The sequence below is a fragment of the Bacillus sp. FSL M8-0049 genome (genome assembly GCF_038593355.1).
In the GTDB taxonomy this organism is placed as follows: domain Bacteria; phylum Bacillota; class Bacilli; order Bacillales; family Bacillaceae; genus Bacillus; species Bacillus safensis.
In genome coordinates, this window is record NZ_CP151986.1 from 1895509 (window position 1) to 1952793 (window position 57285).

A 57285-nucleotide genomic window follows, 5' to 3' on the forward strand; every position below is an offset into this window, starting at 1 on the left:
GACCTTCCTTCGACCGATGAGCTTCTTTTCAGCCACACTATATTCCTGCAAGGCAATACCTGCAAAGGAATGATGCTTTTCTCTATGGTCCCACAGCATATTTAAGACGTATTTCTTCCCGCTTTGATCATGGAATAAAGATGGATCAAAGCCGGAGCTGTTGAGCCGGATCGGTTCACTCCAATCGCCGTCCACTTCGCTTGCCGTGACCAAATAATTATGACCGTCTTTAAATGGACCATCCACTACTTTGATATCTGAATAAATAAGCCAAAACTGCCCATCCGCATAGCTTAAGCACGGCGCCCATACTCCGCCAGAATCAGGATTTCCCTTCATATCCAGCTGCGACGTTTTTTGCAAAGGACGCGCAGCAAGGCGCCAATGGACGAGATCCTTCGAATGATAAATTTGTACCCCTGGGAACCATTCAAATGTAGAGACGGCCATATAATAATCTTCTCCAACACGGCAAATACTTGGATCGGGGTTAAACCCTTTGAGCACTGGATTGGTAATCTTCATTGAACTTCCTCCTCTTTCAGAGACCTACATTTTAAAATCGTCCATATGATCGAGATACACTTTGTCTCTATTCTCAAGCTCCCGTACGACTTTTTTATGTTTTTCTTCATCTAGGTTATAAAAATTAATATCCACCATCGCTAAAATCAGTAAGCATACAGGAATCACCGTTGTCGTGATTAAAATGCCCAGTAAAGCTTCTGGTGTTTGCATTTGGTTGGCAACATAGCCAAAGCGATCGAGTACAAGCCCTGGCACAATCCCGCCTAATGCCATCCCAAATTTAAAGAAAAATCCGATGATGGCATAGATGAGCCCGCCCATTCTTTTTCCTGTTTTATATTCGCCATATTCAACGGTTTCAGGAATGAGCGCCCACATGTAAGCACCGGCTGTAATACTTCCTGCAGCTGCGACAAGCCTGAAAACAAGTATTAAAGTGACTTGACTCGGCGGTATCACAAGTAATGCAAGAAGACCTACAATATTCAGCAATAATGAATAATTCAGCAGCTTTTTCTTTCCTAACAGCTTGTGCAGTTTTGGAATAAACGGCAGCACCATTAATGCTGGCAGACTGCCAATGAGTCCGTACCATTTCACTAAATCTTCTCTGCCAAGGTTATACGTCACATAATAGATCCCAACAGAGTTACTGATCGAATTCACGCCAAAAATAATAATAAAGAAAATGCTTAATACAACAAGCGGACGATTGACACGTAACTGCACAAAGATATCACTGAACTTAATTTTTTCCTCCGGCTTTTGAAGCGTGACACGTTCATTCGTGCTTTTAAAACAGAAAATAAGTAATGCACCGCCAAGAACGCCGAGAAAAGCCATCGTCATCTGCCAGCCGAGGGCTGTATTTCCTGTTTTATCACTCAAAAAAGTCGCAAGAAAAGGAACAAAAAAAGCAACAACTAGACCTCCGAGATTAGCAAAAAGCATACGAACAGACGTAATACTGACAACCTCTTGGTTATTTCTTGTCATTGCTGATGTTAAAGCACCATAAGGAACATTGATGAAAGTGTATGTAAGCGATAAACCAACATACGTGATGTAGGCATAAACGAGTTTACCCATTTCAGAAAGATCAGGTGTTGTAAAGCAAAGGATAGCAAGTACTACAAAAGGAAACGCACCGAATAACAAGTAAGGTCTGAACCTGCCAAAACGGCTGTTCGTTCGATCCACCAATGCACCAATAAACGGATCTGCAAGCGCATCAATGGCGCGGACAACTAAAAACATCGTCCCTGCCGCCGCCGCTGATAAACCATACACATCTGTATAAAAAAATAATAGATACGTAGAGACAGTTGCATAAATTAAGTTACATGCGAAATCTCCTGAAGCATATCCCACTTTTTCAGACATACGAATCTTTTTTAAATTCTCACTTACCATGAGCTTTCTCCCTTCTTCTCTTAGCCTCTTCTAACGAACAGATGATGGAGGGCAGCAGCAGTCAATACGAAGAATATAAAGCGCTTTCAATTTGTTGTAAAAATGAAGCTGAACATCTGATCTTTCAGCTTAGCCCACATACGCAGCAAATGATTTGAATGACGGAATCATCCCCTTTAATAGTCGGATCATCACTTGGAATTCATCTTAGTTTATCGACTAAACAAACTAAGATGAATTCATTTTATAAAATCTGATCTGACTTTTCAATATTTTTCGAAAAAATAATCCAAATAATTGATTTCTTGTCATTTTTCCGGCTGAAATGACGTGAAAAACTGAAGTGAATCATTTAATGGTTGCAATTCAGCTCATCCCATGCTATATTTATCAAGCGATGAGCTGAATTGTGTAAGTCGGGTAACATGTCTCCTTGAGACACACACGAATGTGGCGTGTGGTTATTCCGCCTCAATACGCAAAAGACATCTTCTCAGGAAGATGTCTTTTTTCTTATCCTATTTTTGTTCCATTTTCAACAGGCTCATCTGTGGCTAGTAAAACCACGTCTTCTTTTGACGGCATGCCCCCTAAGACAAGCACTTCTGATTTGAACCCTGCAATTCTTCTTGGCGGAAAATTGACGACTGCTACGATTTGTCTGCCAGTGAGATTCTCAGCCGTATAACGTTTTGTCAGCTGAGCACTGGATTGCTTTAAACCAATCTCTTCACCAAAATCAATCTTGAGTTTCAATGCAGGAACTCTTGCCTCTGCAAAGAATTCTGCTTCAATGATCGTCCCAACACGAATATCTAACGCCAAAAACTGTTCAATATCTGCCATCTGTTTCTCTCCTCTTCTTTCAAGAGTAAGTTCATTTACTAGAGTCATCTATTGTTTTTTTCATTGTAGCACATTCATTTCGTAAAAAAGTGAGTCAAAAAGCCGATTCACGGCAAAAACCACCCTTTAGTTTACATAATGTTTTTATCGTCGTGTATTAAATGTTTGCATCCTGAAAATGAATTCAGTAAAATGGCAAATAATCCTACTGCTTCCTCCCAAACATATTGGGGAGGGGTTAACACTTGTTTACATTATCAGATATGTGGACATTTTGCTGGTCGTTTTTCGTCATTCTTCCTATCGTTGCCATCTTGCATCAGCTTGGCCATATTATGGTCGCATGGATGTTTGGCGCAAAGGTTTCTTTTGCTCTTGGCAGAGGCAAAAAAGTATTGAAAATAGGTGTTGTGGAAATTAGACGAATCTATTTTCTAGATGCATTTTGCCATTATGAAGAAATGAGGAAAAATAACCGATTCTCGCACATTCTTGTCTACCTAGGCGGATCATTATGCAACCTGCTCAGTGTTCTCATACTGAATACAATGATCGCCAATGATATCCTGCCAGAACATCAATTTTTCTATCAATTTGCTTACTTCTCAGTCTACTATGTATTTTTTGCACTGCTGCCAGTCCAGTATGCAGATCATCATCCGAGTGATGGGCAAGCAATTGTGAACATCATTCGGCACGGTGAACCATGTGACATCATTGATTAACAGGATGGCTTCCCGCTGTTAATTTGATAATGAATCGTTAAAAAAGGAATACCGAATAGCTTCATTTGATGAACCGCTGTGAGACTTTTATCTGTCTCCGGCTTCATATGAAAGCTTTCTTCCATTGGCAGTTTCATGGTGATAAAAGGTGTATGCAAATACAACCCTTCGTCACCGGTACTGCCTTTTGGACATGCACTTTTTAATAGAAAGTCTTCCTTTTCATTAAAAGGTTTTAAAATGGCGGTCAGCTGAGAATATGGAAGCGGCAGCGCAATATTCATATAGCCCGCAGCTGCATCGTGATGATGAGCATAAAGTGCAAAAAAGACCTGCTCCCCTTTTTCGTTGTGACGAATCCACGCCCTGACATCCTTTCGCCCTTCTTTAGAATGTTGAAATGCAGTCAGACGTCCCTTCATTTCATACGGCTTACGAGATGTTCCCAAATAGAGCTGGCCTATTTTCTTGAAAATTGGCTGAAGTAAAAAAACAAAAGGCCTCACCCACCAATGAAAACAGACTGCTGCTTTTAACGTAAAGGCCGTCGGATTTTCATAAAACCTTCGAATCACAGGTGACACCCTTTCAGCTGAAAATGTCGTTCCATTTAAATCATCAAGTGAATCGACTAAACCGAGGTTCTCTTGATCATACATTCTTTCCTTTTGAAAAGAGACCAAATGAAAACGGCCATGCACTTTTGATATCGGAAAGTGCTTCTGCTTCAATTGATCCTTTGGCCCTTCGATCAGCCATCCAATCAAACCTGGTAAAATCACAAAAAAGGCATTAATACTGCCATGAAACCAAATCATCTGATCAATGCTGATGTAGGTCACGCGCATGAGCATGCCAGCGGAATAAAGAAGAGATAGCACGATTGTTCCCATTAAGACGCAGCTAGAAAACACAATCAGCACTTTTGCCACAGTCGATCGAAACCTTGTTTTCATACAAAGAATGCCGTACAAGTAGAGTGCAATGACATATAGCGTGACGCTGAACGTATCAAAGAGACGGGAGAAGCTAATCCCAACAGCAATCATCACAGGCGACAGCAAAATCACCCATCCTGCCGCTTTGTATAAAGCTGTCTCTTTTTCTCGATTTCTCCCTAATAATCCATAGAAAAGCGGGATAAAAAAAGCCGAGTAATGAAAATGAATAGCGGTCAAAAGCACGATGATTGGTGAAAAGGTCATTACCTGTATATCTGCCGTGTACAGCCAAAACCAAAGCCCTCCTAAAGCGAGATACATCCATGCACCACCCGTCATCAATTCATGAAGTGGAAAGATTCCCCTTTTCAGCAAACGAGTACAGCCATATAACGCCAAAAGAATCGTATACAAAAACCATCCCGATGCAAACAAGGCAGAATGATAGATGAATGCAGCCGTTGCACAAAGAGCAGCTAATGGAAAGGCTTTCATTAAAAAGCCGAGCAGTATCCACGGCTTACTCTCCCTCTCTTCCTTCACAAAAAAGGCTAAAACTGCAGGAAGGAAAAACAGAATCGCTATCAGTACAAACAACTCTGCTAACGGACCTGTCATTAAACGGGTGGCGATAAACCAGCACATAAAGAGGAAGCTTGATATCAAATGCCATTTATTCATCATGAGACATCACCCTTTCAGTAAACCGGCCTTTATATGTAAAAAGGGTCCCAAACAGTCGATTTTTCACATGCACATCAATGGTATACTCACCCGCGTGCTCGTCGTAGCCTTCTGTGACATCTGACACACCGTAAAGCCATGAAGGCAGCGGCCACTCACGTCCTAACATCAACAGCTTCTGCCGGCCGGATTGAATGTGAAGGAACCCATGCTTTGTTACTGTAAAATGAAGCTCTGACATAAGAAGTCTAGGCTTTCCAAAATAGTCTAGTACTTTATGACTCTTCTGATCAATGATCATATCTGCATCAAAGTGACGTTCCTTCTTTGGGAAATAAAACGTACGGAACCAGTGCATGCCTTCCTCTCCCTTATTTGTCATAAAGGGTTTATTGACAATTCGGAAGGGAATGTTTTTTCCTCTCTCAGGGAAAAAACAGCGAAAGAGTGGACCAATTTTGAAGAAAAATCGAATGAGCCTCGTTCCGCCGCCTATTTCCTCCATAGTGCCTTCAGCGGTAAACGCACGGTTGTATCTCTCTTTTAATTTTGGATGAAGCTTATCGTAATCCTTTACTTGATGACGATGAACGACCATGTCTACCTCCCCTTTTTCGTTTGATCGAGAATACGTCTATACAATCTTTTAAATTAATCATTCCTGCAATGGATAGGATCAAAAATGCACTCATCACAAGCGGCTCATGGAGTGTCGTTTGGGGGGATAGGATCCCGATACAAAGCATCAGCAGCAGAAACACACTTTGAAGAATGAACAAATATTTCTTTGATAGCTTAGGTATCAGCCATGATACGCCTATAAGGGCATAAAACAACCGAAATCCGGTGCTATGATCAAAAGCAGAATGTGAAAAAGGGATAACCGCTTGGCATAGCCAGACGATGGCAAACAGCAAACAAATTCCATAATGGGCAAGTGTTCTCTCCAGTAACAACCGAGGGTGCGTACCCTTTTCAAGCCACGTCTTTAGTGCGCCAAAACTAAAGGCCGTCATAAGCCCCATCATCGGGCGAAAAAGTAATCGATCTGCCCACGCCCATCCTTTTCCTTCTTTCGGTTCATAATCAAATTGCGTTTGAAACACAATATGATCATTCGTTTTCACATATTTCCAATAGCCGCCGCCTTCTTTGATAAAAGACAACGGGTGTGACGATTTGAATTTAAGTGAGGATGACCTTTCATTTCGTTCATCCATCATTCTAGTTCGATATGCTCCTGTCCCTGTGACACTTACACCAAATCCAAGATGCTTTTCATACAAAAAGGTTTGGGGCTGTTCATCTTGAGGTCCATTTAATGAAATGGTTGAAAAACGCAAATCCCACTGTTCATGAAGCTTTGGATTTTGCGTATATTCCCATACTTTCTCTAAAGGTGCATGAATGGTTGTTTCCACATAAACAGGCTTTCTTTTCATCTGCCTCTACTCCTCTATGTGAATTATTTCACATAATAAGCATACCATGTTTCACAAAACTGTCAAATCTTTATTCGTTTTCTCTCAAAAAAATGGTTCCAGAAGGATGCTTCTCTATGATATCGGTTCACTGTAAAAAAAAAGACCTGTCAAATAGACAGATCTTCTTTTTGCAATACACCTGTGATATAGAGCCGAACTGCATAACTCACACTTTCTTCAAGCTGTTCTTTTCGTTGGAATCCCTTTTTATTAGAAATATCACCGAAGCCGTGCAGTAAGCTTCTCAGTCCTCTGACGACATGTGTCATTTCCTCTTCCTTTACACCAAAGCGTGACATGATGGTTTGGACAAACTGAACAAGGCGCTCTGCTGCAATACGTACTTCTTTTTCGTTCATATGTGAAAAGGCAGCTTCATAAAGACCTGGGTGTTCTCGGACAAAGTGCACATATTGTCTGGCAAAGGCTAAAACAGCTTCTCCTTTTTCCAGCCCCTCTGTGACTTGCATCCCTTCCTCACAAAGCATGGAGAGCCCTTTTACTGCGAGTGCTGCCTGAATCTCATGAAGGCCGGATACATGATTATAAAGAGAAGGCGGCCTGATATTCAGTCTTTTAGACAATGTAGCAATAGTCAAAGCGGAGAAGCCCTCTTCATCAACAAATGCAGCCGCTGTATCCATAATTTTTTCTTGTGTAATTCCCATTCTTGGAGACACGGTTTACTGCCCTCCTTTTTTTAGCTGGTGCTGTCTTTTTTTAACGGCAGCTTGAAGCTTTTCATGAGGCTCTATGATAAGGTCACCATGTCCTGCAGCAAGACAGGATATGCGCAATGTCAGTAACTTTTCAGCGCTTTTTAGTGCGGTTTCTGCATCCCATGTGGCAAAAGCCGGGAACGGGAAGCTCCACCGAAACTCACCCGTTACTGATAAGCCGCCTTTTGTCACAAGTGCATCCCCTGCAATGACAACTCCTGACCTTTCATCGTATAAAGAAATGCTGCCCGGTGTATGCCCTGGTGTTGCAATCACTTTGAGCGGCCCAATCTCATCTCCTTCTTCAACAAGCACATCTGGTTTTGTGTGAATATTTTTCATAAAACTGCCTTTAATTTTTTGCTGAGGTTCATCAGGGAGCAAGGAAAAGTCACCTTCAAAAAGGCGTGCATCACGTTTTGATAAATAGACAACTGCCTCTGGAAAAGCCTTCTTCACCTCATCTAATGCGCCGATATGATCCATATGGCTATGAGTGAGAATAATCTTATGAATTGGTTTGTTCTTTTTACGGGCAAATTCGATGATCGAGTTCGCCGCCATTTTTAAAGCAGCATCAATTAAGATGAGTCCTTCCTCTTCCTCAAAGACATAGCAATTTACCGGAAATAATCGCGGCATCAATGTAAGCTGGTGCAGACGGTCAAAAGTTGTTAATCTCATGATTGCCCTCCTAAAACTAATATCGTTAGTTTTATATTAACTAATAGCATTAGTTTTAGCAATCATTTTTTCATCAACCGCAATGTAAATATCAATTTGCGCTTCTTTTGGATCAATAGATCTTTCATCATACCATTCAAAATCACCTGTATAAGTGCGGTATTGACGCTGATCCCACGTCCAAATCTTGTGCCATGTTTCAAGCACGACCTCTTCAATCGGTCCTTTTCTCGTTTGAAATCTTGCGTAGGTGGACGCAGGAATCTCTTTTACATGTTCGATCTGCTGATCCGCGAACTCTCCAGCTGTAAATAAATAAGAACCATGTTCATCTTTTTCATAATCTGAATACAGCCCTATGACTGGAGCTTGTCCCCCATGTAGCTGCTGCGCAAAAAAATCCTGCCAAAGCGGTGCAATCTTACGCTCTTTTGTCTTCTCTATTTCGTTTGTTGTTCGAACAGACAACCCTTTGATCCATTGTTTCTCTAATGTGACGATATCGTACATACATTCTCATCTCCTTTTCTCCCATCATATAAAAAGAAACCTGACAACAGTGTGTCAAGTTTCTATTCGCTTCATAAATTGTTTTAATTGGAGATCAAATGCTTCCTTGATGTGCTGAGGTGAAAGAATGTCGGCGTCCGGTCCTAAATGGAATAGGAAACTGTGCAGCCAATCATCTTGCGGCACGGTCAATGCTGCCAGATAGGTTCCGTCTGAACATATGATCAATTCGTTCTCATCCACCCATTCCTTCACTTTGCCAACTGATGTTTCCGTTAACCTAAGCGTGAGCGTTGTGACTGAAGGTTCTTCATGCCAAGAGTCATTCCAAGGCTTCTCTTCGTTTTTGATTCTTTTCGGCCTGAAATATGCTGAAATGGTGATGAGGTCTGTCATTCTGGTCAGCTTGAATAGACGAAAATCATTTTTCACACAACAAAACGCATACAAGTACCAATGCCTTCCTTTTAAGACAAGCGTATAAGGCTCCACTTTACGTTGAAGTGTTTCACCTTTTGCGTTGCGATAAGTGAATTGAATGAATTGATGCGCGGAAGCAGCTGTATGGATCAGCTGAAGCTTCTTTTCTGCCTGGCTGTCTTTCCCCCAGGAGCTTAAATCAATAAAGACATGGTGCTGTTTCTCGCTTTCATCGGTATGTGGGGGAATGAGAGATTTGATTTTTTTCAGTACATGTTCACTTTCTTTAAAGGAGTATGCACTCGTCATGCTTTCAAGGGCTGTTAAAATCAGCTCAATGTCATCATCGGTAAATAATTTTTTCTCTAAACGATAGTCGTCAACAAGCGAAATGCCTCCGCCTGCTCCTTGTGTTGTCACAACAGGAATCCCGGCTTGATTGATGGTCTCAATATCGCGATAAATCGTCCTTACGCTCACTTCGTGAAGTTCAGCAAGGTCTTTCGCTTGTACTTGCTTTTTGCTAATGAGCAGCATCACAATAGACAAAATACGATCAATTTTCATGACTTTTCCTCTTTTTCATAAATGTAGGTTTTGATTTGATAAAAAAAGAAAGAATGGTAAAGATAAGGAACAGCCAGCATCGTTTACATCCCTGCACATGCAGGAGGAGGTTGCATCATGACACATCACGTGTGGCAGTTATTCATCATTGGGAGCATTATGCTGATCTGCATCATCTTTCGAATGAACCGAATGAGACGCTATCAGCTTGTGCGCCCGATCAGTCTTTTGATGAGAATGTATGTATTTGGACTCACTGCCCTTATTCTCTTATTAGAAGGCTGGCAAAATCACAGCATTTTCATCTACGCCGCTATTGGTATGCTCTTTGGAAGCAGTCTGGCCGTTCATGCCTATGAGACGATCCGCATGAAAGAAGAAAATGGCCGCCTTTATGTGAAAACGAGTAAATGGATTGAAAGCTTCATTTTATGCTTATTTTTATCTCGACTTAGTTTTAAGCTGGGTGAACTGACGAACCATTCGCTCACAAAGATTGGTGTCGTTGAACTGTATCAGCATATTGTGAGTGATGATGCCATGACCATGCTCAGCTTTTTTCTGTTAGCTGCTTACTATGTTGTTTTTTCTTATCAAATGATGAAAGCAGGTAAACGAGTAGCACATACGCATCATGCGTAAAAACCTTCCTATTTGAGTAGGAAGGTTTTTATTAGTCATGCTGCGCATGATGAATCATTTGTTCAAGTACTTCCATCACATGCTGATCTTCAGGGCTGTAAAAAATCGATGTCCCTGCTCGTCTAGATTTCACGAGACGAAGGTTTTTTAAAAAACGCAGCTGATGAGAAACAGTTGATTGCATGAGATTCAGCGTTTCTGCGATATCATTTACCGAGTATTCACCTTGAGACAGCAGGTGCAGAATACGAATACGTGTCGGATCAGATAAGGCTTTAAACGTTTGGGAGACAAGAAATAAACTTTCTTCATCCAGCTCCATCCGTTCCTGTTCTTGATTTGTATTCAGTTCTTCCTTCATTTCGCTTCACCTTTCTTGTTAGTCAAATCACGACTTATTCTATGTATCATCATATACTAAAACGTCCGGCGTGCAAAGCGGGCACACTTTAGAAAAAAGATTTATTCAAATAGCATTGACACTTGGTAGCATTCTTTTTAAAATGAGCATTATTTATTCATTTTTTTAGAGGAGCTGATAGGCAAATTGACTGAAGAGCCAAGACTAAAACGCAGCCTGACTGTCTTTCCACTTGTTGTGATCGGGCTTGCTTATATGGATCCACTTGTCGTATTTGATTCATACGGCATTGTTGCTCAGCTGACGAAAGGACACGTCGCTGCAGCTTATATATTTACGTTACTTGCATTACTATTGACAGCGCTTAGCTATGGGAATATGGTGAAGGCTTTTCCAAAAGCAGGATCTGCTTATACATATGCGCAAAAAAGTATTCATCCTCATGTCGGCTTCCTTGTGGGCTGGACACTTTTACTGGATTATTTATTTCTGCCTATGGTGAATTTTGCGATCGGAAGTGCTTATTTAACCGCAGCCTTTCCTGATGTACCTCATTACATTTGGATCATCATACTTGCTATCGCCATAACGACTGTCAATGTAATCGGTATTCGGCTTACAGCCAACATTACGGCGCTATTTGTGACGTTTCAGGTCATTGTCGCCGTCACCTTTGTTGGTTTTGTTATTTATGGGCTCACACAAAACACTGGCAGTGGAGAGTTATTGTCAGCCCGGCCTTTTTATTCAGCGAGCTTAGATCCAGCGCTTATTTTTTCAGGAGCGACCATTTTATGTTTCTCCTTTCTAGGATTTGATGCCATTTCGACGATGTCTGAGGAAACCATTAAACCAAAAAAGACGATTCCGCTTGCCATTTTCTTAACAGTTGCGATTGGAGGCGTACTGTTTACTTTGACGTCTTATTTTTTGCAGCAGGTGTTTCCAAATTTTCAGCAGTTCAAACATCCTGATGCAGCCTCACTTGAAATTGCAGAATTTGTGGGCGGCGCATTTCTCCACTCGTTCTTTTTAGCCGGCACAATGGTGGCTGTCATTTCTTCCTCCTTATCGTCACATGCGAGTGCAGCAAGGCTTTTATATGCAATGGGAAGAGATCAATCGTTACCGAAGCGTTTCTTCGGGTATATTCATCCGAGATTAAAAACCCCTGTTTTTAATATTTTGTTAATCGGAGCTTTCTCCTTAACCGCAGTCGTTGGCGAACTTGAAGTCATTTATTCCTTTATCAGCTTCGGCGCGTTAATTGGATTTACCTTTGTGAATTTGTCTGTTTTTGCGTACTTTTACGTCAGACAAAAACAAAGAGGTGTGCTGAATACATTGAGATATGCAGTGATCCCTCTATGCGGGACGGCGTTTTGTCTTTGGCTGTTAACGAGCATCAGCACAAATGCATTAATCATTGGCATGATGTGGCTGATTATTGGTTTTGTTTATTTCTGCTTCAGGCTGAAAACACGACCTGAATTTACGTTTGGATATGATTGATTATAAGGTTTTCACTTGGTATCCTGCACAGGATATGGCATAATAAAAAGGCTGTACTTCCCTTTTAAAAGCGGGGCAAAACAGGGGTGAACTGACCTTGAAAAAGAAAAAAACAGGATGTTTTGCCATTTCAGGCTGTTTCACGATTTTTCTCTTTGTTTTCGTATTAGCAGCCATTGCCATCTCCTTTAATCAAAAGGAGTTAAAAAAGCTGCCGATTGATACGGAATCAATTGTTTTGTCGAGATTGGATGATTACAAACCGCTTGTAGAAACAGAGTTAAGAGATCAAGATTTAGATCAGTATACCGGGTTAATCCTCGGTATGATGTATCAAGAATCAAAAGGCAGAGGCGGAGATCCAATGCAGGCCTCTGAATCTCTTGGTTTGAAACGAAATGAAATCAATGACCCTCAGAAAAGCATTAAACAAGGAGTCCATCATTTTTCGACTATGTACAAGCATGGGAAGAAAAAAGGCGTTGATTTGGAAACCATTATTCAAAGCTATAACATGGGAATCGGCTATATTGATTTTGTTGCAAAAAACGGGGGAAAACATTCCGAGAAACTGGCAAAGCAATACTCCAAAAAGCAAGTGAAACGAAACCCCGAGGTCTATACGTGCGGCGGCAATAAAGATAACTTCCGCTATCCGTATTGCTACGGTGACTTCACTTACGCTGAAAAAGTAAAAGAAAAAACGAAAACAGTTGAAGAAAAGATGAAATTGGCTTCTTCATCCACACCATCATCGTAAAAAAGCACTTCCGTCAAGGAAGTGTTTCAGATTGTTGTCAAAGTGCTAAAATAATCTTTATTTTAGCACTTTGTCTTTTTTCAGCGTGATAGAAAACCTTTGCAGTCTAGGAAGGACGAGCACTGGCGCGGAGCGAATTTGACATTCGTGAGCACCAGCGCGCAGGACTGACAAAGAATGCGAGGGTTTGTCTACACGCTGAAGCACTTCCGTAAAGGAAGTGCTTTTCATTTTATCGCTGTTCTTTTCCAATTTCCGGCAGGATTGTTTTTGCTAAATGCTGGTCCATTTCCTCATATTCATCATAATGAATCGTTTCATACAGCTCTTTCCTCGTTTGCATATCCCCAAGTATCCCCTGCTGCGTTCCCTTTTCCATGATTTCTGTAAATAAACGCTCATACGCTTTTGCAGCGACTCTAAGTGATGACACAGGGTAAATGACCATTTGAAAGCCAAACATAGAAAATTCGTCTGCATGATAATAAGGCGTCTTGCCAAACTCCGTCATGTTTGCAAGGAGCGGCCCTTTAATATTACTTGACGCATGCGTGAAGTCCTCCGCTGTGATGAGTGCCTCAGGAAAAATAGCGTCAGCTCCTGCTTCTACGTAAAGATTGGCCCGGCGGATGACATCCTCCATTCCATTTACGGACTTTGCATCGGTTCTCGCAATGACCAATAGCGTTGGTGCCGCTTGTTTGATGGCTTTGATTTTTGCGACCATTTCTTCTACTGGAACGAGTGATTTCCCGTTTAAATGCCCGCATTTTTTCGGCATTTGCTGATCTTCAATTTGAACAGCTGCCACTTTGCTCTCAACCATTTCTTTTGCCGCTCTTGCTGCATTTAAAACACCGCCATAACCTGTGTCCATATCGACCAAAAGCGGCAGCTGGGAAGCTCGAATCATCTCCTTCGCTTTTTCAGCCATTTCTGTTGAATGGATCATGCCGAGGTCTGGCAGTCCTTTGCTGGCACAAAAAGCGGCACCTGATAAATAGAGCCCTTGAAAGCCCATTTTTTTTGCATAGAGCGCAGACATTCCATCGTGAACGCCTGGAATTTGAAATAAAGCTGATTTGTTCATTTGTTCTTTAAAGGCTGCGGCTAAATCAGCCTGACTTCTTTCTTCATTCACGATCCACACGCTAGCTCCCCCTTATATGACGAATAAGTCCATAAATGCTGGTACTGTTGTTGTTTTTAATTGATTTGGATTTTGGCAGAGTGACACAATTTGATCCACTTGCTTTTGTGGAAATCTTGTCTTTAAATGATAGACCCATTTCTTTTCAAGCAGCGGAATGCCTTCCTGTCTTCTTCTGCGGTGACCGAGCGGGTATTCAATTTCAATTCGGTCTGTCATCGTCCCGTCTTTAAAGAAAATTTGTACACAGTTGGCAATCGATCTCTTTTTCGGATCTAAATAATCCTCTGTGTAACGTTTATCCTCTTTCACAATCATTCGGTCACGAAGACGATCAATGGCTGGATTTTGCGCCGTTTCTTCTTCATAATGGTCAGCTGTCAGTTCACCATAAATCAGTCCAATGGCTGTAATATACTGCAAGCAATGATCACGGTCTGCCGGATTATAAAGCGGCCCTTTCTTATCAATAATCCGAATCGCTGACTCATGTGTCGTAATCTCTACCCGGTCAATTTCATCTAAACGATCTTTTACAGCGTCATGCAGCATCACAGCCGCTTCTGCAGCAGTCTGCGCATGGAACTCAGCAGGATAAGCAATTTTGAAAAGAACATTTTCTATGACGTATGATCCAAGGGGCTGGGCGAGCGTAAGTGGTTTTCCTTTCATAAGAACATCTTCAAAGCCCCACTTCTCTGCACTGAGAGGCGTTTGATAACCCATTTCCCCTTTACGTGTCATCATGGCCAGCCTCACTCCGCGGCTTGTTGCATCCCCCGCTGCCCATGATTTCCTCGATCCTGTGTTTGGGGCGTGGCGATACGTCCTAAGCGGGGAATTATCAACAAACGCTTGTGATAAAACATGCTGGACCTCTTCCTTTGTTCCGCCAAGCATTGCACACACAACTGCACTTGTTGCCACTTTGACAAATAACACATGGTCCAATCCATTTCGATTTAGACAATTTTCTAAAGCAAGGACACCTTGAATTTCATGTGCCTTGACGATTGCATGCAGTACATCATTCATCGTTAGCGGCTCTTCTCCGTTTGCAAGGCGTGTTCTGCTGATATAATCACTTACAGCTAATATTCCGCCTAAGTTATCTGACGGATGACCCCACTCCTGTGCAAGCCACGTATCGTTATAATCTAACCAGCGGATCATACAGCCAATATCAAAAGCCGCTTGAACAGGATCTAGCACAAACGAAGTGCCTGGAACTCTTGCTCCGTTAGGCACAACAGTTCCAGGTACGATAGGTCCAAGGTGCTTCGTACATTCTGGAAAATTAAGAGCCAGCATACCGCACCCAAGCGTGTCTATGAGCACATACCGCGCGGTTTCAATGGCCTCTTTGCTCGTAATTTCTCCGTCTACTGCATAGGCAGCGATTTCTTCTAATAGCTGATCTGTTTGATTGGCGACTGCTGTTTTGTTCATGTTCATTCCCCCGTTTTTCCATCATCATTTGAAACCTTTAATCCTCTTGGCCCTAAATACCGGACTCTCGGTCTAAAAATGCGATTATGCAAATGCTGTTCAATCACATGTGCGGCTAATCCGCTAGCTCTTGCAGCAAAGAAAATGGGTGTATAAAGTGAAATAGGAATTCCGAGCACGTAATAAATCGGTGCAGCATAATAATCAAGATTTGGATAAAGGTTTTTCTGCTCTTTCATGTATGCCTCTCCTGCTACACACATGTCATATAGCGTTGTATCTCCCTTTGATTCGGTAAGCGTTTTCAATGAACGTTTTAAAAGAGCGGCTCGCGGGTCCATTTTTCTCATGTATACTCTGTGGCCAAAGCCCATCATTTTTTCTTTTGCGGCTAATTTTCGTTCAATGAGCGCAAGAAATCCTTCTGTTGTTTTTCCTTCAAGAAGCATGTGCATGACAGCTTCATTTGCTCCTCCGTGGAGGTCACCTTTTAATGAAGAGATCGCTCCAGTAAAAGCACCATACATGTCAGAATGCGTGGATGCAATCACTCTAGCCGCAAACGTTGAATTCGGCAGCTCATGTTCGCTATATAATGTGAGTGTTTGGTCAAAAGCGGTAATTTCGTCTTGTGCCGGGGTGCGTCCTGTTAACATGGATAAAAAGTTTTCAGTGTAGGATTTGGTCTGATCTGGAGAAATAGCGGCGTCTTTTGTGAGAATATAATAGCTTCCAGCAACAATGGCCGGCAGCTGGCCTAATAATCGAACTGCACGCCTTACTTGGCACGCTTCAGATCGATCATGTAATGCGTCATCATACCCTGCAAGAGCAGATAAGCACGTTCTCATCGCATCCATAGGGTGAGTGGTTTTTGGCAGATTCGTTAATATGGTTTGAATGGTTGGATGTAAGCTCGTTTGTGAGGATATATCTTGCTGAAATTGGTGATATTCCATCTGATCTGGTAATCTTCCATAAATAAGCAGATAGGCTGTTTCTAAATATGTCTTGTTTTGTGCCAGCTCAATGAGGTCGTACCCGCGAATCACAATTTCCTCTTGCTCCACATCTAAGTATGATATGGATGTTTCGCTTGCCACAATGTCTTCAAGCCCCGGTTTATACTGCAATTGTTCAGTCATCATATAACCCCCGTTTCGTCCAATTGTTGATCTCCAAACGAGCAAACGGCCAAAAATGATGTGAATCTATAGATGGGAAGATACCGTGCTAGTCGGATACCCAATTTCCATTCTATCCAAAGCACTTCATCTTGTAAATAAAAGAACGTATGTCCAGTTGGACATACGTTAGCTGTAATATGGAGAAATCATGATATAAACAATGACGCCAGTGAGACTAACATAGAGCCAAAGCGGCATCGTCCAGCGGGCAATTTTACGGTGACGCTCGACCTGCATCTGTGCGCCTCTAAATAGTGTAATCAGTGCAAGCGGTACAATAATAGCTGAGAGTACAATATGTGTAATCAAAATAAAGAAGTAAATCGGACGGATGATCCCTTCTCCTCCGAAGTGTGTATCAGCTGCCATTGAATGATATGTGACATAGGAAATTAAAAAGACAAGTGTTGTTGAAAATGCAGCAAAGATAAATCGTCTATGTGCTTTAATGTTCTTTTGTTTAATCATAATGAGTGCTGAAAGTAAGAAGATAAACGTAAAGCTGTTCATCACGGCATTCAGTAACGGCAGAAATGTAATATCCAGATGACTAAATTTATCTGTTTTTGGCATTAAAAATAATAAAGCGATTAATCCGTTTATGGCAATTGTTAAAATGACAACAATGCCGGTGAAATTTTTCGGTTTTTGATTCTGTTCGTTCATGTTTGAAAACCTCTCTTTATTAGTTCCGACTAAGAGTATGTTATTTAACTTTCTCTATAAAGTCAATGAATTCGCTGTCTTCGTCGAATTTTAGACAAACTTGCCGATTACTGGCGTTCTAACGGGTTGAAAGATTCATCCACTTCCTTTAAAATTGGAATTTATGTGATTTTTATCATTTCTTATATGAAAGGAGTAATGGACTTGTCAATCTTACAGGAAACACTCAAAAATGTGAAGGCGTTAGAGCAAGAATTACAGCAATTGCAGTTCCAAATGTATCGAATGCAAGAAAATATGAAAGATATTTCGAAAAAGGCAAAGATCATTGGCATTGATCAGGCGAAAGAAGATGAATGGATGATTGTCTCTGCCATTGAAAATGCTGATACATGTAAAATCATGCTGACCGATTGTGAAAAAGCTTTTCGCGGACAATCTGACTTTTCCTTAATTGCGGAATATCCTGAAGAAGGAAAGATTCATATTGCTGATATAAAAGGCCCTCCCGATAATGGGTACGGCTCAATCTGTATGAAGCATTTAAAAGAAATCGCAAGAGAGCAGAACATCCCAGTCATCACAGGTGACCTCGTCAAAAGAGATTGGAATCATGTGGACCGCTTGATTCATTTTTATGAAAAGCATCAATTTGATGTCCAAATCAATTGGAAAGAACAAAGCGGAGAAATTTATTGGGTGGACAGCTAACGACAAAAAACCAGTGTGTATGATGGAATATACGCTGGTTTTTGTCGAAAATGCAAATTTTTCTGAAAAATGTGTGTTTTTTTGACCAAAAAAAGGGTACAATAAAAGCATCAGGCCGCCACCTGATGCTTTCTTCCAAAAAACAATAAGTTACTAGTTAAGTACTTTTACTTTGACTGATTTTACGCCCCAATTTTTTGCTTGGGATTTGCTTGGTACATGAACATCAATTTTGTTACCTTTAATTGCGCCGCCAGTATCTGCTGCGATGGCTTCACCGTAGCCTTCAACATAAACCTTACTTCCTAATGGAATGACATTAGGATCTACTGCAATCACTTTCGCATTTGGGTTTTTGTTTAAGTTTACCCCTGTTGCAGTGATACCTGAGATGCCACCATCATTTGCTGTATAAGCCGTAGCCGTTACAGTCATTTCTTTTTGTACACTTTGACTAGCAGAAGATGATTCTGCTTTAGCTGTTTCCTGTTTAGGAGCAGCTTTTTTCGGTGCTTCCTGTTTAGGAGCAGCTTTTTGTGTTGTTTGCTCTTTTTGGACAGGCTCCTGTTTTTGTACAGGCTCTGAGCTTACCGGAGCTGAGCTTTGACCAGCAACACTTAGTGTTGAACCAATCATAATTATATCTGAGTTTAAGTTATTCCAAGACTTAATATCGCTAATTGACACATTGAATTTTTGAGCGATTTTCCAGAGGCTGTCCCCCTTCTGGACTTTATACTGCTCCTGAGTTTTCTCTTTTGAAGAGATTGTCAATTTATCACCTACATAAATCATGTCTGTAGATAAATTGTTCCAACCCTTTAGGTCCTTTAGAGACACATCATTTTTTTGAGAGATTCCCCAAAGTGTATCACCTTTCTTCACAGTGATTTCCTTTGCAGAAGCTTGCTGTGCTCCAAATGCTGTTGTAGAGATTGCTGCAACAGCAACCAAGGACATAATAGTCTTCTTCATAAAGTAAATCCTCCCTTGTTAGCTTTTTATGGCGGCTAACGAGTGCTATCGTAACATATGTAAATGTCAATTCAATAACAAAACGATATGTTTTAGATTACAGTTCCTTTACATGAAACATCTCTCTCCATTGGTAAATCAGACCACAAAACAGCTCGATTACCCGCCATATCAAGGTTTTGAAAGGATCAGAAACCTCCTGTTGAAAACGTGTCCAAACGCAGCGAAAAAAATTTATTTTTCTTCTTCAACCTCTTTATTTTTTTCTTTTTCTATAAATAAACGGATTTCTTCTAAAAAAACATCCCCGTATTTCTCTCTTTTTTGAGCGCCAATTCCCTTAATATGGAGAAGTTCTTCTTCTGTTTTAGGCTGAACGGCTGACATTTCCTTCAAGGTTTGATCAGAAAATACAACAAATGGCGGAACGCCCTGCTCTCTCGCCAGCTTCATTCTCACCGCTCTCAGCTGCTCAAATAATGCATCGTTTTCTTGAATCGCCTCTCTTTTCACTGCCTGTTTTTTATACACAGCCTCTTGCCCGACTAACACTTTCTTTCCTTTATGTGTCACTTTTAATGTTGGATAAGCTCCTTCAGACATGTGCAAATACTCTTCTGTAATTAAAAATTCGATGAAATCACTGATTTGCTGGGCTGATTGCTGCTTCATTAAAGCGTATGTAGGAAGACGGTCGAAACCGAGGTCAAGCACTTTTTTATTTTTAGAGCCTGCCAGTACTTGAGCAATCATCATTTTTCCAAACCGCTCGTTCATTCTAACCGTACACGATAAAACCATTTGCGCTTCTCGAGTGACCTCTTCACGCTCTCTTTCATCAAGGCAATTGCTGCATTTTTGGCAAGGGGTACTTGCTGATTGATCAAAGTAGTCCATCACAAATTGCTGCAGACATTGCTCAGTGTGACAGTAATCGACCATTTGCCTTAGTTTAAGCAGTTCATGCTGATAGCGCACTTCATCTTCTGTTGACTGTTCAATGAGGAATCGCTGCATTCGTACGCCCTGCGGCGAGAACAGTAAAATGCATTCACTTTGGAGCCCGTCTCTGCCGGCGCGTCCAGCTTCTTGATAGTAGCTTTCAATATCCCTTGGAATTTGATGATGAATCACAAAACGGACATTTGATTTATTAATTCCCATGCCAAATGCAGATGTAGCGACCATAACCTGGATGTCATCATTTAAAAACAGGTTTTGCTGTTCTTCTCTTACATTGTCATCTAACCCGCCATGATAAATGCCAGCTTTGATCTTTTGTTTCTTTAGCCGATTGTAAATGTTTTCGGCTTCTTTTCTTGTAGCAGTATAGATAATGCCGGACTCAAGTTTATTTTTCTTCATATAATGTGTGATAAAGCGGTCACTATTTTCTCCTTTGACCACCTGAAAAGATAAATTTTCTCTAGCAAACCCAGTAAAAATGGTTTCTTCTTCGTTCATGCCAAGCTGTTCACATATATCTCGGTGGACCTTTTTCGTGGCTGTAGCAGTTAATGCGACAATCACTGGCCTTTTTGTCAGCCGATTTAAGCATTCTTGAATAAAGCGGTAGCTCGGCCTAAAATCATGCCCCCACTCAGATATACAGTGTGCTTCATCAATTGCAATTAAAGGGATCGTTAACCGATCAAGCAGCTGAAAAAAACGTTCATTTTGTAAACGTTCAGGTGTGATATAAAGCAGCTGATATTCCCCATCTTCACATTTTTTCAGCCTTTTATTCATTTCAGCTGCGGAAAGTGTGCTGTTTAAAAAGGACGATCGTATGCCCATCTCATTTAGCGCATCGACTTGATCTTTCATTAAAGAAATTAGCGGGGATACAACGATCGTTGTTCCTTCCATCATCAGGGCAGGAATCTGGTAGCAAACCGATTTCCCTCCGCCTGTCGGCATAATACAGACGGTATCCTTCTGTATGTTTACAATCGATTCAATGGCTTGTTTCTGTCCCTGCCTAAATGCGTCAAAGCCAAAGTATTGTTTCAGGAGTGCTTCTGCTTGTTCTAACATCCAATTCCCTCTCCGTCTTTTGTTTTGTCTATTTTAACATACATTCATGCCTCTTCCGGCCGACTGTGCAATTTCGTTTTTTCACAAAATAAAAAGCCATTTTCCGCAATGGAAAATGGCTTGAATCATCCTAGGAAAAGCTGCGGATGCCGTAATCTAAGTAAGAAAGTTTTAAACCACCACTCCTCAAAGTGGGTGTTTGCAGAAACGTTCCTGTCTTCCTCGCTAAGGAGGCATGACATTCCGGCTTCAATATAAAACTCCCTATTACAGCTTAAAGGTTAAAACTTAATTAACATTACGCGCATCGCAGCCTTTAAACTATATTACACGAAAGTTTATTAAATTTCAAGAGATCTTTTTTCTATGAAATACTCATGTATACAAGTTATTTGTTCATGTGTACATAAGAAAAAATTATTCTGAAAAAATTAACCTTCGCTTATGATCCTATTTTTCCTCATCTACATCAACATCCTGCTCTTCCTCTAATCTTTCATACGTATCTGAATGCATCTGATCCATTGTTTCTCTATTTGTTAAATCGCGCATTTGATCGGAGAATGAACGGTCAAATTCGTTTGGATCTTGAGTGTTTTCTTCATTTTTCTTTGCATCGATTGAATAACGTGTATATGGAACTGCTTTTAAACGCTCGTATGGAATCTCTTTCCCCGTTTTCTCACATATCCCATATGTTCCGTCTTCCATTCGTTTCAGTGCTGCATCGATTTCACCTTCAAGCTGATCATCGACTTGATCCAGCGTTTGTTCTGTCATGCGGTCTAAATAGATGCTCCCATGATCAGCGATATGATTTCCAACACCATTTGAAATCTCACTCGATTCAACGAGCATCGATTCTTCTTTCTTTTTTGATCCCTTCACATCTTCTTTTAATTGAATCAATCTTTCGTATAAATCAGCTTGTTGTTCTTTCGTTAAGCCCACGGTCAATCACTCCTTTCTCATTACCTTCCCGCTGAAAGGGAAAAGAAAACATCAAAAAAGCCGCCGCCTCTTTGGCAGCAGCTTTCTTTTCTTACAGATGGCGAAGTGCTTCTTCTACTGATTTTCCGCCTTTCATCAAGTCGAAGGACTTATTTTTCACATTGGATTCTGTTAAGCTCTCCACAAGAACAATGGCTACGTCCTCTCTTGAAATCTCGATGTTTTGATCATCTGGAATATGTTCGGCAGCTTCAATCTTTCCTGTCTTCTCCTCATGCAGCAAGGCACCTGGGCGGACAATCGTATAGGAAAGACCAGACTGTCTTAAGTGCTCATCGGCTTTTCTTTTTGCTTCATAATAAGTTTCCATACTTCCTTGCCCTTTTCCTTGGTTCGGATCATCTGCATTATAGGCACTAAGCATAACAAAATGCTGGATGTTTTCTTTTTTCGCTGTATCAACGAGGCGTTTTGCACCTTCTTGATCGACCGCAATGGTCTTATCTGCCCCTGTTTTTGAGCCTGAACCAGCTGCAAAGATGACAGCGTCTGCTTGTTTTACAGCATCTGTCACATCTTTTTCAAGATCACCGATGACAGGTGCTGCACCAAGTTCCTTTAGTGCATCAGCTTGTTTTTCATCTCGAATGAGAGCAAGCGGCTCATGTCCTTTTTCTTTTAAATAACGAACGACAAGTCTGCCTGTATGTCCATTTGCTCCTGCAACTAACACTTTCATTGTTCATTCTCCTTTCTGTATCTGTTTCATCTTTATCCTTTTTTGCTATCATTCAAACACTTAAGCAGAAAAAAGCCCTTCCCATCAGATGGGAAGGACTTAGCAATGTGCGATCTATAAAAATAAGAACGAAGAATGAGAAAAGTGCATATGATCTATGTAATCGCAAGATTGATCAGCAAAGATGTTTTGTCAAAATGGCTTGCACATCACTCAAATCCGTCTCTTTGGAAAAGTCGAGTTCAAATACTTTTGAGCTTGTGACAAGCAGCATACCTGTGTCCTGATCAAACACGCCAGCTTCTTGTATGGCAAAACTTTCAATTGATCGATACGGCAAGGAGACCCTGACTTTCTTCTTAGAAAATACGCGGTTATCGCCAAAGATCAGTCGTTTATTGGTAAAGCAAATTTGGTCGTGACGCAGTCTGTAAACAGCCTCAATTCTTTCCCCTTCAATCAATAAGGATTCGAATTTCTTATCATTTTGTTTACTGACAGAAAAAATACCCACGTAAACCCCCTCTTCCTGCATCAAATTCCTTTATGACAAAACGGCCACACGGCTCTGTGGGTACGTTTTATTCTCACTTATAGAATACGCTATAAATGGTCGTTATTCCATTACGAATAGATTAAATTTCATTTAACTTTTTCTTTTTGATCCGATGCTCTTTCCTCTACTTATTTAGACTGTTAAAGCAGGAAAAAAGTTTCAGTTCTTTTCGAGAAAAAATGCTGCTTCATTCCAATAAAAAAACAGTGATTATGCAAATCACTGTTTTTAAATGACTATTCGTCTTTTGGTGTATCAATGGTTCCCTCGGCATACACGTCGGAAATCTGTTCAAGCGTAATTGCCATATCAGCGTCCTCATGTTCATGCCAAGCATGTTGACTTTTCTGCTCGTCATTTTGCTGCTTTTTCATCATCATCACCCTTTACTGTTTTTCTTAGTATGAGTGATGGTCCTCAAAATCATTCAGCTGAAATATCTTCGAAATACTCCTTGTAATACCCGCCTACTTTACCCGTATTGTCAACGACAAACAGAAATTCTTCTGTTTCATTTTTCACTTCATATGTGCTTCCAACCGTTAATGCCCGATCGACCATATATTTTTTCGCATTTGTATGTACACATTTTACTTGTTTTAACGTTTGAGCCGTTTGCCAGTTTTGATGGATCATGATTTAAAAACTCCTTTTTTCATCTATACATTTATTGTAGCCAAATTTTCGCGAAATGCAATGAGTGTTATGGATTGCTTTCAAACATGTCGTGTAATATGATTAATGTATACGTTTACATCTTTGTGCGTATAAAGTTTCGTTGCATGTCCGCTTTTCCCACCTAGAACTCGCAGAAAACAATCCATATCTTTAAGGAGGTTTGTTTATTTATGAGCTCTACAACACTTCAAATTAGTTCAAAACTCGAATCTTTTCTCCAAGGGACGAAAAAACTCTACATTAATGGTCAGTTTGTCACAAGTCACGATAACAAAACCTTTGCTACTCCTAACCCAGCCACAGGCGAAACCCTTATTGATGTTTATGAAGCAGGTGCAAAAGATATTGATGAGGCAGTAAAAGCTGCAAAAAAAGCCTTTCATGGTCCTTGGCGCTCCATGTCTGCCGCTGAACGCGCCCGCCTCATGTTCAAGCTTGCTGATTTAATGGAAGAAAATCAGGAAGAGCTTGCACAGCTAGAAACTTTAGATAACGGAAAACCAATTAATGAAACAACAAATGCAGATATCCCCCTCGCTATAGAGCACATGCGCTATTATGCGGGCTGGACGACAAAAATGAATGGACAAACCCTTCCTGTCAGTCAAGGATATTTTAATTATACCCGACATGAGCCGGTTGGTGTTGTAGGACAAATCATCCCATGGAACTTCCCTCTGCTCATGGCTATGTGGAAAATGGGCGCCGCACTTGCAACAGGGTGCACCATCGTTTTAAAGCCAGCCGAACAAACTCCACTCTCTGCTCTTTACTTAGCAGAATTAGTGGACAAAGCCGGCTTCCCAGAAGGCGTGATTAACATCGTTCCTGGATTTGGCGAAACAGCCGGAGAAGCCTTAACTGATCATCCTGACGTGAACAAGCTGGCCTTCACAGGGTCAACAAGTGTTGGGAAATTAATTATGGAGAAAGCGGCTAAAACCATTAAGAGGGTCACATTAGAGCTTGGCGGAAAATCACCGAATATTATTTTACCTGATGCCGATTTAAAGAAAGCCATTCCAGGTGCTTTAAATGGCGTCATGTTTAACCAAGGCCAAGTATGCTGCGCGGGTTCCAGAGTCTTTGTTCATCGGAGCCAATATGATGAAGTGGTCGATCAAATGGCCAAATATGCAGGATCCCTCAAGCAAGGCGCTGGTCTTCATCAAGATACGCAAATTGGACCTCTTGTAAGTAAAGAACAGCACGAACGCGTGTTAGGCTATATTGAAAAAGGTAAATCCGAAGGGGCAACAGCCGTTGTCGGGGGCGATTGCCCTTATGAGGCTGGCTATTTCGTCTCCCCTACTATTTTTAAAGATGTAGAAGATGAAATGACCATTGCTAAAGAGGAAATCTTTGGACCTGTCTTATCTGCCATTCCTTACGATTCCATTGATGAAGTGGTCGAACGTGCCAACCAGTCTGAATATGGATTAGCAGCAGGACTTTGGACAGAAAACTTAAAGCATGCCCATGATATCGCTGCACGTCTTGAAGCAGGAACGATTTGGGTCAACTGCTATAATGTCTTTGATGCCGCCTCCCCGTTTGGAGGATATAAGCAATCAGGTCTTGGCAGAGAAATGGGATCATATGCCCTTAACAACTATACAGAAGTCAAAAGTGTATGGATTAATCTCCAAGACTAATGACGTCAAAAAAGCCGGTGACCGTGTCATCGGCTTTTTTGTGTTTGCATGTGACAGGCCGGCTCCTGAATATAGTATGAAAGGGAAGGAGCATGGCCGCATATGCAAGATTTTAAATTGAAAGTAAATGAATTTATCGAAGAATTGCACATAGAGATGCAGCGAAGACAACGAGAAGATGGCGCCTTTGTTTTCTGCTTTGAAGGTCCAATGATGACAAATGCTTTTTTGATTATGCTGTTAAAGGCTGTCGGCGATACGGATCAAGCTTTCGTTGATCAATTAGCAGAAGCGATACGCGAAAAGCAAAATGAGGATGGGTCTTTTTCTTTGTATCATGATCAAACGGGACATGTAACAGCTACTGTGCAGGGCTATTGCGGAATGCTCGTTTCAGGCAGGTTTCAACAAGATGAGCCTCATATGGAAAAAGCAGCGCAATATATTCGATCAAATGGCGGATTAAAGAACGTTCACTTTATGACAAAGTGGATGCTCGCCGTCAACGGCATGCACCCTTGGCCGTACTTCTATGCACCACTTTCCTTTTTACTCATCCCTACATACTTTCCACTTCACTTCTATCATCTTAGTGCATATGCAAGAATTCACTTTGTGCCAATGATGATTGCACTCAACAAACGATATACTTCTCATGAGAAATTTCCAAGCCTAGCACACCTTGATGCAAACATGTCTAAGAATCCATTTGACTGGTTTATGGCAAGAGAAGAACGTTCCACTCATCACTTTCTGACTTACATGCGATCGTATACAGCACTCGACAGCCGGCTGGACTTTTTCGGATATGAAGCAGCAAAGCGATATATGTTTGACCGCCTCGAAAAAGATGGCACACTGTACAGCTATTTAAGTGCAAGTATTTTTATGGTCTATGCACTGATGAGCCTTGGATACTCCCCGGGACATCATCTCATTTTAAAAGCAGTCAAAGGCATGAAAAAGCTAGTCACAAACTGTCAGGGCAGAATGTATGCAGAAAATTCCACATCCACAGTTTGGGATACAGCACTTGTCAGTTATGCTTCTCAAAAAGCTGGCAAAAAACAAGAAGACCCAGTCATCACAAAGTCTTTCTCATACTTACTGAACCGGCAGCAAATGAAGAAAGCAGACTGGGCGATTCATAACCGGCATGCTGCTCCGGGAGGCTTTGGTTTTTCAGATATCAATACGAATAACCCTGATTGTGATGATACGCAAATTGTCTTAAAAGCCATTCCTCGAACGTACGCACCAGTTCAGTGGAATCGAGGATTCAATTGGCTTCTTTCCATGCAAAACCGTGATGGCGGATTCTCCGCTTTTGAAAAAAATCAAGATCACTTCCTGCTTCGACATCTGCCGCTTGAATCTGCGGAGGATGCAGCAATTGATCCATCGACTCCTGATATTACAGGCCGCGTGCTTCATCTCATGGGTCTTGAAGAGAAAAACATGTCACCGCCTATTCACAGGCAAAAAGACCAATGTGTCAAGTGGCTCCTAGATCATCAAGAGAAAAATGGATCATGGTTTGGCAGATGGGGTGTTTGCTATATTTATGGAACGTGGGCAGCATTAACAGGTCTAAAAGCTGCCGGCATCCCCTCCACCCATCCTGCTGTCCAAAAAGCATGCCGATTTTTAAAGCAGATTCAACGAGAAGATGGCAGCTTCGGAGAATCATGTAAAAGTGCAGAGGTAAAAACGTATGTCCCCCTCCCGTTTGGCACAGTGGTTCAGACGGCTTGGGCAGCAGAGGCACTTTTACAATATGAGAAGCCCGATGACAAAACGATTTTAAAAGCCATCTCATTTTTGATCCATCATCAGCACACGAATGAAGCCTTGCACTATCCAGTAGGCATTGGCCTGCCAAAGCAATTTTACATCACTTATCATAGCTACCCATTTGTCTTTCCGATGATGGCTTGTTCCACATTTTTAGAAGAAATGAGGCGTAAGAATGAATAAGGAAGAGTACCGTTTGCAGCTCAAAGAGTGGCTTAGCTCCATTCAACCCGCGATTCAAGATGACAACATCCGTCAGAAAGTAGACCATTTATGGTTCTCAATGGATGATGAACATTCCAGTGAACAAGAGTGGTACGAACTGGCAGAACGTATTGCTGAGGACATGAACCCACAAGAAGACATGCGGGAGGTAGCAGCTGGAAGTCACAAGTTACCTCCTCTCCCTTACCGGTATGATGCACTAGAACCGTTTATTTCAAAAGAAATTATGTATTTGCATCACCAGAAGCATCATCAATCATATGTAGATGGTTTGAACCAAGCTGAGCTTGCATTAAAAAATGCAAGAAGAACCAATGATTTTAAAATGATTAAGCATTGGGAACGGGAGCTTGCCTTCAATGGTGCGGGGCACTATTTACATTGTATTTTTTGGTTTTCCATGAGTCCTTCAGGAAAACGAAAGCCCACTGGACAAATGCTTCGTCTCATTGAACAATCGTTTGACAGCTATGATGCATTTAAATCTCAATTTTCAGCAGCGGCCAAACAAGTAGAAGGTGTTGGCTGGGCCATTCTCGTATGGGCGCCTAGATCTCAGCGATTAGAGATTTTACAAGCAGAACGCCATCAATTTTTGTCACAATGGGACGTGATCCCCCTTCTAGTCCTTGATGTATGGGAGCACGCCTACTACCTTCAATATCTGAATGAAAAAGCGAAATACGTAGATCGTTGGTGGAGTGTGGTCGACTGGCGTGAGCCAGAAGCTAGGCTTAAGCAGGCACAACAAGTGAGATGGACCCCTTTTTAAAACGATGCTCCATATAGGCTAATGCTTATATGGGGTATTTTTAGTTTACATAATTTTATTATTAACACCTTTATAAAGAATGGGTTGTTTTTTCAGAAAATTCGTTTAAAATAGGAAAGATATGTGAGGAAAGTGAGATGAAGCAATGAATGAACATTCTTTTAACCATTAGTCAATTTGCAGGAAGAACCTTTGCAATCTGGGTCATTATCTTTGCATGTCTTGGATTTACTTTTCCTAACGTATTTTCTCAGATTGGACCGTATATCCCTTTTTTATTAGGTGTTATTATGTTTGGGATGGGGCTTACGTTATCTGGTGAAGATTTTAAGGAGCTTTTTCGTAAACCTCTCTATGTGTTAATTGGGGTTTTGGCGCAGTACACACTCATGCCGCTGATCGCCTTTCTATTAGCTTACGGATTACGGCTGCCATCTGAAATTGCTGTAGGCGTTATTCTTGTGGGCTGCTGCCCGGGCGGTACAGCATCCAATGTCATGACCTTCTTGGCAAAAGGCAATATGGCATTATCCGTAGCGGTCACAACTATATCGACCCTTCTTGCTCCCTTTTTAACGCCTCTCTTTATCTATATTTTTGCAAGATCATGGTTACCTGTATCACCGGAGGCATTATTTTTGTCGATTGTCCAAGTTGTGCTAATTCCTATTATCCTAGGTGTTATCGTTAAGGTATTTTTCAAAAAACAAGTAAACTATGCAGTTCAAGCATTGCCGCTTGTATCTGTTGCTGGAATTGTGTTGATCATTGCAGCGGTTGTCAGTGCAAATAAAGAGCAGATTCTTCAATCTGGATTGCTGATATTTGCCGTTGTTATATTACATAATGGACTTGGTCTCTTATTTGGTTACCTGATCGCAAAGTGGTGCAGAATGGATATCCCTTCTCGTAGAGCGATCTCGATCGAAGTAGGCATGCAAAACTCCGGGCTCGGTGCAGCGCTAGCAACAGCACACTTCTCACCGCTCGCAGCCGTACCAAGTGCGATTTTTAGTGTGTGGCATAATTTATCTGGTTCCTGGCTTGCGACGTATTGGTCAAAACGAGGACAACATGACAGTGAAAAGAAAAAAAGCTAGCACCTTAACAGGTGCTAGCTTTTTATAATTGAAGATTATCCTTCAAGTAATAGCTGCTCAGGATCTTCAAGCAGATTTTTAATCGTAACGAGGAATCCAACTGCTTCTTTACCATCGACAATACGGTGGTCATAAGAAAGAGCTAAATACATCATCGGACGGTTCTCAAAACGTTCTTCATCAATCGCCACCGGACGAAGCTGAATTTTATGCATCCCTAAAATTCCAACTTGCGGGCTGTTTAAAATCGGAGTTGATAGCAGAGAACCAAATGTTCCGCCGTTTGTGATCGTGAATGATCCACCTTGTAACTCATTAAGAGACAATTTGTTATCTCTTGCTTTTTTCGCAAGATGACCAATTTCTTTTTCAATTCCCGCAAATGACAATCTGTCTGCATCACGGACAACCGGTACGACAAGTCCTTCGTTTGCAGCAACAGCGATGCCGATGTCATAGAATTTCTTCAAGACAAGCTCATCACCTTGAATTTCTGCGTTAAGCAGCGGATACTTCTTCAGTGCTGCTACAACTGCTTTTGTAAAGAAGGACATGAAGCCAAGCTTGACATCATTTTGTTCTAGGAAGGCATCTTTACGACGCTTTCTTAAATCCATCACAGCTGTCATATCGACTTCATTAAATGTCGTCAGCATCGCAGCCGTTTGTTGAACTTCAACTAAACGTTTTGCAATTGTTTGTCTGCGGCGTGACATTCTTTCACGTTCAATAGGCTTTCCTGGTTGTTCAGTTTGCACCGCAGCATTTGCTTTTGGCGCGGCTTTTGGTGCACTTGCAGGTGCTTCATTCTTTTGATAAGAAGCGACATCCTGCTTTCGTACCCTGCCCAGCGGATCTACGGTTGGAATCTCAGATAAGTCTAATCCCTTCTCTCTCGCTAGTTTTCTAGCTGCAGGAGAAGCGATGGTTCTGCCATTACCAGCTTTCGGCTCTTCTTTCACTGCTTCTTCTTTTTGAGCAGCTGCCGGTTCTTCTTTCGAAGCTGGTGCAGAAGCTTGCTCAGGTGCTGGAGCTGCGGACTCGCTTCCGCCAGCTTCACCTGCTGCAATCGTTCCGATGACCTCTCCAACTTGTACAGTGTCACCAGAATCTTTCAGTACTTCTTTTAATACACCAGATTCTTCAGCAGTCAGTTCTACATTGACTTTATCTGTTTCAAGTTCCAGCAGGTACTCCCCCTGCTCCACATAATCGCCCGGCTGCTTTAGCCATTGAGCAATCGTTCCTTCCGAGATTGATTCCGCTAATTCAGGTACTTTAATTTCCGCCATTTTTCATTTCCCCCTTAGTTTTTGCGAGTCAAGCTATCAGATACAATTCGTTCTTGTTCTTTTTTATGCACAGTTGGATCACCCTCAGCCGTACTTGAACGTCTTCTTCGGCCGATGTAACGTACTTTTACTTTTTCAGGTGCAATTTCACGTAAATATGGCTCAATGTATCCCCAAGCTCCCATATTTTGCGGTTCTTCTTGCACCCATACGATTTCTTCTAAGTTTGTCAGCTTTGTTAAAATTCCTTTAATATCTTTGGCTGGGAACGGATATAGCTGTTCCACTCTTGCAACGTGAAGCCAATCTTTCGGCTCTTCCATTTGAGTAAAACGATCACTAATATCAATGGATACCTTCCCGCTAGATAGCACGAGACGCGATACTTTTTCGTGATCATGTACAAGACCCGGCTGTTCAAGAACTGGACGGAACTGTCCATCTGTTAATTCTTGGACTTCAGACAATGTGTTCGGGTTACGAAGCAGACTCTTCGGTGTCATAATGACAAGCGGACGAATCTCTTCACGAAGCAGCATTTTCGCCTGTCTTCTAAGAATATGGAAATATTGCGCTGCACTAGTCAGGTTCGCAACTGTCCAGTTATTCTCAGCAGCTGATTGCAGGAAGCGTTCTGTTCTTCCACTTGAATGCTCAGGACCTTGTCCTTCATATCCATGCGGCAGCAGCATGACTAAACCTGATTTTTGTCCCCATTTTGCACGGCCAGCTGAGATAAATTGATCGAAATACACTTGAGCCGCATTTGCGAAGTCACCGAATTGAGCTTCCCAAATCACTAACGTTTCAGGAGAATAGACATTATAACCATATTCAAACCCGATGACTGAGCCTTCTGACAGTGGACTGTTATGAACTGTAAACGATGCATTCGCATCACTTAGTTCATGAAGAGCAATAAATTCATCTCCCGTTTGACTGTCGTGAAGAACAAGGTTTCTTTGAGCAAAAGTACCACGCTCTGAATCCTGTCCGGTCATTCGAATTGGCGTACCGTCTTTTAAGATAGATGCAAATGCGAGTGCTTCCCCAAGTGACCATTCTACTTTACGGTCATCTGTAAACACTTTTGCACGTTTTTCAAGGATCCGCTTCAGCTTACCAAATACTTGGAAATCATTCGGCCAGCTGATCAATTCTTCATTCAGCTTTCTGAGTACATCAAATTCTACTGATGTATCAACTGCTGGGAAGCCGTTTGATACAGGCTCTGGCAGCTCGATTTCTTGAATCGTATGCTCTTTCTTTGAAGGCACCTTTTTATAAGCTTCTTCTATTTTTGCCGTCACAGCCTGCTCGATTTCTTCACGCTGCTCTTTTGTCAAAAGACCTTCTGAGACAAGTTTATCTGCAAAGATATTCTTGACCGTTTTGTGCTTTCTAACCGCATCGTACAGCATTGGCTGAGTTGTAGAAGGCTCATCCATTTCGTTATGACCGTATCTGCGGTAACCAATCAAGTCAATAAGGAAATCCTTCTTGAAGCGTTTGCGGTATTCTACTGCTAGCTGAACAGCCGCTAAACACGCTTCTGGATCATCTGCATTGACGTGAACAATAGGGATCTCAAATCCTTTTGCAAGGTCACTCGCATATTTCGTCGAGCGGGATTCATTGCTTTCTGTTGTAAACCCGATCATATTGTTGGCAATAATATGGATGGTTCCGCCTACTTGATAGCCTACAAGTTGGCTTAAATTTAATGTTTCTGCCACAATTCCTTCTCCAGGGAATGCTGCATCCCCATGAATTAAGATGGCTAACGCTTTTTCAACGTCTTGAACTGGATAGCCTTTTTGAGTACGTGATTCCTGAGCGGCACGCGTGCTTCCTTCAATGATTGGATCAATGAACTCCAAGTGACTTGGGTTATTAGCAAGCGTAACTCTCGCACTCTTTGTATCTTCGTCTTTGATTTGACGGTCAGCTCCAAGATGGTACTTAACATCCCCTGTCCATCCGTAGCTGATGCCAATAGAGCCTTCTGATGGAACGAGCTCTTTATTTGGCGCATGCTGGAATTCTGAGAAAATGATCTCATATGGCTTTCCTAACACATGTGCTAATACATTTAAACGGCCTCTGTGTGCCATTCCAATGTTAATATTTGAAGTCCCTTGTGTAACAGACTCTGAAATAATTTCATCAAGTACTGGGACAAGTGCGTCTAAACCTTCTATAGAGAAGCGCTTTTGCCCAACAAATGTTTTATGAAGAAACTGCTCGAACTGCTCAACTTCTGTTAATCTCTTGAATACAGAAACTAATTTATCTGCTGGTTTTTTCTTAAATAGTTCACCAGATTCAATTGATTTTGAGAGCCAGTTTCGCTCTTCGAAGTCATGCACGTGATCAAACTCAAATGAAATGGTACGTTTATACGTATTTCTCAAATGGTTAATGGCTTCTATGCCGTTTGAAATGTGTTTTGGTGCATCCGGACTAATAATAGATATCGGAATATTCTTGACATCTTCTTCTGTTAAACCGTACTCCTTTAAAGGAAACAGCTCTTGTAATTCCTTTTCTTTGCGAAGAGGATTGACGGAAGCATTTAAATGGCCATACGTTCTGATGTCTTCTGCCAGTTTAACGACTGATGCTATCTTTTGGATTTGTTCAGAAGTAACTACGCTATTTTCTTTTTTCCCAATTTCCTCCTTCATTTCACTCGGTGGTGCACCAAGTTCATCAAATATGCCTCTTAGATCTTCATCAACACTAGTAGGATCCTGGACATACTGATCGTAGAGCTCGAGCACATAGCCGAGGTTCGGACCATGAAATTCTTCCCAACTCAACGGTTGTTTCACATCATTTTGAAACATTTTGAACACTACCCCCAACTTTGATCATCAAGTGATTGAACACTATCTCGATATAACTTCCAGAACACAATGACCAAATTTATGTAATAAAACGCTTCCAATAATATTCTACCACTGTTTTGGATTACTTTCTACATTCTTTGTTCAATTAAAGATAAAAAATTCACAGAAAAACAAAAAATTTAAATCATTCCGAAAAATAATTTGAAGAAAGGGGCAAAACCTTATGCCCCAATGCTTTTATGCAGCAGTTTCTTCAGTAATGGATATAAAACATCTGGCAATGTATCGACATCTGGTACAAAAATGCTGAACTTGCCATACATATCTTGAATGGTTTTCATCTGTGCTTCTTCTATCGGCGAATTGGATAAAAACACATTGATCACCTCAATGCCCTTTTTCCTCGCTTCAAGAACTGCTTCATGTGTATCGACAATCCCATTTTGTTCGTAGCTGAACGCAGCTGGCTCTCCGTCTGAAAAGACAATCAGAAACTTTTGCTCTTCTCTTCGCTTTAAAATCATCTTTGTCATTTGGCGGATCGCATAGCCATCCCGGTTATCCTCTTCTGGCTCAAGAGACATAATAGAAGGCCCTGCATCAAATAGAGAATCTTTGAACGACACAACTGTGTTGAAGTAGTTTGGCTGACTTGTTTCTGTTGCGTCGTTTGTATCTTCCCAAAACCCAACAATTTGATGTGGGACTTGCACGGATTTTAACGCTTCATGAAAGAGAACAATGCCTTTTTTCGTCTCATCCATCTTGTCAAACATGCTCGCTGAACAGTCTACTAATAAGGTGAAAACAGCATCAATCTGAGAAGACGGTGCCTGTTTTTTATAGAAAAGACGCGGGTTAGACTCTGTAAAGTAGCGAATCAGCTTTTTGCTGAGACGTCCTGCATGAAGGTCTGTTTTAGGCCATGATTTTTTATGTTCAAGTGTTTTTTGGATCATTTGTTTTAAGCGTTTCTGATAAGGCTCAATTTCCTTCGCATGCTGCTTGTAGGCATCGATTTGTTCTGGCTTAGGAGGATCTGGTGAAATCATGACTGGAAACGCATATTTGTTTTCTTTTCCATTCTCATGACCATCTGCTCCGCTTTCTTCACCTTCAGCCTCTTCCAGCGCTTCAAGCTTTGAATAATCTTTTCGGTGTGTTTGCTTTGCAGAACCTTGGACAGTTCCGAGTGCCTGATCTCCGTCATCACCTTCTCTTGCCGCATCCTTACCAAGATCACTTTTACCGCCGTGCTCTAAATCAAATTGAAGGAAGCTTTTGGATGGCGCTTCGGTTTCTCGATGCCACACTTCCATATACTCTTGGTGAATGTCTTCATCGCCTTCTTTTTCTCGGTCGACTTTGATGTCCTCACTTAATGTAGGTTTTCTTTTTAAGTCATGGAACAGCGGTTCTTTTGCCGCTTGTTCATAGTCCAATTCAGGGAAGAAAAAGTACGTATTCAGCATATCCTTTTCAAGCAGTTCATCGAACCCTTCCATCAATTCTTTGACAATAGCTGCGATGTCTGCAGTTGAACCCGCATCATATACACGTTCAAGACTTGACTCAATAAACGGAATCATCGGGTTGATCTGCTCATGAAGAGGCGGAATCTCTTCGAGCGGAGAATCAGCTGTCAGCTTCACATAAATCGCACAAAAAAGTGCATCTGTTAAAATACTTCGTTCTTGGTTAATCGTTAATTGTGTCTTAAAGTGACGCCGGTACAGCTCTCTTCTTCGTTTAAATACCTTTTTTGTTCCTGGGCGGTCATGCTTAATCCGCTCTTCGATCCGGATATCTTCAAACAGCATAAACAATTGTTTACATACATCAGGAATGGATAATGTATGAGCAAAGCGAATGATCTCCTGAAATACCGTAAGATCACTATAAACCGTGCCTACTGCACGAAGGAACACATCACTTTTCAGCCCTGCTAGCATATCTTCTTGTTTACGATCATCCCAAAAATGACTGATGAAAATTTTCTTTTCAAACGGTTCATAGTAGGACTGCACACCGTATTCAAGCTCGACATCATCACTTTTTGCTAACGTTTTGGCTAAATCCGTTAATTCCATAAATAAAAATGAATCGATTCTGCTGTCATTAAATTTGATGAATTTCAAAAGTTAGAACCTCACTCGAATAATGTTTGGGCGATATTTCTTACCGCTGCTTTTTCCCGGTCATCTTCCAGCTTTTCAACAATGCCTCGTTCAACGGCACGAAGCGGCGGGATGTATTGCGCAAGATCACAAGTATCTAGAAGCGCGCGGATGGATGCTGCTTCTTCACTCACCTGTCCGTTATGAGCTTGTGTAATAAGGTCTGATGAGAGCTGAACGAATTGATCAATTAACCGCTCATCCTTTAAAACAGATTGAGATTGCAGTACATCTTTCAGGATACCGCCGCCGATATATGGAACGTCAATGACCACAAAACGGTTTTTTAACGCTTCATTTAGAGGCACTGTGCCGACATATCCTTCATTGATTGCCGCAATGACCCCAAAGCCTTCTTCTGCTTTAACAACCTCACCTGTAAATGGGTTTGTCATCATTTTTCTGTAGTCGAGTACACCATTTAAAATAGGCAGTGTTTCTGGCTTCGCCATGTTGATTTCATCAATATATAAAAGATGGCCTTTTTTCATTGCTTTTGTCACAGGTCCTTCAATGAATTCAATCGAAGCCACCTGACCATCATTGTGGATGGTTTTATAGCCAATCAAGCTTTCAGCATCAAGATCAACCGAGCAGTTCACACTGTGCATCGGCTGCTGAAAGAAAGCGGATAATGTTTCTGCTAGTTTGGTTTTACCTGAGCCGGTCGGCCCCTTTAAAAGAACGTTTTTTCCTAGTGCTAATGCAATCATGGCATCTTGAATGATAGAAGTATCCTGTGATTCATAGCCGCCTGTTCCAATAAGTGGACGAAATTCTTCTTCCAGCACTTTTGCTTTTGCTTTAATCATTGCTTGAATTTCTTCTGGGAGTGATTGTTCGTTAAACATGTATGATTAATTCCTCTCTTCGATCATTTTCCTCACCAAGTATACTAAAAAAACCTTTATGCACTCAATACATAAAGGTTAGACTTCTGTTATTTTGCCATTTCTTTTGTTATCGCTCCGCAAGCGATACGTTTTCCTGAGTTACCAGAAGGGTTACTTAAGTAATCATCTGCTTCTGCATGAATGATAAAGCTTCGCCCATTTTGATCGATTAATTGATTCGGGCCTCCCTTTAACATCACATCTGGTACGTTCACAACCACATCAATTTGTCCATCTGCTCCTACCTCTAAATTAGGCATATCTCCAGCATGGTGCCCCTTTGGATTGTCAAAACCATGCTCTCTATGGGTTGGATTAAAGTGAGCTCCTGCCGTTTCAAAATCTGGCGTTTCACATATTCCTGTTTCATGAATATGAAAACCGTGAGGACCTGGTGGCAGCCCTTTCGCTTTCACATGCAGATCCAGCCCATTTTCTGAGGACTCTCTTATTTCAATGCTTCCTATTTTTTGCCCGCTTTCGTTTATGAGTGGCGTCGTGACTGGTGCTTGTTTAGGTGCTGAAACTTCGCTTGTTTCTTCGGTCGTTTCTTTTTTCGGCGGTGCATGACATGCTGATGCGGTAAAGATCAAACATATCATGATCATCCACACTGACTTTTTCATTTATAACTGCCCCCTTTTGTTATCAGTATGGACAATCACAGCAGCTGGCAAACAAAAAAAGCCGAAAATCGGCTTTTTTTAGAAGAAACGTTTTGCACCTAAGTAGGCTTTTTTCCAATATGGGTTGCTTAAGTTCGAAATTCCTACTCCATTGTCACTTGCATGAAGGAAATCTCCTCCGCCAAGGTATAGTCCCATATGAGAAGGGCCTGCTTTGTACGTTGTAAAATAAACAAAATCTCCAACTTGTGGTGTGCTTACAGGCGTCATCATATTCCAGTAGCCAGCTGTGCTTAATCTGGATACAGATGAAACTTTGTTAATGAGATAGTAAACAAAGCCGCTGCAGTCAAATCCTGCTGGTGTATTACCGCCCCATCTGTAAGGAACGCCTGTCAGCTTTTTCCCCTCTTGAATCATTGTCGTGATCTTTGCATTCATTGGTACATCATTTTTGTTATTGTCGACTGGCTTTGTTGAACCGTTAGACGTAGAGCCATTCGATCCAGTTGAACCGGAAGCTGCACCATTGATTTTTAATACTTGTCCAATTCTAAGCACATCACTTTTTAAGTTGTTGGCTGTGCGGATTGATTGAACCTGTACTTTGAATTGATTCGCAATTTTCCATAACGAATCACCTGATTTTACAGTATAAGATGTTGTTTTCCCGCTAGAAGACTGGTTACTGTTTGAATTGCTTGGTTTAGTAGGTTTCGGCTGACTTGGTTTTGATGCAGCCGTCCCTTTTACTTTCAATACTTGATTTGGATAAATCATATCAGATTTTAATCCGTTCAATGTTTTGATTTCACCAATCGACATATTTAGCGAATTCGCAATTTTCCAAAGTGAATCCCCTAATTTAACCTTGTATGTACTTGATGATGAACTATTTGAATTCGTTGTCTTATTGCTTGAGCTGGAATTTGAAGATGAGTTTGAATTTGATGACTGGTTTCCGCTCGTCTTCGTGCTGCCAGATACCTTTAGCTTTTGACCAGGACGAATCAGGTCGCTGTTTAAGCTGTTTAGGCTTTTTAAGCTCGCAACTGACATTTTATGATTTTTTGCAATCAGCCATAAAGAATCGCCAAGCTTTACAGTATAGCTGGAAGTCTTTGAAGCACTTGATTTCGTTGCTTTTGACCCTGTTGATGAACTGGATTTCTTGCTTTTTTCGCCAGGAATTTTCAAGCTTTGTCCTGCAAAAATCATTGTCGTTTTTAATTGATTAAGAGATTGAAGCTCCGAAATACTTGTATTGTACTGTTCGGCAATCTTCCAAAGTGAGTCACCGCTTTTCACCTTGATCGTCTGTGCTTCTGCCGGTGCAGCAAACACAGCTGAGCCAGCGATCGCTGAAACTGTGAGGCCGGTTACTACTTTTTTCTTCATAGAGGAATCTCCGCCTTTCATGATTTTGTTCAATAAGACTTATGTACTAGTTTTGAGTTTAGCATTTAATGGTTCTGCTTCTCTTGCACTATTTTATCTTTATTTCTATTATATTACTCGACATGAAGACGTTGGGCAATAACAAATAGGCTAAAGCAGCCAACTCAAAATGCTAAAACAAAGCCATATCGTTTCTATCGGCTGTTTGTTGTATTTATAAACATTTTTTAAGGAATTTTTAAGTTGACGTTTAGAAATTTGTCAAAACAAGCACGCTGCTAGTTTCATAGTTCTATTCTACATGACAAATTTTTCTGTATCAAATGACTTTTTACTTAATTGGCTGATTTTTCTCCTCAAATAAAAAAGCATCCTTCCGAATGAAGAATGCAGCGTTCGTTATTATTTTCTTATTTCCGGATCTTTTACGGTAAGCGGGTAAAGCACGCCTTCTTTCGCAAACGACATTTTTCCCGTTTCTTCTGACACGACAAGAACAAGTGCATCGGTCATACCAGAGAGTCCGATCGCTGCCCTGTGCCTTGTGCCAAGCGAAGGACTCACTTTTTCCGATGTAAGCGGCAGCACATTTGCAGCAGAGACAAGTGTATTTTCTTTGACTAAAAGAGCACCGTCATGCAGTGGATTTCCCGGATAGAAAATGCTTTCTATTAAGGAAGCACTAATTTTCGCATGAAGGTTTGTCCCTTTTTGAATAAAATCCTCAACCTCATCGCGTCTTTGAATCACAATGAGTGCTCCATGCTTTTGTTTTGATAAATTCTCAATGGCTAAAGAAAATTGAGCAAATCCTGGTGTGAATTCTTCCATATACGCTTGTAAATAAAACGACGAGGCCTCTGCATGCATTTCATTAAACTGATCATGCAATGCTTCGAGATCACAAAGTAAACACTGCTCTGTTTCATCAAGAGAATCAATGATGTCACTTGCATCCTTCATAATGTTCATTAAATGTGTTCTCATCCCGGCTTTAAATATCACTTCTTCGTTCGTCCGATGGATCATCTGATCTTTTCCCTCCTTCTTTCGCTTGTTGTTATAAAATAGCAAATTGTGCACATTCTATTTGTATGGAGGTGAGCTTAATATGACCATTCAGAAAATCATCCAATATGCTTGCAGCATTTTAGGTGTTGTCAGTCTTTCTTTTATTTATGCCCAAATGTTTAAAAAAACGAAGCCATCTAAGAAAAATAATCCGACGGAGAATTGATTTTTTTACATAGCATGATATAATTCCTCTCGTTATTTCTGTTCAGAGAGGAACTTATGATGAGAGAAACGAATAGCATTCGAGCAAAGCTGACACTATTTTTAACCATTTTGATTCCGATTTTAATCACCCAAGCAGGTCTTTCGCTTATTACCTTTTTAGATACGGTGATGTCTGGAAAAGTGAGTGCAGAAGACCTTGCGGGTGTTGCGATCGGTTCTAGTATTTGGACACCTGTTTATACGGGACTTGCCGGGATTTTGATGGCCGTTACTCCGATTGTGGCTCAGCTGATGGGCGCTGGGCATAAAGAAGATGTTCCCCGGGCTGTCTTTCAGGCGATTTATTTATCCTTTCTTTTAAGTATCGCTGTGATTGTCATTGGTACGATCAGCGTTCCTTACATACTAGGAGGACTTGGACTCGAGCACTCTGTAGAGGATATTGCCCGGCATTTTCTCAGCTTTCTTGCTTTTGGCATCATTCCGCTGTTTGGTTATTCGGTGCTAAGGTCATTTATTGATGCATTAGGGAAAACACGTGTGACAATGTTCATCACGCTCACAGCACTTCCTATTAACTTTGTTTTAAATTACGTATTGATTTTTGGGAATTTTGGCTTTCCAAAGCTTGGGGGCGCGGGTGCCGGTCTTGCATCTGCAATGACGTACTGGGCGATTTTCATCATGAGTATTTGTATTGTCATTAAAGCAGAACCATTTGCCTCATTTCGTTTGTTTCAAAAACTGCCTCGAATGAATATCTCCCGTATAGGGCAAATACTGAAAATTGGCCTTCCTATCGGGTTTGCGATCTTTTTTGAAACGAGTATCTTTGCAGCAGTGACGCTATTAATGGGGCACTTTGATACCATTACTATCGCCAGTCACCAAGCAGCGATGAACTTTGCTTCTATTCTTTATATTTTACCGCTTAGTATCTCAATGGCGTTAACGATCGTTGTTGGGTTTGAAGCGGGGGCTAAGAGGTATAAAGACGCGCAAAGCTACAGCTATATCGGCATTGGAACGGCGGTATTATTCTCATTATGTACGGCGGCCCTCATCTTGCTATTCAGACCAGAGATCGCTGGTTTATATACAGCTGAATCAGCTGTTTTACAAATGACACAGCACTTTTTGATTTACGCGATCTTTTTCCAGCTGTCAGATGCGATTGCTGCACCCATTCAAGGGGCTCTGCGCGGCTATAAAGATGTGAATTATACGCTGATTGCTGCTTTTGTCTCTTACTGGGTCATTGGTCTTCCTGCCGGTTATCTCATTGGCACATATACCTCCTTTGGGGCGTTTGGTTATTGGATCGGACTGATTGCCGGGCTTGCCGCAGGCGCCATCGTCCTCTTTATCCGTCTCAGATTGATTCAAAAACGTCAACTCAGGCATGTATCGAATCACTAAATACAACACAAAAAAGCAGCTGACATAGATCAGCTGCTTTTTTGTTTAGTCATTCCATTGATACGTCCAGAAAATTTCTTCATCAAACCATTTTTGGACAACTGGTTCTTTGTTTTTCAGCTTTTGTTCAAGCTCTCTCAGCATGCCCTCTGTTTGCGTTCTATGCGCTCTCAGTGCATTTAATTTGATATCTGCAACATCTGTAATATCAATCACAATATCCGCATGTCCAAGTACTTCTTCTCTATTTTTCGTAATGGCCATGCAGTATGTGACAGGACGGTCTTCTTTTTTCTTGCGGTAAAGAGCACGAATCACAGCTTCACCTGTCGCATCATGATCAGGATGTACACCGTGTCCTGGATAAAACGTCACAATGAGTGTCGGTTTGACTTCATCAATGATGGTTTCCATCACATCTGCTAAATACTCGTCGTCTTCAAATTCCAATGTTTTATCACGCAGGCCAAGCATACGTAAGTCTGTGATATCCATTTCTTTACAGGCATTGATTAATTCCTGTTTTCTTAATTCAGGAAGTGTTTCACGGTTCGCATATGTTGGGCTTCCCATATTTCTGCCCATTTCTCCAAGTGTCCCGCATGCATATGTGACGGGAATTCCGCGTTTTCTGCTTTGTGCAATGAGACCAGCAACCCCAAAAGATTCATCATCGGGGTGAGGCAGCATCACTAGTACATGTTCGTTCATGACTTGTCACCCTTTCTTCTACACCTGAAATGGTGTTTCACTAATTTGTAATGAAATCGCTAGTTTGCCGTCTGGCAAGTGTCCAGCTAATAGCAAGCGGCCTTGGTCATCAAACACATAATCGGTTAATCCTTCTGCGTAAATCCAGCCATCTTCTGTTTTCATTCCAACACGGTATGGACCTTGTCCTTTTATTTTCGCCTGTGAATAGACGACTTTCGCGTTGCGGATATACGCAACAACCGTCATATTTTGTTCATTTACATGAGCTGAATAAGAACCAGTTGTCGTTTCAAGATGAACGAAGACTGGACGATTTAAAAACGATTCAAGATGTGCTGTGACATCTTCCGTTTGAATTGGTTTCATGAGTGGTTCCTTCCTTCATTTTGAATTAATTCTCGCAGCTTTTTCGTATGTAAGCTGATCAACTGCAGCTGATGATCATGCTTAAGCTCACTTTCTAAAATTCTCTCCACAGCAAGCACATACTTTTGGTGTAATGATTTCCTTGCCCGCGGATGTGTTCGTGCATCAAGTAAATCATCACATATGGCCTCGTGTAAAGAAGACATATCATCAACATCAAGCTGACGATTTTTCCATAAAGATTGATAGGCGGCTGCAAGCTCATGAGCTGACGACATATGATCACCTCTACAGTTTTGGTAACAATTTATTATGACATGATCCGCCTGCAAAAAAAAGCAAACTGCTCGTTTGGCTTAATGAGAATTCGCTGTTTTTTTCATGCGTAATTGAGAGGTGGTAAACAGTAAAATCGCCACCCAAATACAAAGGAATGTCACAATTTTAGCTGCGGATAAGTGTTCGTGATAGACAAACAGCCCTAAAAACAGCGTAATTGTCGGTGCAATGTATTGCAAAATGCCCACTTGATAAAGTGGAATTCTTTTTGCGCCTTCTGAGAATAAAAGAAGCGGCACGGCTGTAAAAACGCCTGCAAAAAATAAGAGACCGAGCGACCCGAAGCTGTTAGGATTCATAGTCACGACAGGTTCTTTTAAGAAAAATAATAAGTACACAAGTGCAGCCGGTGCGAGAAGCAGCGTTTCAATCGTCAAACCAATCGCGCTCGTGAAGCTCATCCTTTTTTTAATCAAACCATAAAAGCCGAAGCTAAGAGCTAATAAGAAAGCAACGACAGGAAATGACCCGTATTGAACTGTTGAAAGGATCACACCAAATGCGGCAATGAGGATGGCAATGGTTTGCAATTTATTTAGTCGTTCTTTTAAGAAAATAATGCCTAATAGAACGGATACAAGCGGATTAATATAGTACCCTAAACTTGCTTCTAGCATAAGACCATGATTGACTGCCCAAATGTAAACATACCAGTTGACCGAAATTAAAATAGCAGATAAAAGTAATGAAAAAAATGCTTTACCATCCAGTATGAGACCCTTCACTGTCTGCATTGCTGGGCGGACTTGTTTTAAATACAAAAGAATACCGCACATAAACACAAATGACCATAAAATTCTGTGCGCTAAAATTTCGCCTGACGAAATATGCTCCATCAGCTTCCAATATAACGGGAATAAGCCCCAGAGTGTAAAAGATGCTGCCGTGTAGAGAACACCTTTTGATTGCTGTTCGTTCAATGTAACCATCCCTTTCTAAATCTAACGTATATTATAGCACGCACGCAGGCGAATGGGCATATACTAATTCAGGGCATTTAGAAAGGATGATTCACATGTTTGACTGGAACCGATTATTCCCTTTTCAAAAGCAGTTCTCAAAAGAAGCCTTAAAGAATTCAGATCCTAAAGACGTTGAGCAGTATGTCAATCAAGTCATGGAAAGTGTATTCGGCTCCAATTATCCTGCTCAGTTCCCATTTCAGGACCCCCTTTCTCAAAATCAAAAAACGAGAGAAACTGATGCCGAAAAAGAAAAAGAGCCAGAAGTCGAAGTGTTCGAGACGACTGATCATGTGTTTGTCAAAATTGAACTTGCTCGTCCGAACACAGAAAAAGTCAAAATCAAACATACAGCCAATCTGCTATTTATTGATCATTTTCCTGAAGAAGGGACGCAGAAGAAAGTCGTTCTCCCTGCTGCTGTGAAACGAAAAGGAACGAAGGCGTCGTATCAAGACGGTATATTGGAAATTATGTTTTTAAAGCATGATGATCCAGGAATTTCTGAAATTGATATTCCATTATAAAAAGCCTGCTTTAAGAACGGAAGCAGGCTTACTCTTTTTTCTTAATAGTATGGTGGATATCCGCCGCCATATGGTGGTGGAGCAGGCGGTGGTGGCGGCGGGTAATATGGACGGGGATAATTAAAAATCGCACTTCCTAGAAATCCGCCAAGCAGTCCGCCGACTAAAGGAGCGCCAAAACCAAAAAACAAAGGGACTCTGGATTCATATGGCGGAATGCCAGGGGCGCCGCCTCGAAAATACGGAGTATGAGGGTACATGCATTTCTCCTCCTTTGTCATGTGCCTAACATCAGCATATTCATCAGGAGTCAAAATGTTTGGGCAAACCTGAAACTAGGCTTGCTCCTTTTTCCCGTGTGAGTCTGTATACTCGCCTGCCCACCGAGATACCTCATGAAACACATCATGTAACGCATTCCCTTTTTCAGTTAAACTGTAAATGACTTTGACAGGCGTCTCAGGCAGGACGGTACGCTCTATAATCCCTTCTTGCTCGAGCTCTTTTAAACGCTCTGCGAGCATTTTTTGACTGATCGACGGGATCGTGTCTGTGAGGTCTTTAAAACGCTTTGGTCCATCAAGCAATACATGTATAATGAGACCGTTCCACCTTTTGCCTAGGAGTAAAAAAGCTTGCTGAATGTGTGGACATAATTGGAATTCCATAAATTTCAGCCTTTCTTTTCATGATTGTTTGACAAACTAACGGTGTACAATTTAAAATAACTCTAGTTACAATAAGTAAGTTTCTCACTTTTTAGTTATTGTACCATATTATTTGCAAAAACGGGAGGAAATATCCATATGGCGACCGATCAAAAAACAATTGACATCTTAAAACAAAGAGCTTCAGTAAAAGAGTATGATACTTCTCATGAAATGACAAAAGAAGAGTTAACAGAGCTTCTTGAAATCACAACAAAAGCACCATCTGCTTGGAACCTTCAGCATTGGCATTTCACTGTTTTCCATAGTGCTGAAGCAAAAGCAAAATTACTTCCAATCGCTTACAACCAAAAGCAAGTATCACAGGCATCAGCTGTTATTGCAGTTCTAGGTGACCTTGAAGCTAACCAAAATGGCGAAAAAATCTACAGTGAGCTGGCAGAACAAGGCTTCATTACTGAAGACATTAAAGAAACATTGATGACTCAAATCAATGGCGCATACCAAAGCGAGCAATATGCACGCGAAGCAGCGTATTCAAATGCTTCATTAGCTGCTATGCAATTAATGATTGCGGCAAAAGCAATGGGCTATGATACATGTGCAATGGGTGGTTTCAGTAAAGACGCTTACATCAAAGAATTCAATGTAAGCGGCCGCTACGAGCCGGTTATGCTGATTTCAGTTGGTAAAGCAGCGAAAGAAGCTCATAAAAGCAATCGTTTCGACATCGAAGAAGTATCTGATTTCCTTTAAAAATTGGAAAAGCCTCAGCCTTTATGCTGGGGCTTTTTTATTTGCTTTAAATATTATTTCTACATACTTTCTTTCACCTTCCCCCTCTTTACATCTTCACTCTTTCTCCTTTGACAAGAATGAAAGCGTTATATTAGTATGATATTCACCAAAATGATTGTTTTTTCTGAAAATGGTCTTGTGATCTAATCTGACAACTGCTATTATTATGAAATTACAAAATATTCAGGAGGAAATCATGAACAAAAAATTGATGCTGGCACTACTTATCGCGATTCCATTCATCGGACAGCTCGCATTGCTGCCTTTTGCAAATCGCATTCATCCATTTGTCATCGGCCTGCCCTTTTTCCACTTCTGGCTCTTGCTATGGATTGTACTCACACCAATTTGCACATTTATCATTTATAAGATGCAACATTCAAATGGAGGAACTGACTAATGCAAGGAAATTTAACAGCTTTATTGATTACTGCAAGTATTATTCTCATCGTCGTGGTCATCGGATTTGCCGCTGGTCGTGACAAATCATCAAGACAGTCAGTAGAAGAATGGTCTGTCGGCGGAAGAAAATTTGGCGGACTGCTCGTCTGGTTCCTCGTTGGCGCAGACTTATATACAGCTTATACCTTTTTAGGGCTTACAAGTACAGCTTATACAGCTGGAAGCGTCGCTTTTTTCGCTATTCCTTATTCCGTCCTAGCTTATTTTATTGCTTATTTCTTTTTACCGAAACTATGGACTGTTGCGAAAAATCACAACCTTACAACACTTGCCGATTATGCACGTGAGCGGTTTGACAGCAAGCTGTTATCCAGTTTGATTGCGATTGTTGGAGTACTTATGCTGATTCCTTATATTTGTCTTCAGCTGAGCGGGATTCAAGATACGTTAACTGTCGCTGGAACTAGTTATATTAATGTGAATGCAGTTGTTATTATTTCATTTATTTTAGTCGCACTTTATACATTTTTCAGTGGTATTAAAGGTCCTACATATACAGCCATTATTAAAGATATTCTCGTTTGGGTGATCATGCTGTTTATGGTCGTTTCACTGCCGATCATTCATTTTAACGGCTGGACACCGATGATGAATACGTTAGCCAAAGAAGCACCTCAGCTTCTAACGATCCCTGAAGGCGGTCCTAAAGGCATTTTATGGTTTATTACTGCTTCAGGCGTTTCTGCTCTTGCTTTGTTTATGTGGGCACACGCAGCAACTGGGGTTTTTACAGCCAAAAGCGCAGATGCCATCCGTAAAAACAGTATGTTTTTGCCTCTTTATAATATTGTATTGATTTTGGTCATCTTCCTTGGATTTATTGCTTTTTTAGTCTTACCAGAAGATACAAATCCAAGATTTGCTCTTCTTCATTTAATTCAAACATCATATGGCGGCGTGATGCAGGGGCTCGCTTATTCAACGATTGCACTGGCTTCCCTCATTCCATGCTCCATCATGGCCATTGGCGCATCAAATTTATTTGCCAATAATTTATACCGTGACTTAATTCATCCGAATGTGTCACCTAAAAGATTGACCATCATTACACGTTCGATGGTGTTTATCGTCATCGGGCTCGCTCTTTTGTTCGGGATGCTGTTCCCAACTGCACTTGTCACGCTTCAGCTCATTGGTGTTTCAGGAATGGTTCAAATCTTCCCAGCTATTGCCATCAGCTTATTCTGGAAAAAACAATCGAGAGAAGCAACGATTGCCGGGTTAGTCATTGGAATCATCGTTACCTTTACAGCGAATATCTCACAAGTCACGTTCGGCCTTTATGAAGGTTTTCTTGGGTTACTAGCAAACGTCGTCGTCATCTTGATTTTGAATCCATTCTTCCAAAACAAGGTCACATCCAATTCTGTCATGAATGATCTATTTGAAAAGGATCATGAAAAAACAGAAGCGCTCACAAACGAAGTGTAAGGATAAGAAAAAGCAGTCCCCTGATGAGGACTGCTTTTTTTATTTCATCTCTTTTTTCAAGACTTCAATGGCTTTTTTCATTTGTGTATCGTTGTTCTTTAGCTTATCTTGGATCTTTGTCATCAGAACGGTCGTTGTATCTCCTGTCAGAATACCGTCTGATTTGAGATCGTTGTCTGTTTGGAAGCTTTTGACGATAGACTGGAATGCTTGATCGTACTCACCGTTTGCTTTTGCTTTGTAGCCAAGCGCTTGGAACATTTTTTGAGCTGCTTTGACTTCATCTCCATTGTCATTTAGCTCATATGATTTTTTCGGGCTTAAGTAAGGCAGCTTTGCATAACTCGGAAGAGCTGCTTTGACCTGTGGTTCGATACCTTTTTTGTGGATCCAAGAACCGTCTGGTGTCAGCCATTTTGCAATGGTTAACTTGACACTAGAACCATCATTATAGTTTTGCGCATTTTGAACAGTTCCTTTGCCAAATGTCTTTTCACCCACAATTTGAATGCCTGAAGATTGGTGCAGAGCCGCCGCCATGATTTCAGCAGCGCTGGCTGATCCTCCATTTACAAGGACAACTGCCGGCTGATGGACTTTGCGTTCTTTTTCAGCCTTGTACACTTGTTTCTTCCCTTTTTCTTCAACCTGCATGATGACTTTTCCTTTATCAATAAAGTCATTGCTCATTTCAATGGCTTCTGTCATGATGCCGCCTGGATTATCTCTCAGGTCAATGACAAAACCTTTTGCCCCTTTTTTCTCGAGGTCATCAATTGCTTTATCCAGCTCTTTCGATGTGGTTTCAGCAAAGGACGTAATTTGGATTTCTCCTATTTTGTCTTTTGTGAGTTTTGCATACACCGTTTCAAGCGGAATCGTGTCTCTTGTGATGGTCACATCTACATTACCGACTCCTTGACGATTGAGATGCAGCTTAACATCCGTTCCTTTTTTCCCTCTAATGAGAGAGACTGCTTTATTGACCGACATTCCTTTGGTGCTTTTTCCATCCACTTTTAAAATATGATCATGAGGTTTCAAACCAGCTTTTTCAGCAGGAGAGCCTTTAATCGGTGCGACAATTAAAATTTGTCCATCCTTCTCTTCTACTTGTGCACCAATTCCTTCAAATGAAGAAGAAATGGTATTGTTAAATCCTTCGGCTTCCTCCTGATCCATATATGTAGAGTATGGATCATCAAGTGATGCAATCATTCCTTGGATCGCACCATCTACTAGTTTTTGATCATCCGTTTTTTCGTAATACTCATCCTTTACCTTCGTATACGCAGCCATGAGTTTACTAAACTTCTCGTCTCCTGAGACGCTGACAGCACCTTGTTTTGTGATCACAAATGTAATCGCTGAGGACAGTGCAGCAGTCACCAGAATGGCTACCACGAACTTCATTTGTTTTTTCAAAAAAACACCACCTTTATCTCCTTTCATTATTATCAAGGACGATGCTTCATCCGTCAACCAAAGGATCAACTTCTATTTGAAAAGATAAGCCATTTGCCCCTCTATTGCATAATCTTTAGAGAGGAACAGGATAAGGAAAGAAGGGATTATATGAGTGATTATGTAGAAATGCTTGCTTATTTTGGCGTATCAGGTGCCCATCCTGGCGGAATTGAGTTAACAAAAACGATGATTGAGCATATAAAACTGCCGCCTCATGCACGAATACTTGACGCTGGATGCGGTACAGGACAGACCGCCGCCTATTTAGGAAATATAGGTTATCAGGTGGAGGCCATTGATACGCATCCATTGATGATTGAAAAGGCGAACCTGCGATTCAAACGGGAGGAACTGCCGATCCGTGCTTTAGAGGCATCCATTGAGCAGCTGCCCTTTCCAGATCAAGCGTTCTCTCTACTCATCAGTGAATCTGTTTTAAGCTTTACCAAACTGCCTGATGCACTAGCTGAAATCAAACGTGTGCTTGCTCCTGGCAGTCAACTGATTGCAAATGAAGCTGTGTTAAAAGCCCCTCTTACGCCTGAAGAGCTTGCAGCGGTTCGGAATTTTTACGGCTTCCACTCGCTCTTGTCGCTTGAAGAATGGAAGGAGCAGTTAACCGAAGCGGGCTTCCGTGACATTCAGATTCTCTCATTCGATGAACATATGGGGCAGGAGGAGCCGACAGAGATGGAATTATCTGAACACATACCCCCTTCTCTTTACGAAACGCTGCAAACACACTACGATCTCATTCAAGCACACCGAAAGCAGCTAAGTCACATTCTATTTGAATGTACCGTATAAAATGAGCGAATCTCCTATATGTTTTGTCCAAACTCTATGAAGTCTCTCGCATAGGATAAGAGTGAATAGAGTTTGTCATAAGGAGGAAAAACATGGAGCGCTACTACAAGCTTTGTCAGCAGCACATGGGGAAAGTCGCTAGAATCACTGATCGTAATGGCAGAGTTCATGTCGGACGCATTGAGCGTGTGACAAACCGCAAAGTTTATATTCGTCCAATCGGCGGGTCTCGCGGGGGCTTTGGCTTTGGCTATTGGGGCGGATATTATGGCTGGGGTGCAGCGTATGGCATCGGCCTCGGTTTCATTACCGGCTTCGCATTAGCAGGATTGTTCTTTTTTTAAAAGAAGAATAAGAGAAGGCCTCCCGAATAGCTGGGAGGCCTTTTACTTGTTTAGATTTTCTTTACTTTGTTCATGTATTCTTCAAATGTTAAATCGTGATCATGCATCGCTTTTGCGGCTTCTTTTCCAACATAGCGCAAATGCCACGGCTCATATTCGTATTTCGTAATGTCTTCTTTTCCTTTTGGATAACGGATGATAAAGCCATATTTATAGGCGTTTTTAGCCACCCATTTGCCATCTGGTGTTTCACCAAACTTTTCAGAGATCTCAAAGCCGGCACTTTTTGACGAAATGTCCATGGCTAAACCTGTTTGATGTTCACTTTCGCCGGGTAAAGCGACTGCTTCTTGTGCTTTTTCTTTGCCTTTTAATTTGACCTCACTATCAAAAATGACTTTTTGACGGTCATAGGAGCGATAGCCAGATACTGCAGCAAGCTCGAAGTTTTCCTTTTTTGCACCTTTGAATAACTTCTCAAGCGCTTCCGCTGCTTCTTTGCGGATATATCGCTTTTCAATATCTTCCGAAAAAGAGAATTCTACTTTTGGTACAACGAGATCAGAAGGTTTATAGGTTCCTGGTAATGCATATTCTTTGTTGACAAGTGCTAGCACATTTTCAGGATTTTGAATGGTTTTCAGACCGCTCACAACCTTGATGTCATTGAAATATTCACTCTTTAACGTCAGCTCTTGATTCGATGAATCTGCCTTATCGTTTGAGTTGTGCTGGGGAGATGAACTTGCTGCGTTTTTTTGTTCGTTTGTTTTGTTTGATTCAGATGTACCGCTTTTTTGATCCAGCAACTGGCAGCCTGATAGCGCAGCTGTCAAACCAAGAATCGATGCGATTGAGAGTATTTTGTAGCTTTTCTTCATGACATACCTTCCTTTTGCTCTTCTAAAAAAATAAAGATGCGCTACATTGTAGCACACCCTTTATACTATTATAAAACGGAGTCTAGCGCAATTAAGATCATTTCATCAAACGTTGTTTGACGCTCTTCAGCTGTTGTTTCTTCTCCTGTTAGAACGTGATCACTCACAGTCAAAATTGATAACGCTTTTCGATCAAATTTTGCTGCAAGAGAATAAAGAGCGGTTGTCTCCATTTCGATCGCTAGGATACCATATTGAGCCATGAGCTCAAGTGGTTTTTCATTGTAAAATTGGTCTGCTGTAAATACATTTCCGACACGTACAGCGACATTTTTTGCTTCTGCCGTGTCGTAGGCTTTCTTGAGCAGGCCAAAATCAGCGCATGGCGCATAATCAATCGGTCCAAATGCCACACGATTCATTTGTGAATCTGTTGATGATGTCTGGGCTAAAATGACGTCACGTACATTGACATCTCTTTTGATGGCTCCGCAAGATCCAACGCGAATTAAGTTTTGAACATCATAGCTTTGAATGAGTTCATTCACATAAATCGAAATAGACGGTACGCCCATCCCAGTGCCCTGTACAGAAACACGTTTTCCTTTATAGGTTCCAGTATAACCATACATTCCGCGCACTTCGTTATAGCACTCAACATCTTCTAAATATGTATCTGCAATATATTTCGCACGCAGCGGATCGCCTGGCAGCAATACCGTTTCTGCAATTTGTCCTTTTTCTGCTCCAATATGTACACTCATTTTTTAGCCTCCACTTACGTTTACTATGTATTTTATCCTATTTATTATAAACGATTGAGCTAAAAAAAGAAAATACCAGCTGAATCTCAAGCTGGCATCATCAATCATCTATTTAACTTATCGTCATCATTCGTTCACTGCGTTTCCACCCTGCCGGAGAGAGCTGATAATAGCACTTCCCCTTTTTCTTATCATCAATCACAACAATATCACCTGTTGTGATAAACCGCGCATTGTAATCATTAGGGACTGTATCATGTACATTAAATGTCGAGAATGCTTTTTCCAGTACATCAAGGTGTGTTCTGCCGCCAATCTTTGTCCGGTACACAGGCAGATGCCCGCTTGCAGCGCCATATTCAGGTGTCTGATAAATGGTTAAGTGAAATGCTGAAGGTTTCTTTTGAAAAAATCTCAACGTCAATTGCATTCAAATCCCTCCCCTTTTATATAAAATTGGCTGGGATCTGTCAATTTCCTTCTTCTATTTTTGTCGAATGACAGGCAATCTTTCGTCAATCTTTTTACAAATGAGAAATAAAGCGAGTCCTATCGCAAAGCCTCCTGCAACATCTGTCAAATAATGCACCCCGATATACATCCGGCTGATGCCAATGGCCAGAATGCAAAGCCCTGTGATCAAATAGACGATTTTTTGTCTTTCTTTCAGCCATGGGATCATTTCAACTAATAGATAAGCCATAAAAGGGTATATGGTGGCTGCATTCATCGAATGTCCGCTCGGAAAGCTGTAATACGTTTCACCTACAAGGTGATCAAAGGCCGGACGCTCTCTAGCAAACAGCCCCTTTAATTCATGATTGATTGTTTTTTCTGTGAGATATAGTAGAAAAAGCATCATGATAGAGTAGTAGCGCTTATACATAAACAAGACCACACTAAAAATGAGCATGATTGGAACGAGCAGCGCGCTGATGCCTAAGTCCGTCAAAGCCAGCATGACATCATTTAAAAAAGGGAGTCTGATGCTTTCAAACCATAAGATGATCTGGTTGTCCAAATCTTGAAAAGCCCCAGATACCATGAGCGCAGCAATGGCGCCAAATAAAATGAAAAGATATAGGATGTACACGCGAAAGATTCCCCTCCCTCTCTCTTCAGAATCTCTTCAAAGTATAGTACCTACCACGCCTCTTCTTCAACTATCATTGCTTTTTTCAGCATATATTCAAATGTAATGTCGGCCAGCTCAAATGTTTCAAGCTCAGCAGGTATGTACCCTCTTTTGATCAGCTCCACGTAGAAGAACTCCGCAATTTCCTCTGTATCAATCACCAAATCTGCTTCTTTCATTGCATTCCGCCTCCTTTTTTATGATGTATGAACGCCGGCTGTTTTTTATTACAGTTTGTCATAATGGCTCATTCCATACATATAAATGCAGTAAACAAAAAGAAAAGGGGCTTGAGGCAATGAAATGGTTAAGCATATTAGATGGAGAAACTTTTGATCAGGTGATGGGCCGTATCTTGAGGGGATGGTTTTATGTGATTGCATTTTTCTGTGTGCCTTATTTTTTATTCGTGTTAGGACAAGTCTTTCTTTAACCAAAATGTTCGTGTAAACTTTCCAAAATAAAATCCATCATATCCTTATATTCTGGATCTTTGAAAAATTCATAGAGAATTTTATAATCGTTATAAATATCAAGAAGCTCATCCACTATAGATACAGCCAGAAATTCAAGTGAAGATTCGCTTTCTTGTTTCTCTTCCAGCTGCAATAGAGCCGTTTGGACCATATCTTCTTCTAACTCTTTTGAGGTTTCTCCGACGTAATGCACAAAAAGAAGCTGATGAACAAACTGGTCCATCTCATATTTTCTTAGGACAAGCGTTAAATCTTCCTCTTCTGTTTCCAGCCACTCTCCGTCTTTCAGCCTCGTGAGTTCGTAAATGACATCTTCCCAGCCATCTTCAAGGTAGCGCCAAATTTCAGTCCGATGACCGATGATTTTAAACAGCTCTTTTCCGTAATCTTTTACATATACAACATCGCCAATGAGGAACTCATATTCAATGTCCAGCTTTTCTGTATCGACAATCACTCCGCTATACTCATCGTAAAGCTGAAGTGATGTTTCAAAATAAAGCACCTCATTATGATTGACCTCATATAAATAGTGCTGGTCAATTTGATGGACTTTTGTAATCGTTCCGACTGTGCCGTACATGACAACGACGACAATATCCCCTACTTGATATTTTGGTGCTTTCGCCTTCATTCTGTCTCCCCCTTGCCCGACTTTTGGTCTTAACGTATCGTATGCCGGCGCAAGGAATTCTGCATGGGCAACCACACCATGCAAAACGCCATTTTATTTCTCATGAAAAAACCGCTTCTCCATCCGGATAAGCGGTTGTGTGTTATTTTTTTTTGACTTCTACTTCGTATTGCTCAAACGCTTCGTCAAATGTTGTCATTGAGCTTAAATAATCACCATTTAATTCTAAATAAGCGCACAGCTCATGATAATCTGTGGAAGCTTTAGGAAAGCTGTGATCCTCGTACGCAGCATTTGCGAAATGGCTGATTTCATCTTTCGGTTTTGGATGTCTGAACTTCATTAAATAATGGTAAAACGACTTCACCTGTTTTTCCCTCCGCGACACACTATTTTGTTGTTATATTATACAGCAATTTGATGACTTGTATAGGCAGAGGTACAACTTATGATGAAAAGTCAAAGTAATTTCGTTTTAATAACCGCTCCATGCTCATTAATTCTTCATAGGAGATTTTTTCTGGAAGTTTTGTCTGATCCACTAAAATTAATTGATCTTCAATCTCTTTGACCGTCTCATCCTTTTGATAGGTCATCCCGCAGTGCGTGCAGGAAATGGATGGCGTTTCGATGATTTCAATTGATTGTGTGCCCGTGATCAGTTCCCAATAGACTGTTGTCTGCTCCGCATTTGCTTTATTTTCCTCACACCAATCACATGTCAGCAAGGCTATTTCTCCTCCTTTACGGTTTGTTCTTTTTTGAGCTGCGCTTGATATTTCTTCTCTTTTAATTCATCTCGTTTTTCACGTTTGTTTTTAAGTGTGTCGTGCTCAGGATTTGTCTCATATGCTTCTCTACGTTTCATTCGGCTTAAATTCTCAGGCGTAAACGATCTCGCTTCATCCTCTAATAGTGCGGTAATACCAATTGCCGGTTCTTGTTTCTCTTCATAAATTTCATTAAAATACGCATCTGCCTGGCCTGCGACGTAATGCTCTGGTTCTGGATAAGAGGTGATGACACCTTCAAAGTTACGAAGGACGACTTTGTCAGGGCTTTGCGATAATAAATAATTTGGCTGTAAAGCAATTTTCCCTCCGCCTCCTGGCGCATCTACTACAAAGCTTGGTACTGCATAACCACTCGTATGTCCTCTTAAGCCTTCAATGATTTCAAGCCCTTTTGATACCGGCGTTCTAAAGTGGCCAATGCCCTCAGATAAATCACATTGATAAATATAATATGGTCTGACCCGAATCTTCACAAGATCGTGCATCAGCTTCTTCATAATCGGCACACTGTCATTAATACCTGCAAGGATGACGGCCTGATTCCCTACAGGAACACCGGCATTCACAAGACGTTCGCACGCTTCTTTTGCTTCTTTTGTGATTTCAATACTTGTATTGAAATGGGTGTTCAGCCAAACTGGGTGATATTTTTTCAAAATCTCGCACAGCTCATCTGTAATACGCTGCGGAAAGACAACCGGCGCGCGGGTTCCAATCCGAATGATCTCAACGTGCGGAATATCCCGTAAGTTTTTCAAAATGTATTCAAGCACTTGATCATTGATTAACAGCCCATCTCCGCCAGAAATTAACACGTCCCGCACCTCAGGTGTTTCTCTAATATATCCAATTGCAGCATCTAACTGCTTTTTCGGCACACCCATACCAATCTGGCCGGAAAAACGTCTTCTCGTACAATAACGGCAGTACATGGAGCACTGATTTGTCACAAGAAACAGTACACGATCTGGATATCGGTGCGTGAGCCCCGGGACAGGTGAGTCCTCATCTTCATGCAGCGGGTCTTCCAGATCATATTTTGTTTTATGAAGCTCTTCTGCAATTGGCACAGATTGCATACGTATTGGACATCTTGGATCGTCTGGATTCATCAGTGAGGCATAGTAGGGTGTAATGTTGAGTGGAATGGTTTTAGTGGAAATCTTCACCCCTTCTCGTTCCTCTTCTGTTAAGTTTACGATTTTTTCTAAATCCTCAAGCGTTTTCACAGTATGCGTCAGCTGCCAAATCCAGTCGTTCCACTTTTCCTCAGGTACATCCTTCCAAAGCTCAATGTCCTTCCAGTGACGTGCCGGTTCATACAATTTCTGATTCAGATCCATTCCCCCTATCAGCATTCACTTTATACTATGCAAGTTATGTGCCAACATGGGAAAATGCCCCTATTCTTTACAAAAGGAGCTTTTACCCGTCATATTCAATTGGATGTTGTGCCTATATTTCGGCATCTGCATATTTCTTTAATTTATATTGCAGCGTTTGTCGAGGAATTTTTAAAGCAGCGGCGGTTTTTTTAATATTTCCATTATGCTGATGTAAAGCTTCTTGAATCAATGTTTGTTCAAATGAAGACACTTGATTTTTTAAGGAGGATTCAGATGTTTCTTTTTCCAGCTTTTGCTCACGTAAATGAGCCGGAAGGTATAGAGGGATGATCTCTTCCGCTTCCTTTGGCATCATCAACACGGCATGCTCTATCGTATGTTTTAATTCTCTAACATTCCCAGGCCAGTGGTGCGCCATAAACAATCGTTCCGTTTCTTCAGAAAGGCGTGTAACGTTTTTTGAAAACTGCTGATGATAGGTTTGAATGAAGTAGCGGGATAGCAGCGTGATATCTTGCTTTCTTTCACGAAGCGGCGGGATATGAAAAGATGATACATGCAGTCTATAAAATAAATCTTCTCTTAAAATTTGCTTTTTCACTGCTTCGAATGGGTCCATATTGAGCGCAGTAATGAGCCGAACATCCACTTGAATGGATTTTGCGTCACCGATGCGGCGGACAACGCCATCCTCTAACACACGTAATAATTTCGTCTGCAGCGTGAGCGGCATCTCTTGCAGCTCATCAAGAAAAAGTGTGCCCCCATCAGCTAATTCGAAAAGTCCCTTGCGATCAAGCGCGCCCGTATAGCTCCCTTTGACAGATCCGAACAATAAACTTTCAAGTAATGATTCTGGGAGTGCTGCGCAGTTTTGCGGAATGAACACTTGATTTTTCCGGTCAGATTCATGGACAATGGCTTGAACGAGCACTTCTTTTCCTGTCCCTGTTTCCCCGTAGACAACAACTGATGATGGATAAGCAGCTGCTTTTTTTGCCCTTTCAAGCATTTCTTTTAAAAGCGGATCATT

Annotated in this window: 63 protein-coding genes and 1 other RNA gene (2 of these 64 cut by a window edge); 17 read left to right on the plus strand and 47 right to left on the minus strand. The window is 41.2% G+C overall.

Annotation, left to right across the window (positions count from 1 at the left end; genetic code table 11):
- The 3 genes from NSU13_RS09550 to csaA all read right to left on the minus strand — a co-directional run.
- Positions 1-525, minus strand: partial view of a glycoside hydrolase family 43 protein gene (locus tag NSU13_RS09550; protein WP_342489484.1) — the 5' portion only. 1083 nt of this gene lie to the left of the window's left edge; 525 of the gene's 1608 nt are visible here — the first part of the coding sequence; its start codon is at positions 523-525; its stop codon lies beyond the left edge, outside the window.
- 24 nt (positions 526-549) lie between these two features.
- Complete coding sequence (locus NSU13_RS09555) at positions 550-1941, minus strand: MFS transporter (protein WP_046311424.1); 1392 nt, start codon at positions 1939-1941, stop codon at positions 550-552.
- A 513-nt stretch (positions 1942-2454) separates the two neighbouring features.
- Positions 2455-2787, minus strand: a complete 333-nt coding sequence (gene csaA / locus NSU13_RS09560) for a chaperone CsaA (RefSeq protein ID WP_034280640.1) — start codon at positions 2785-2787, stop codon at positions 2455-2457.
- Between the two features lie 245 nt (positions 2788-3032).
- Here csaA and NSU13_RS09565 point away from each other — a divergent pair, with 245 nt between their 5' ends.
- On the plus strand, positions 3033-3512 hold the full coding sequence (locus NSU13_RS09565; RefSeq protein WP_024422662.1) for a hypothetical protein: 480 nt from the start codon (positions 3033-3035) through the stop codon (positions 3510-3512).
- Here NSU13_RS09565 and NSU13_RS09570 read toward each other — a convergent pair.
- The 7 genes from NSU13_RS09570 to NSU13_RS09600 all read right to left on the minus strand — a co-directional run bounded on the left by NSU13_RS09570 (position 3509) and on the right by NSU13_RS09600 (position 9521).
- Entirely contained in the window at positions 3509-5134 is a 1626-nt protein-coding gene (locus NSU13_RS09570) for a YndJ family protein (RefSeq protein WP_342490033.1), read from the minus strand. The two genes, NSU13_RS09565 and NSU13_RS09570, sit on opposite strands and share 4 nt — an antisense overlap.
- A complete protein-coding gene (locus NSU13_RS09575; RefSeq protein WP_034280637.1) occupies positions 5127-5735 on the minus strand; it encodes a DUF4166 domain-containing protein in 609 nt (202 codons plus the stop codon). Before NSU13_RS09575 ends, NSU13_RS09570 begins: the two co-directional genes overlap by 8 nt.
- Positions 5698-6579, minus strand: coding sequence for an SRPBCC family protein (locus NSU13_RS09580; protein WP_061109242.1), 882 nt, complete (start codon positions 6577-6579; stop codon positions 5698-5700). Before NSU13_RS09580 ends, NSU13_RS09575 begins: the two co-directional genes overlap by 38 nt.
- Before the next feature lie 149 nt (positions 6580-6728).
- Positions 6729-7301 (minus strand): TetR/AcrR family transcriptional regulator, encoded by a 573-nt coding sequence (locus NSU13_RS09585; RefSeq protein WP_041117675.1) that lies wholly within the window; start codon positions 7299-7301, stop codon positions 6729-6731.
- A 3-nt stretch (positions 7302-7304) separates the two neighbouring features.
- On the minus strand, positions 7305-8024 hold the full coding sequence (locus NSU13_RS09590) for an MBL fold metallo-hydrolase (RefSeq protein ID WP_061109243.1): 720 nt from the start codon (positions 8022-8024) through the stop codon (positions 7305-7307).
- A gap of 36 nt (positions 8025-8060) precedes the next feature.
- Positions 8061-8534 (minus strand): GyrI-like domain-containing protein, encoded by a 474-nt coding sequence (locus NSU13_RS09595; RefSeq protein WP_034280626.1) that lies wholly within the window; start codon positions 8532-8534, stop codon positions 8061-8063.
- Positions 8535-8588: 54 nt separating this feature from the next.
- Complete coding sequence (locus NSU13_RS09600) at positions 8589-9521, minus strand: YafY family protein (RefSeq protein WP_061109244.1); 933 nt, start codon at positions 9519-9521, stop codon at positions 8589-8591.
- 117 nt (positions 9522-9638) lie between these two features.
- Here NSU13_RS09600 and NSU13_RS09605 point away from each other — a divergent pair, with 117 nt between their 5' ends.
- On the plus strand, positions 9639-10163 hold the full coding sequence (locus NSU13_RS09605; protein ID WP_034280620.1) for a hypothetical protein: 525 nt from the start codon (positions 9639-9641) through the stop codon (positions 10161-10163).
- 31 nt (positions 10164-10194) lie between these two features.
- On the opposite strand, the gene czrA is transcribed toward NSU13_RS09605, so the two are convergent.
- Positions 10195-10524 carry a Zn(II)-responsive metalloregulatory transcriptional repressor CzrA gene (gene czrA / locus NSU13_RS09610; protein WP_024422670.1) on the minus strand — a complete coding sequence of 110 codons (330 nt, stop codon included), beginning with the start codon at positions 10522-10524 and terminating at the stop codon, positions 10195-10197.
- A 186-nt stretch (positions 10525-10710) separates the two neighbouring features.
- On the opposite strand from czrA, the gene NSU13_RS09615 reads away from it, so the two are divergent.
- Both NSU13_RS09615 and NSU13_RS09620 read left to right on the plus strand, forming a co-directional pair.
- Positions 10711-12036, plus strand: a complete 1326-nt coding sequence (locus NSU13_RS09615) for an APC family permease (RefSeq protein ID WP_328699518.1) — start codon at positions 10711-10713, stop codon at positions 12034-12036.
- 97 nt (positions 12037-12133) lie between these two features.
- The gene (locus NSU13_RS09620) at positions 12134-12796 is read left to right on the plus strand and encodes a lysozyme family protein (protein WP_034280614.1); all 663 of its coding nucleotides are present in this window, start codon (positions 12134-12136) and stop codon (positions 12794-12796) included.
- Positions 12797-13028: 232 nt separating this feature from the next.
- On the opposite strand, the gene prpB is transcribed toward NSU13_RS09620, so the two are convergent.
- The 4 genes from prpB to NSU13_RS09640 all read right to left on the minus strand — a co-directional run bounded on the left by prpB (position 13029) and on the right by NSU13_RS09640 (position 17248).
- Positions 13029-13946, minus strand: a complete 918-nt coding sequence (prpB, locus tag NSU13_RS09625; protein WP_034280612.1) for a methylisocitrate lyase — start codon at positions 13944-13946, stop codon at positions 13029-13031.
- Positions 13947-13958: 12 nt separating this feature from the next.
- Positions 13959-15395: a bifunctional 2-methylcitrate dehydratase/aconitate hydratase gene (locus tag NSU13_RS09630; RefSeq protein ID WP_024422674.1), complete on the minus strand. Its 1437-nt coding sequence runs from the start codon at positions 15393-15395 to the stop codon at positions 13959-13961.
- A 2-nt stretch (positions 15396-15397) separates the two neighbouring features.
- The gene (mmgD, locus tag NSU13_RS09635) at positions 15398-16540 is read right to left on the minus strand and encodes a citrate synthase (RefSeq protein ID WP_061109246.1); all 1143 of its coding nucleotides are present in this window, start codon (positions 16538-16540) and stop codon (positions 15398-15400) included.
- A 168-nt stretch (positions 16541-16708) separates the two neighbouring features.
- Positions 16709-17248: a DUF420 domain-containing protein gene (locus NSU13_RS09640; protein ID WP_024422676.1), complete on the minus strand. Its 540-nt coding sequence runs from the start codon at positions 17246-17248 to the stop codon at positions 16709-16711.
- A gap of 204 nt (positions 17249-17452) precedes the next feature.
- Between NSU13_RS09640 and NSU13_RS09645 the strand changes: the two genes are divergently transcribed.
- A complete protein-coding gene (locus NSU13_RS09645) occupies positions 17453-17959 on the plus strand; it encodes a hypothetical protein (RefSeq protein WP_342489485.1) in 507 nt (168 codons plus the stop codon).
- 153 nt (positions 17960-18112) lie between these two features.
- On the opposite strand, the gene NSU13_RS09650 is transcribed toward NSU13_RS09645, so the two are convergent.
- The 8 genes from NSU13_RS09650 to NSU13_RS09685 all read right to left on the minus strand — a co-directional run bounded on the left by NSU13_RS09650 (position 18113) and on the right by NSU13_RS09685 (position 23853).
- Positions 18113-18934 (minus strand): 3D domain-containing protein, encoded by an 822-nt coding sequence (locus NSU13_RS09650; RefSeq protein ID WP_024422678.1) that lies wholly within the window; start codon positions 18932-18934, stop codon positions 18113-18115.
- A gap of 234 nt (positions 18935-19168) precedes the next feature.
- Positions 19169-20971, minus strand: coding sequence for a DNA helicase RecQ (recQ, locus tag NSU13_RS09655; protein ID WP_340900210.1), 1803 nt, complete (start codon positions 20969-20971; stop codon positions 19169-19171).
- 133 nt (positions 20972-21104) lie between these two features.
- Positions 21105-21290: non-coding RNA, 6S RNA (gene ssrS / locus NSU13_RS09660), on the minus strand.
- Positions 21291-21421: 131 nt separating this feature from the next.
- On the minus strand, positions 21422-21922 hold the full coding sequence (locus tag NSU13_RS09665; protein WP_111926555.1) for a TraR/DksA family transcriptional regulator: 501 nt from the start codon (positions 21920-21922) through the stop codon (positions 21422-21424).
- A 91-nt stretch (positions 21923-22013) separates the two neighbouring features.
- Positions 22014-22661 carry an SDR family oxidoreductase gene (locus tag NSU13_RS09670; protein WP_046311467.1) on the minus strand — a complete coding sequence of 216 codons (648 nt, stop codon included), beginning with the start codon at positions 22659-22661 and terminating at the stop codon, positions 22014-22016.
- Between the two features lie 175 nt (positions 22662-22836).
- Positions 22837-23175, minus strand: coding sequence for a PH domain-containing protein (locus NSU13_RS09675; RefSeq protein WP_024422682.1), 339 nt, complete (start codon positions 23173-23175; stop codon positions 22837-22839).
- Between the two features lie 278 nt (positions 23176-23453).
- The gene (locus tag NSU13_RS09680) at positions 23454-23591 is read right to left on the minus strand and encodes a DUF4025 domain-containing protein (RefSeq protein WP_080701155.1); all 138 of its coding nucleotides are present in this window, start codon (positions 23589-23591) and stop codon (positions 23454-23456) included.
- A gap of 49 nt (positions 23592-23640) precedes the next feature.
- On the minus strand, positions 23641-23853 hold the full coding sequence (locus NSU13_RS09685) for a DUF6501 family protein (protein ID WP_024422683.1): 213 nt from the start codon (positions 23851-23853) through the stop codon (positions 23641-23643).
- A gap of 212 nt (positions 23854-24065) precedes the next feature.
- On the opposite strand from NSU13_RS09685, the gene NSU13_RS09690 reads away from it, so the two are divergent.
- The 4 genes from NSU13_RS09690 (at position 24066) to NSU13_RS09705 (ending at position 29441) form a co-directional block, all read left to right on the plus strand.
- A complete protein-coding gene (locus NSU13_RS09690) occupies positions 24066-25550 on the plus strand; it encodes an aldehyde dehydrogenase family protein (RefSeq protein ID WP_034280593.1) in 1485 nt (494 codons plus the stop codon).
- A 102-nt stretch (positions 25551-25652) separates the two neighbouring features.
- Positions 25653-27527 carry a prenyltransferase/squalene oxidase repeat-containing protein gene (locus tag NSU13_RS09695; RefSeq protein WP_034280590.1) on the plus strand — a complete coding sequence of 625 codons (1875 nt, stop codon included), beginning with the start codon at positions 25653-25655 and terminating at the stop codon, positions 27525-27527.
- Positions 27520-28341 (plus strand): superoxide dismutase, encoded by an 822-nt coding sequence (locus tag NSU13_RS09700; RefSeq protein ID WP_327826347.1) that lies wholly within the window; start codon positions 27520-27522, stop codon positions 28339-28341. The genes NSU13_RS09695 and NSU13_RS09700 overlap by 8 nt, the downstream gene beginning before the upstream one ends.
- Positions 28342-28490: 149 nt before the next feature.
- Positions 28491-29441 (plus strand): bile acid:sodium symporter family protein, encoded by a 951-nt coding sequence (locus NSU13_RS09705; RefSeq protein WP_327826345.1) that lies wholly within the window; start codon positions 28491-28493, stop codon positions 29439-29441.
- 35 nt (positions 29442-29476) lie between these two features.
- Here the strand turns inward: NSU13_RS09705 and odhB are convergent, their stop codons facing one another.
- The 7 genes from odhB to cdaS form a co-directional block, all read right to left on the minus strand.
- Positions 29477-30733 carry a 2-oxoglutarate dehydrogenase complex dihydrolipoyllysine-residue succinyltransferase gene (gene odhB / locus NSU13_RS09710; protein WP_024422686.1) on the minus strand — a complete coding sequence of 419 codons (1257 nt, stop codon included), beginning with the start codon at positions 30731-30733 and terminating at the stop codon, positions 29477-29479.
- Between the two features lie 14 nt (positions 30734-30747).
- On the minus strand, positions 30748-33582 hold the full coding sequence (sucA, locus tag NSU13_RS09715) for a 2-oxoglutarate dehydrogenase E1 component (protein ID WP_034280582.1): 2835 nt from the start codon (positions 33580-33582) through the stop codon (positions 30748-30750).
- Between the two features lie 224 nt (positions 33583-33806).
- Complete coding sequence (locus NSU13_RS09720) at positions 33807-35723, minus strand: VWA domain-containing protein (protein WP_041109486.1); 1917 nt, start codon at positions 35721-35723, stop codon at positions 33807-33809.
- 11 nt (positions 35724-35734) lie between these two features.
- Positions 35735-36613, minus strand: coding sequence for a MoxR family ATPase (locus NSU13_RS09725; protein ID WP_034280579.1), 879 nt, complete (start codon positions 36611-36613; stop codon positions 35735-35737).
- Between the two features lie 89 nt (positions 36614-36702).
- Complete coding sequence (locus NSU13_RS09730) at positions 36703-37281, minus strand: superoxide dismutase family protein (RefSeq protein WP_034280578.1); 579 nt, start codon at positions 37279-37281, stop codon at positions 36703-36705.
- Positions 37282-37359: 78 nt separating this feature from the next.
- A complete protein-coding gene (locus NSU13_RS09735; protein WP_041117706.1) occupies positions 37360-38679 on the minus strand; it encodes a peptidoglycan endopeptidase in 1320 nt (439 codons plus the stop codon).
- Positions 38680-39081: 402 nt separating this feature from the next.
- Entirely contained in the window at positions 39082-39708 is a 627-nt protein-coding gene (gene cdaS / locus NSU13_RS09740; RefSeq protein WP_144496162.1) for a sporulation-specific diadenylate cyclase CdaS, read from the minus strand.
- 82 nt (positions 39709-39790) lie between these two features.
- On the opposite strand from cdaS, the gene NSU13_RS09745 reads away from it, so the two are divergent.
- The gene (locus tag NSU13_RS09745) at positions 39791-39916 is read left to right on the plus strand and encodes a hypothetical protein (protein ID WP_008359993.1); all 126 of its coding nucleotides are present in this window, start codon (positions 39791-39793) and stop codon (positions 39914-39916) included.
- A gap of 59 nt (positions 39917-39975) precedes the next feature.
- Complete coding sequence (locus NSU13_RS09750) at positions 39976-41337, plus strand: MATE family efflux transporter (RefSeq protein ID WP_342489486.1); 1362 nt, start codon at positions 39976-39978, stop codon at positions 41335-41337.
- Positions 41338-41382: 45 nt separating this feature from the next.
- Here NSU13_RS09750 and bshB2 read toward each other — a convergent pair whose 3' ends face one another.
- The 4 genes from bshB2 to rarD all read right to left on the minus strand — a co-directional run bounded on the left by bshB2 (position 41383) and on the right by rarD (position 43685).
- Positions 41383-42048 carry a bacillithiol biosynthesis deacetylase BshB2 gene (gene bshB2, locus NSU13_RS09755; protein WP_024422693.1) on the minus strand — a complete coding sequence of 222 codons (666 nt, stop codon included), beginning with the start codon at positions 42046-42048 and terminating at the stop codon, positions 41383-41385.
- Positions 42049-42066: 18 nt separating this feature from the next.
- Positions 42067-42417 (minus strand): YojF family protein, encoded by a 351-nt coding sequence (locus tag NSU13_RS09760; protein ID WP_008359999.1) that lies wholly within the window; start codon positions 42415-42417, stop codon positions 42067-42069.
- Complete coding sequence (locus NSU13_RS09765) at positions 42414-42695, minus strand: hypothetical protein (protein ID WP_024428326.1); 282 nt, start codon at positions 42693-42695, stop codon at positions 42414-42416. The genes NSU13_RS09760 and NSU13_RS09765 overlap by 4 nt, the downstream gene beginning before the upstream one ends.
- A 78-nt stretch (positions 42696-42773) precedes the next feature.
- Positions 42774-43685, minus strand: coding sequence for an EamA family transporter RarD (rarD, locus tag NSU13_RS09770; protein ID WP_048239421.1), 912 nt, complete (start codon positions 43683-43685; stop codon positions 42774-42776).
- Positions 43686-43771: 86 nt separating this feature from the next.
- On the opposite strand from rarD, the gene NSU13_RS09775 reads away from it, so the two are divergent.
- Positions 43772-44245 (plus strand): Hsp20/alpha crystallin family protein, encoded by a 474-nt coding sequence (locus NSU13_RS09775; RefSeq protein ID WP_024428325.1) that lies wholly within the window; start codon positions 43772-43774, stop codon positions 44243-44245.
- A 41-nt stretch (positions 44246-44286) separates the two neighbouring features.
- Here the strand turns inward: NSU13_RS09775 and NSU13_RS09780 are convergent, their stop codons facing one another.
- Positions 44287-44505 carry a hypothetical protein gene (locus NSU13_RS09780; RefSeq protein WP_024422697.1) on the minus strand — a complete coding sequence of 73 codons (219 nt, stop codon included), beginning with the start codon at positions 44503-44505 and terminating at the stop codon, positions 44287-44289.
- Positions 44506-44580: 75 nt separating this feature from the next.
- Complete coding sequence (locus NSU13_RS09785) at positions 44581-44913, minus strand: winged helix-turn-helix transcriptional regulator (protein ID WP_024428324.1); 333 nt, start codon at positions 44911-44913, stop codon at positions 44581-44583.
- 138 nt (positions 44914-45051) lie between these two features.
- Between NSU13_RS09785 and NSU13_RS09790 the strand changes: the two genes are divergently transcribed.
- The 3 genes from NSU13_RS09790 to NSU13_RS09800 all read left to right on the plus strand — a co-directional run bounded on the left by NSU13_RS09790 (position 45052) and on the right by NSU13_RS09800 (position 47604).
- A complete protein-coding gene (locus NSU13_RS09790) occupies positions 45052-45669 on the plus strand; it encodes a nitroreductase family protein (RefSeq protein ID WP_024428323.1) in 618 nt (205 codons plus the stop codon).
- Positions 45670-45907: 238 nt separating this feature from the next.
- Positions 45908-46111: a DUF3311 domain-containing protein gene (locus tag NSU13_RS09795; RefSeq protein ID WP_024422700.1), complete on the plus strand. Its 204-nt coding sequence runs from the start codon at positions 45908-45910 to the stop codon at positions 46109-46111.
- A complete protein-coding gene (locus NSU13_RS09800) occupies positions 46111-47604 on the plus strand; it encodes a sodium:solute symporter (protein WP_041117714.1) in 1494 nt (497 codons plus the stop codon). Before NSU13_RS09795 ends, NSU13_RS09800 begins: the two co-directional genes overlap by 1 nt.
- A gap of 39 nt (positions 47605-47643) precedes the next feature.
- Here the strand turns inward: NSU13_RS09800 and NSU13_RS09805 are convergent, their stop codons facing one another.
- Positions 47644-49029 carry a S41 family peptidase gene (locus NSU13_RS09805; RefSeq protein WP_041117716.1) on the minus strand — a complete coding sequence of 462 codons (1386 nt, stop codon included), beginning with the start codon at positions 49027-49029 and terminating at the stop codon, positions 47644-47646.
- A gap of 150 nt (positions 49030-49179) precedes the next feature.
- On the opposite strand from NSU13_RS09805, the gene NSU13_RS09810 reads away from it, so the two are divergent.
- Positions 49180-49878, plus strand: coding sequence for a class I SAM-dependent methyltransferase (locus NSU13_RS09810; protein WP_211043333.1), 699 nt, complete (start codon positions 49180-49182; stop codon positions 49876-49878).
- Positions 49879-49970: 92 nt separating this feature from the next.
- Positions 49971-50222, plus strand: coding sequence for a hypothetical protein (locus NSU13_RS09815; RefSeq protein ID WP_142945805.1), 252 nt, complete (start codon positions 49971-49973; stop codon positions 50220-50222).
- A gap of 50 nt (positions 50223-50272) precedes the next feature.
- Here NSU13_RS09815 and NSU13_RS09820 read toward each other — a convergent pair whose 3' ends face one another.
- The 10 genes from NSU13_RS09820 to NSU13_RS09865 all read right to left on the minus strand — a co-directional run.
- Positions 50273-51103 (minus strand): M15 family metallopeptidase, encoded by an 831-nt coding sequence (locus NSU13_RS09820; RefSeq protein ID WP_024422705.1) that lies wholly within the window; start codon positions 51101-51103, stop codon positions 50273-50275.
- A gap of 68 nt (positions 51104-51171) precedes the next feature.
- A complete protein-coding gene (deoD, locus tag NSU13_RS09825) occupies positions 51172-51867 on the minus strand; it encodes a purine-nucleoside phosphorylase (RefSeq protein WP_012010274.1) in 696 nt (231 codons plus the stop codon).
- A gap of 112 nt (positions 51868-51979) precedes the next feature.
- Complete coding sequence (locus NSU13_RS09830) at positions 51980-52297, minus strand: hypothetical protein (RefSeq protein ID WP_034280548.1); 318 nt, start codon at positions 52295-52297, stop codon at positions 51980-51982.
- Positions 52298-52351: 54 nt separating this feature from the next.
- On the minus strand, positions 52352-52960 hold the full coding sequence (locus NSU13_RS09835) for a phosphatase PAP2 family protein (protein ID WP_046311514.1): 609 nt from the start codon (positions 52958-52960) through the stop codon (positions 52352-52354).
- Between the two features lie 50 nt (positions 52961-53010).
- Positions 53011-53181, minus strand: a complete 171-nt coding sequence (locus NSU13_RS09840) for a YozD family protein (protein ID WP_065214722.1) — start codon at positions 53179-53181, stop codon at positions 53011-53013.
- A 250-nt stretch (positions 53182-53431) separates the two neighbouring features.
- Entirely contained in the window at positions 53432-54112 is a 681-nt protein-coding gene (locus NSU13_RS09845; protein WP_024422708.1) for a hypothetical protein, read from the minus strand.
- A gap of 142 nt (positions 54113-54254) precedes the next feature.
- Positions 54255-54479, minus strand: a complete 225-nt coding sequence (locus NSU13_RS09850) for a YozE family protein (protein ID WP_024422709.1) — start codon at positions 54477-54479, stop codon at positions 54255-54257.
- Positions 54480-54558: 79 nt separating this feature from the next.
- Positions 54559-54840, minus strand: coding sequence for a YokU family protein (locus NSU13_RS09855; protein ID WP_012010281.1), 282 nt, complete (start codon positions 54838-54840; stop codon positions 54559-54561).
- Between the two features lie 2 nt (positions 54841-54842).
- On the minus strand, positions 54843-56243 hold the full coding sequence (gene ablA / locus NSU13_RS09860; RefSeq protein WP_034280543.1) for a lysine 2,3-aminomutase: 1401 nt from the start codon (positions 56241-56243) through the stop codon (positions 54843-54845).
- A 118-nt stretch (positions 56244-56361) separates the two neighbouring features.
- Positions 56362-57285, minus strand: the 3' portion of a protein-coding gene (locus NSU13_RS09865) for a sigma-54-dependent Fis family transcriptional regulator (RefSeq protein ID WP_046311516.1). 453 nt of this gene lie beyond the right edge of the window; the window shows 924 of its 1377 coding nt (coding positions 454-1377); its start codon lies beyond the right edge, outside the window; the stop codon is at positions 56362-56364.

What these genes read in the sequence shown, in the direction of transcription:
- NSU13_RS09730 (WP_034280578.1), bottom strand. Translation starts at nt 37,281, where the DNA reads ATGAAAAAGTCAGTGTGGATGATCATGATATGTTTGATCTTTACCGCA.
- NSU13_RS09685 (WP_024422683.1), bottom strand. Translation starts at nt 23,853, where the DNA reads ATGATCCATCAAAACTGGCAAACGGCTCAAACGTTAAAACAAGTAAAA.
- cdaS (WP_144496162.1), bottom strand. Translation starts at nt 39,708, where the DNA reads ATGATCCATCGGACGAACGAAGAAGTGATATTTAAAGCCGGGATGAGA.
- csaA (WP_034280640.1), bottom strand. Translation starts at nt 2,787, where the DNA reads ATGGCAGATATTGAACAGTTTTTGGCGTTAGATATTCGTGTTGGGACG.
- NSU13_RS09690 (WP_034280593.1), top strand. Translation starts at nt 24,066, where the DNA reads ATGAGCTCTACAACACTTCAAATTAGTTCAAAACTCGAATCTTTTCTC.
- NSU13_RS09600 (WP_061109244.1), bottom strand. Translation starts at nt 9,521, where the DNA reads ATGAAAATTGATCGTATTTTGTCTATTGTGATGCTGCTCATTAGCAAA.
- NSU13_RS09575 (WP_034280637.1), bottom strand. Translation starts at nt 5,735, where the DNA reads ATGGTCGTTCATCGTCATCAAGTAAAGGATTACGATAAGCTTCATCCA.
- NSU13_RS09630 (WP_024422674.1), bottom strand. Translation starts at nt 15,395, where the DNA reads ATGAACAAAACAGCAGTCGCCAATCAAACAGATCAGCTATTAGAAGAA.
- NSU13_RS09700 (WP_327826347.1), top strand. Translation starts at nt 27,520, where the DNA reads ATGAATAAGGAAGAGTACCGTTTGCAGCTCAAAGAGTGGCTTAGCTCC.
- NSU13_RS09590 (WP_061109243.1), bottom strand. Translation starts at nt 8,024, where the DNA reads ATGAGATTAACAACTTTTGACCGTCTGCACCAGCTTACATTGATGCCG.
- NSU13_RS09820 (WP_024422705.1), bottom strand. Translation starts at nt 51,103, where the DNA reads ATGAAGAAAAGCTACAAAATACTCTCAATCGCATCGATTCTTGGTTTG.
- NSU13_RS09695 (WP_034280590.1), top strand. Translation starts at nt 25,653, where the DNA reads ATGCAAGATTTTAAATTGAAAGTAAATGAATTTATCGAAGAATTGCAC.
- rarD (WP_048239421.1), bottom strand. Translation starts at nt 43,685, where the DNA reads ATGGTTACATTGAACGAACAGCAATCAAAAGGTGTTCTCTACACGGCA.
- NSU13_RS09735 (WP_041117706.1), bottom strand. Translation starts at nt 38,679, where the DNA reads ATGAAGAAAAAAGTAGTAACCGGCCTCACAGTTTCAGCGATCGCTGGC.
- NSU13_RS09570 (WP_342490033.1), bottom strand. Translation starts at nt 5,134, where the DNA reads ATGAATAAATGGCATTTGATATCAAGCTTCCTCTTTATGTGCTGGTTT.
- odhB (WP_024422686.1), bottom strand. Translation starts at nt 30,733, where the DNA reads ATGGCGGAAATTAAAGTACCTGAATTAGCGGAATCAATCTCGGAAGGA.
- recQ (WP_340900210.1), bottom strand. Translation starts at nt 20,971, where the DNA reads ATGTTAGAACAAGCAGAAGCACTCCTGAAACAATACTTTGGCTTTGAC.
- NSU13_RS09815 (WP_142945805.1), top strand. Translation starts at nt 49,971, where the DNA reads ATGGAGCGCTACTACAAGCTTTGTCAGCAGCACATGGGGAAAGTCGCT.
- NSU13_RS09670 (WP_046311467.1), bottom strand. Translation starts at nt 22,661, where the DNA reads ATGAAAGTGTTAGTTGCAGGAGCAAATGGACATACAGGCAGACTTGTC.
- NSU13_RS09750 (WP_342489486.1), top strand. Translation starts at nt 39,976, where the DNA reads ATGAGAGAAACGAATAGCATTCGAGCAAAGCTGACACTATTTTTAACC.
- NSU13_RS09790 (WP_024428323.1), top strand. Translation starts at nt 45,052, where the DNA reads ATGGCGACCGATCAAAAAACAATTGACATCTTAAAACAAAGAGCTTCA.
- NSU13_RS09795 (WP_024422700.1), top strand. Translation starts at nt 45,908, where the DNA reads ATGAACAAAAAATTGATGCTGGCACTACTTATCGCGATTCCATTCATC.
- NSU13_RS09845 (WP_024422708.1), bottom strand. Translation starts at nt 54,112, where the DNA reads ATGAAGGCGAAAGCACCAAAATATCAAGTAGGGGATATTGTCGTCGTT.
- NSU13_RS09650 (WP_024422678.1), bottom strand. Translation starts at nt 18,934, where the DNA reads ATGAAGAAGACTATTATGTCCTTGGTTGCTGTTGCAGCAATCTCTACA.
- NSU13_RS09840 (WP_065214722.1), bottom strand. Translation starts at nt 53,181, where the DNA reads ATGAAAGAAGCAGATTTGGTGATTGATACAGAGGAAATTGCGGAGTTC.
- sucA (WP_034280582.1), bottom strand. Translation starts at nt 33,582, where the DNA reads ATGTTTCAAAATGATGTGAAACAACCGTTGAGTTGGGAAGAATTTCAT.
- NSU13_RS09640 (WP_024422676.1), bottom strand. Translation starts at nt 17,248, where the DNA reads ATGAACGAACAGAATCAAAAACCGAAAAATTTCACCGGCATTGTTGTC.
- czrA (WP_024422670.1), bottom strand. Translation starts at nt 10,524, where the DNA reads ATGAAGGAAGAACTGAATACAAATCAAGAACAGGAACGGATGGAGCTG.
- NSU13_RS09745 (WP_008359993.1), top strand. Translation starts at nt 39,791, where the DNA reads ATGACCATTCAGAAAATCATCCAATATGCTTGCAGCATTTTAGGTGTT.
- NSU13_RS09595 (WP_034280626.1), bottom strand. Translation starts at nt 8,534, where the DNA reads ATGTACGATATCGTCACATTAGAGAAACAATGGATCAAAGGGTTGTCT.
- NSU13_RS09780 (WP_024422697.1), bottom strand. Translation starts at nt 44,505, where the DNA reads ATGTACCCTCATACTCCGTATTTTCGAGGCGGCGCCCCTGGCATTCCG.
- mmgD (WP_061109246.1), bottom strand. Translation starts at nt 16,540, where the DNA reads ATGACTGAACAATTGCAGTATAAACCGGGGCTTGAAGACATTGTGGCA.
- bshB2 (WP_024422693.1), bottom strand. Translation starts at nt 42,048, where the DNA reads ATGAACGAACATGTACTAGTGATGCTGCCTCACCCCGATGATGAATCT.
- NSU13_RS09775 (WP_024428325.1), top strand. Translation starts at nt 43,772, where the DNA reads ATGTTTGACTGGAACCGATTATTCCCTTTTCAAAAGCAGTTCTCAAAA.
- NSU13_RS09800 (WP_041117714.1), top strand. Translation starts at nt 46,111, where the DNA reads ATGCAAGGAAATTTAACAGCTTTATTGATTACTGCAAGTATTATTCTC.
- NSU13_RS09830 (WP_034280548.1), bottom strand. Translation starts at nt 52,297, where the DNA reads ATGCAATTGACGTTGAGATTTTTTCAAAAGAAACCTTCAGCATTTCAC.
- NSU13_RS09555 (WP_046311424.1), bottom strand. Translation starts at nt 1,941, where the DNA reads ATGGTAAGTGAGAATTTAAAAAAGATTCGTATGTCTGAAAAAGTGGGA.
- NSU13_RS09765 (WP_024428326.1), bottom strand. Translation starts at nt 42,695, where the DNA reads ATGTCGTCAGCTCATGAGCTTGCAGCCGCCTATCAATCTTTATGGAAA.
- NSU13_RS09725 (WP_034280579.1), bottom strand. Translation starts at nt 36,613, where the DNA reads ATGTTTAACGAACAATCACTCCCAGAAGAAATTCAAGCAATGATTAAA.
- NSU13_RS09680 (WP_080701155.1), bottom strand. Translation starts at nt 23,591, where the DNA reads ATGAAAAAGCAGCAAAATGACGAGCAGAAAAGTCAACATGCTTGGCAT.
- deoD (WP_012010274.1), bottom strand. Translation starts at nt 51,867, where the DNA reads ATGAGTGTACATATTGGAGCAGAAAAAGGACAAATTGCAGAAACGGTA.
- NSU13_RS09810 (WP_211043333.1), top strand. Translation starts at nt 49,180, where the DNA reads ATGAGTGATTATGTAGAAATGCTTGCTTATTTTGGCGTATCAGGTGCC.
- NSU13_RS09605 (WP_034280620.1), top strand. Translation starts at nt 9,639, where the DNA reads ATGACACATCACGTGTGGCAGTTATTCATCATTGGGAGCATTATGCTG.
- NSU13_RS09760 (WP_008359999.1), bottom strand. Translation starts at nt 42,417, where the DNA reads ATGAAACCAATTCAAACGGAAGATGTCACAGCACATCTTGAATCGTTT.
- NSU13_RS09705 (WP_327826345.1), top strand. Translation starts at nt 28,491, where the DNA reads ATGAACATTCTTTTAACCATTAGTCAATTTGCAGGAAGAACCTTTGCA.
- NSU13_RS09785 (WP_024428324.1), bottom strand. Translation starts at nt 44,913, where the DNA reads ATGGAATTCCAATTATGTCCACACATTCAGCAAGCTTTTTTACTCCTA.
- NSU13_RS09580 (WP_061109242.1), bottom strand. Translation starts at nt 6,579, where the DNA reads ATGAAAAGAAAGCCTGTTTATGTGGAAACAACCATTCATGCACCTTTA.